The organism is Paenibacillus sp. Y660 (assembly GCF_057221575.1).
This window is the reverse complement of sequence record NZ_JBXBBJ010000003.1, coordinates 230686-286931: the sequence shown is the minus strand read 5'-3', so window position 1 is coordinate 286931 and position 56246 is coordinate 230686. Positions and strand designations below refer to the sequence as shown.

General features: G+C 48.4%; 62 protein-coding genes, 1 pseudogene and 1 riboswitch (1 of these 64 running past the window's edge). Of the genes and pseudogenes, 48 read left to right on the top strand and 15 right to left on the bottom strand.

From position 1 onward, the window contains the following. Both AC2TDN_RS06340 and AC2TDN_RS06335 read right to left on the bottom strand, forming a co-directional pair. Positions 1-105 carry the beginning of a DNA polymerase IV gene (locus tag AC2TDN_RS06340; protein WP_482065607.1) on the bottom strand. It extends 1161 nt beyond the left edge of the window, so the window shows 105 of its 1266 coding nt (coding positions 1-105); the start codon lies at positions 103-105; its stop codon lies beyond the left edge, outside the window. Further along, positions 95-304 (bottom strand): hypothetical protein, encoded by a 210-nt coding sequence (locus AC2TDN_RS06335; protein WP_482065606.1) that lies wholly within the window; start codon positions 302-304, stop codon positions 95-97. Before AC2TDN_RS06335 ends, AC2TDN_RS06340 begins: the two co-directional genes overlap by 11 nt. 280 nt (positions 305-584) lie before the next feature. On the opposite strand from AC2TDN_RS06335, the gene AC2TDN_RS06330 reads away from it, so the two are divergent. From AC2TDN_RS06330 to AC2TDN_RS06285, 10 genes are all read left to right on the top strand, one after another. After that, a complete protein-coding gene (locus tag AC2TDN_RS06330; RefSeq protein WP_484687340.1) occupies positions 585-2132 on the top strand; it encodes a spore germination protein in 1548 nt (515 codons plus the stop codon). Positions 2133-2172: 40 nt separating this feature from the next. After that, complete coding sequence (locus AC2TDN_RS06325; RefSeq protein ID WP_484687339.1) at positions 2173-3393, top strand: Ger(x)C family spore germination protein; 1221 nt, start codon at positions 2173-2175, stop codon at positions 3391-3393. Positions 3394-3409: 16 nt separating this feature from the next. Beyond that, positions 3410-4492 carry a GerAB/ArcD/ProY family transporter gene (locus AC2TDN_RS06320; protein ID WP_484687338.1) on the top strand — a complete coding sequence of 361 codons (1083 nt, stop codon included), beginning with the start codon at positions 3410-3412 and terminating at the stop codon, positions 4490-4492. Positions 4493-4665: 173 nt separating this feature from the next. Then, on the top strand, positions 4666-6282 hold the full coding sequence (locus AC2TDN_RS06315) for a glycosyltransferase (protein ID WP_484687337.1): 1617 nt from the start codon (positions 4666-4668) through the stop codon (positions 6280-6282). Positions 6283-6354: 72 nt separating this feature from the next. Continuing rightward, positions 6355-6467: riboswitch (TPP riboswitch) on the top strand. A gap of 171 nt (positions 6468-6638) precedes the next feature. Beyond that, positions 6639-7685: an ABC transporter substrate-binding protein gene (locus AC2TDN_RS06310; protein WP_482065601.1), complete on the top strand. Its 1047-nt coding sequence runs from the start codon at positions 6639-6641 to the stop codon at positions 7683-7685. A gap of 75 nt (positions 7686-7760) precedes the next feature. Then, complete coding sequence (locus AC2TDN_RS06305) at positions 7761-8063, top strand: thiamine-binding protein (RefSeq protein WP_169083133.1); 303 nt, start codon at positions 7761-7763, stop codon at positions 8061-8063. Beyond that, positions 8053-8826 carry an ABC transporter permease gene (locus tag AC2TDN_RS06300; RefSeq protein ID WP_482065600.1) on the top strand — a complete coding sequence of 258 codons (774 nt, stop codon included), beginning with the start codon at positions 8053-8055 and terminating at the stop codon, positions 8824-8826. The genes AC2TDN_RS06305 and AC2TDN_RS06300 overlap by 11 nt, the downstream gene beginning before the upstream one ends. Before the next feature lie 3 nt (positions 8827-8829). Beyond that, the gene (locus AC2TDN_RS06295; RefSeq protein ID WP_482065599.1) at positions 8830-9624 is read left to right on the top strand and encodes an ABC transporter ATP-binding protein; all 795 of its coding nucleotides are present in this window, start codon (positions 8830-8832) and stop codon (positions 9622-9624) included. A 35-nt stretch (positions 9625-9659) separates the two neighbouring features. After that, positions 9660-10484, top strand: coding sequence for a TatD family hydrolase (locus AC2TDN_RS06290; protein ID WP_484687387.1), 825 nt, complete (start codon positions 9660-9662; stop codon positions 10482-10484). 169 nt (positions 10485-10653) lie between these two features. After that, on the top strand, positions 10654-11433 hold the full coding sequence (locus tag AC2TDN_RS06285) for a glucosaminidase domain-containing protein (RefSeq protein WP_482065598.1): 780 nt from the start codon (positions 10654-10656) through the stop codon (positions 11431-11433). Between the two features lie 54 nt (positions 11434-11487). Here the strand turns inward: AC2TDN_RS06285 and AC2TDN_RS06280 are convergent, their stop codons facing one another. Together AC2TDN_RS06280 and AC2TDN_RS06275 are read right to left on the bottom strand one after the other, a co-directional pair. Beyond that, positions 11488-12078 carry a nucleotidyltransferase family protein gene (locus tag AC2TDN_RS06280; protein WP_484687336.1) on the bottom strand — a complete coding sequence of 197 codons (591 nt, stop codon included), beginning with the start codon at positions 12076-12078 and terminating at the stop codon, positions 11488-11490. Positions 12079-12195: 117 nt separating this feature from the next. After that, positions 12196-12354: a hypothetical protein gene (locus tag AC2TDN_RS06275; protein ID WP_197286097.1), complete on the bottom strand. Its 159-nt coding sequence runs from the start codon at positions 12352-12354 to the stop codon at positions 12196-12198. Between the two features lie 432 nt (positions 12355-12786). Here AC2TDN_RS06275 and AC2TDN_RS06270 point away from each other — a divergent pair, with 432 nt between their 5' ends. Next, positions 12787-13089: a WGxxGxxG family protein gene (locus AC2TDN_RS06270; RefSeq protein ID WP_482065596.1), complete on the top strand. Its 303-nt coding sequence runs from the start codon at positions 12787-12789 to the stop codon at positions 13087-13089. A gap of 105 nt (positions 13090-13194) precedes the next feature. Here the strand turns inward: AC2TDN_RS06270 and AC2TDN_RS06265 are convergent, their stop codons facing one another. Beyond that, on the bottom strand, positions 13195-14052 hold the full coding sequence (locus AC2TDN_RS06265) for an MBL fold metallo-hydrolase (RefSeq protein WP_482065595.1): 858 nt from the start codon (positions 14050-14052) through the stop codon (positions 13195-13197). Between the two features lie 150 nt (positions 14053-14202). On the opposite strand from AC2TDN_RS06265, the gene AC2TDN_RS06260 reads away from it, so the two are divergent. The 3 genes from AC2TDN_RS06260 (at position 14203) to AC2TDN_RS06250 (ending at position 18509) form a co-directional block, all read left to right on the top strand. Further along, complete coding sequence (locus tag AC2TDN_RS06260; RefSeq protein WP_484687335.1) at positions 14203-15735, top strand: FAD-dependent oxidoreductase; 1533 nt, start codon at positions 14203-14205, stop codon at positions 15733-15735. 61 nt (positions 15736-15796) lie between these two features. Continuing rightward, positions 15797-16993: an MFS transporter gene (locus AC2TDN_RS06255; RefSeq protein WP_484687334.1), complete on the top strand. Its 1197-nt coding sequence runs from the start codon at positions 15797-15799 to the stop codon at positions 16991-16993. Positions 16994-17879: 886 nt separating this feature from the next. Then, the gene (locus AC2TDN_RS06250) at positions 17880-18509 is read left to right on the top strand and encodes an HAD family hydrolase (protein WP_482065592.1); all 630 of its coding nucleotides are present in this window, start codon (positions 17880-17882) and stop codon (positions 18507-18509) included. Between the two features lie 116 nt (positions 18510-18625). Here the strand turns inward: AC2TDN_RS06250 and AC2TDN_RS06245 are convergent, their stop codons facing one another. From AC2TDN_RS06245 to AC2TDN_RS06235, 3 genes are all read right to left on the bottom strand, one after another. Continuing rightward, the gene (locus tag AC2TDN_RS06245; protein ID WP_482065591.1) at positions 18626-18736 is read right to left on the bottom strand and encodes a YjcZ family sporulation protein; all 111 of its coding nucleotides are present in this window, start codon (positions 18734-18736) and stop codon (positions 18626-18628) included. Positions 18737-18937: 201 nt separating this feature from the next. Further along, positions 18938-19096, bottom strand: a complete 159-nt coding sequence (locus AC2TDN_RS06240) for an asparagine synthase (RefSeq protein WP_484687386.1) — start codon at positions 19094-19096, stop codon at positions 18938-18940. A 496-nt stretch (positions 19097-19592) separates the two neighbouring features. After that, a complete protein-coding gene (locus tag AC2TDN_RS06235) occupies positions 19593-19733 on the bottom strand; it encodes a hypothetical protein (RefSeq protein ID WP_484687333.1) in 141 nt (46 codons plus the stop codon). A 629-nt stretch (positions 19734-20362) separates the two neighbouring features. Between AC2TDN_RS06235 and AC2TDN_RS06230 the strand changes: the two genes are divergently transcribed. The 8 genes from AC2TDN_RS06230 (at position 20363) to coaD (ending at position 25389) form a co-directional block, all read left to right on the top strand. Beyond that, positions 20363-20650, top strand: a complete 288-nt coding sequence (locus AC2TDN_RS06230) for a hypothetical protein (RefSeq protein WP_484687332.1) — start codon at positions 20363-20365, stop codon at positions 20648-20650. Between the two features lie 525 nt (positions 20651-21175). Beyond that, the gene (locus tag AC2TDN_RS06225; protein ID WP_482065589.1) at positions 21176-21808 is read left to right on the top strand and encodes a RecX family transcriptional regulator; all 633 of its coding nucleotides are present in this window, start codon (positions 21176-21178) and stop codon (positions 21806-21808) included. A gap of 398 nt (positions 21809-22206) precedes the next feature. Further along, positions 22207-22458 (top strand): YolD-like family protein, encoded by a 252-nt coding sequence (locus AC2TDN_RS06220; protein WP_484687385.1) that lies wholly within the window; start codon positions 22207-22209, stop codon positions 22456-22458. Positions 22459-22567: 109 nt separating this feature from the next. Beyond that, entirely contained in the window at positions 22568-23041 is a 474-nt protein-coding gene (locus AC2TDN_RS06215; protein WP_484687331.1) for a hypothetical protein, read from the top strand. A 177-nt stretch (positions 23042-23218) separates the two neighbouring features. Continuing rightward, positions 23219-23590 carry a VOC family protein gene (locus AC2TDN_RS06210; RefSeq protein ID WP_484687330.1) on the top strand — a complete coding sequence of 124 codons (372 nt, stop codon included), beginning with the start codon at positions 23219-23221 and terminating at the stop codon, positions 23588-23590. A 462-nt stretch (positions 23591-24052) separates the two neighbouring features. Further along, complete coding sequence (locus AC2TDN_RS06205; RefSeq protein ID WP_484687329.1) at positions 24053-24253, top strand: hypothetical protein; 201 nt, start codon at positions 24053-24055, stop codon at positions 24251-24253. A 52-nt stretch (positions 24254-24305) separates the two neighbouring features. Continuing rightward, positions 24306-24899 carry a 16S rRNA (guanine(966)-N(2))-methyltransferase RsmD gene (gene rsmD, locus AC2TDN_RS06200; RefSeq protein WP_484687328.1) on the top strand — a complete coding sequence of 198 codons (594 nt, stop codon included), beginning with the start codon at positions 24306-24308 and terminating at the stop codon, positions 24897-24899. Beyond that, the gene (coaD, locus tag AC2TDN_RS06195) at positions 24886-25389 is read left to right on the top strand and encodes a pantetheine-phosphate adenylyltransferase (RefSeq protein ID WP_482065583.1); all 504 of its coding nucleotides are present in this window, start codon (positions 24886-24888) and stop codon (positions 25387-25389) included. The genes rsmD and coaD overlap by 14 nt, the downstream gene beginning before the upstream one ends. Before the next feature lie 30 nt (positions 25390-25419). On the opposite strand, the gene AC2TDN_RS06190 is transcribed toward coaD, so the two are convergent. Beyond that, positions 25420-26652, bottom strand: coding sequence for a nucleoside recognition domain-containing protein (locus tag AC2TDN_RS06190; RefSeq protein WP_484687327.1), 1233 nt, complete (start codon positions 26650-26652; stop codon positions 25420-25422). A 211-nt stretch (positions 26653-26863) separates the two neighbouring features. Between AC2TDN_RS06190 and AC2TDN_RS06185 the strand changes: the two genes are divergently transcribed. Beyond that, entirely contained in the window at positions 26864-27916 is a 1053-nt protein-coding gene (locus tag AC2TDN_RS06185) for a S16 family serine protease (RefSeq protein WP_484687326.1), read from the top strand. 19 nt (positions 27917-27935) lie between these two features. Here AC2TDN_RS06185 and AC2TDN_RS06180 read toward each other — a convergent pair whose 3' ends face one another. Beyond that, positions 27936-29183 (bottom strand): nucleotidyltransferase, encoded by a 1248-nt coding sequence (locus AC2TDN_RS06180; protein ID WP_482065580.1) that lies wholly within the window; start codon positions 29181-29183, stop codon positions 27936-27938. Between the two features lie 162 nt (positions 29184-29345). On the opposite strand from AC2TDN_RS06180, the gene AC2TDN_RS06175 reads away from it, so the two are divergent. The 18 genes from AC2TDN_RS06175 (at position 29346) to trmD (ending at position 46041) form a co-directional block, all read left to right on the top strand. Continuing rightward, positions 29346-29867, top strand: a complete 522-nt coding sequence (locus AC2TDN_RS06175; RefSeq protein WP_482065579.1) for a YceD family protein — start codon at positions 29346-29348, stop codon at positions 29865-29867. A gap of 38 nt (positions 29868-29905) precedes the next feature. Next, positions 29906-30079: a 50S ribosomal protein L32 gene (gene rpmF / locus AC2TDN_RS06170; protein ID WP_006036546.1), complete on the top strand. Its 174-nt coding sequence runs from the start codon at positions 29906-29908 to the stop codon at positions 30077-30079. Between the two features lie 270 nt (positions 30080-30349). After that, the gene (gene fapR / locus AC2TDN_RS06165; RefSeq protein ID WP_482065578.1) at positions 30350-30946 is read left to right on the top strand and encodes a transcription factor FapR; all 597 of its coding nucleotides are present in this window, start codon (positions 30350-30352) and stop codon (positions 30944-30946) included. Then, positions 30930-31919, top strand: coding sequence for a phosphate acyltransferase PlsX (gene plsX, locus AC2TDN_RS06160; protein ID WP_482065577.1), 990 nt, complete (start codon positions 30930-30932; stop codon positions 31917-31919). Before fapR ends, plsX begins: the two co-directional genes overlap by 17 nt. Before the next feature lie 9 nt (positions 31920-31928). Beyond that, positions 31929-32915 (top strand): beta-ketoacyl-ACP synthase III, encoded by a 987-nt coding sequence (locus AC2TDN_RS06155; RefSeq protein ID WP_484687325.1) that lies wholly within the window; start codon positions 31929-31931, stop codon positions 32913-32915. Positions 32916-33057: 142 nt separating this feature from the next. Beyond that, positions 33058-33981 (top strand): ACP S-malonyltransferase, encoded by a 924-nt coding sequence (fabD, locus tag AC2TDN_RS06150; protein WP_482065575.1) that lies wholly within the window; start codon positions 33058-33060, stop codon positions 33979-33981. Between the two features lie 30 nt (positions 33982-34011). Continuing rightward, positions 34012-34761, top strand: a complete 750-nt coding sequence (gene fabG / locus AC2TDN_RS06145; RefSeq protein ID WP_053375685.1) for a 3-oxoacyl-[acyl-carrier-protein] reductase — start codon at positions 34012-34014, stop codon at positions 34759-34761. A gap of 91 nt (positions 34762-34852) precedes the next feature. After that, entirely contained in the window at positions 34853-35086 is a 234-nt protein-coding gene (locus AC2TDN_RS06140) for an acyl carrier protein (RefSeq protein WP_053375686.1), read from the top strand. A gap of 272 nt (positions 35087-35358) precedes the next feature. Beyond that, the gene (gene fabF / locus AC2TDN_RS06135; protein ID WP_484687324.1) at positions 35359-36600 is read left to right on the top strand and encodes a beta-ketoacyl-ACP synthase II; all 1242 of its coding nucleotides are present in this window, start codon (positions 35359-35361) and stop codon (positions 36598-36600) included. Continuing rightward, positions 36590-37294: a ribonuclease III gene (gene rnc, locus AC2TDN_RS06130; RefSeq protein ID WP_482065572.1), complete on the top strand. Its 705-nt coding sequence runs from the start codon at positions 36590-36592 to the stop codon at positions 37292-37294. The genes fabF and rnc overlap by 11 nt, the downstream gene beginning before the upstream one ends. A 179-nt stretch (positions 37295-37473) precedes the next feature. Next, on the top strand, positions 37474-41052 hold the full coding sequence (gene smc, locus AC2TDN_RS06125; protein ID WP_484687323.1) for a chromosome segregation protein SMC: 3579 nt from the start codon (positions 37474-37476) through the stop codon (positions 41050-41052). Between the two features lie 41 nt (positions 41053-41093). Beyond that, positions 41094-42101: a signal recognition particle-docking protein FtsY gene (gene ftsY / locus AC2TDN_RS06120; protein ID WP_482065570.1), complete on the top strand. Its 1008-nt coding sequence runs from the start codon at positions 41094-41096 to the stop codon at positions 42099-42101. A gap of 166 nt (positions 42102-42267) precedes the next feature. Continuing rightward, entirely contained in the window at positions 42268-42621 is a 354-nt protein-coding gene (locus AC2TDN_RS06115) for a putative DNA-binding protein (RefSeq protein ID WP_482065569.1), read from the top strand. 34 nt (positions 42622-42655) lie between these two features. Further along, positions 42656-44032 (top strand): signal recognition particle protein, encoded by a 1377-nt coding sequence (gene ffh / locus AC2TDN_RS06110; RefSeq protein WP_484687322.1) that lies wholly within the window; start codon positions 42656-42658, stop codon positions 44030-44032. Positions 44033-44065: 33 nt separating this feature from the next. Beyond that, positions 44066-44338, top strand: coding sequence for a 30S ribosomal protein S16 (gene rpsP / locus AC2TDN_RS06105; protein WP_053375694.1), 273 nt, complete (start codon positions 44066-44068; stop codon positions 44336-44338). Between the two features lie 25 nt (positions 44339-44363). Continuing rightward, positions 44364-44594 carry a KH domain-containing protein gene (locus AC2TDN_RS06100; protein ID WP_482065567.1) on the top strand — a complete coding sequence of 77 codons (231 nt, stop codon included), beginning with the start codon at positions 44364-44366 and terminating at the stop codon, positions 44592-44594. 166 nt (positions 44595-44760) lie between these two features. Further along, positions 44761-45285: a ribosome maturation factor RimM gene (gene rimM, locus AC2TDN_RS06095; protein WP_482065566.1), complete on the top strand. Its 525-nt coding sequence runs from the start codon at positions 44761-44763 to the stop codon at positions 45283-45285. 3 nt (positions 45286-45288) lie between these two features. Further along, a complete protein-coding gene (gene trmD / locus AC2TDN_RS06090; protein WP_484687321.1) occupies positions 45289-46041 on the top strand; it encodes a tRNA (guanosine(37)-N1)-methyltransferase TrmD in 753 nt (250 codons plus the stop codon). 69 nt (positions 46042-46110) lie between these two features. On the opposite strand, the gene AC2TDN_RS06085 is transcribed toward trmD, so the two are convergent. Further along, positions 46111-47523: a CAP-associated domain-containing protein gene (locus AC2TDN_RS06085; protein ID WP_484687320.1), complete on the bottom strand. Its 1413-nt coding sequence runs from the start codon at positions 47521-47523 to the stop codon at positions 46111-46113. Between the two features lie 203 nt (positions 47524-47726). Between AC2TDN_RS06085 and rplS the strand changes: the two genes are divergently transcribed. The 7 genes from rplS (at position 47727) to AC2TDN_RS06050 (ending at position 53194) form a co-directional block, all read left to right on the top strand. After that, on the top strand, positions 47727-48068 hold the full coding sequence (rplS, locus tag AC2TDN_RS06080; protein WP_053375699.1) for a 50S ribosomal protein L19: 342 nt from the start codon (positions 47727-47729) through the stop codon (positions 48066-48068). A 200-nt stretch (positions 48069-48268) separates the two neighbouring features. After that, positions 48269-48874, top strand: a complete 606-nt coding sequence (gene lepB, locus AC2TDN_RS06075; RefSeq protein ID WP_482065663.1) for a signal peptidase I — start codon at positions 48269-48271, stop codon at positions 48872-48874. 9 nt (positions 48875-48883) lie between these two features. Further along, complete coding sequence (gene ylqF, locus AC2TDN_RS06070; RefSeq protein WP_482065563.1) at positions 48884-49750, top strand: ribosome biogenesis GTPase YlqF; 867 nt, start codon at positions 48884-48886, stop codon at positions 49748-49750. Between the two features lie 21 nt (positions 49751-49771). Beyond that, positions 49772-50386 (top strand): ribonuclease HII, encoded by a 615-nt coding sequence (locus AC2TDN_RS06065; RefSeq protein ID WP_484687319.1) that lies wholly within the window; start codon positions 49772-49774, stop codon positions 50384-50386. A 252-nt stretch (positions 50387-50638) separates the two neighbouring features. Further along, positions 50639-52480, top strand: coding sequence for a hypothetical protein (locus AC2TDN_RS06060; RefSeq protein ID WP_484687318.1), 1842 nt, complete (start codon positions 50639-50641; stop codon positions 52478-52480). Next, a complete protein-coding gene (locus AC2TDN_RS06055) occupies positions 52477-52785 on the top strand; it encodes an EscU/YscU/HrcU family type III secretion system export apparatus switch protein (protein WP_484687317.1) in 309 nt (102 codons plus the stop codon). Before AC2TDN_RS06060 ends, AC2TDN_RS06055 begins: the two co-directional genes overlap by 4 nt. Beyond that, positions 52778-53194, top strand: a complete 417-nt coding sequence (locus AC2TDN_RS06050) for a YraN family protein (RefSeq protein ID WP_484687316.1) — start codon at positions 52778-52780, stop codon at positions 53192-53194. Before AC2TDN_RS06055 ends, AC2TDN_RS06050 begins: the two co-directional genes overlap by 8 nt. Positions 53195-53257: 63 nt before the next feature. Here AC2TDN_RS06050 and AC2TDN_RS06045 read toward each other — a convergent pair. The 4 genes and pseudogenes from AC2TDN_RS06045 to AC2TDN_RS06030 form a co-directional block, all read right to left on the bottom strand. Beyond that, positions 53258-54154, bottom strand: a pseudogene (locus AC2TDN_RS06045) (YifB family Mg chelatase-like AAA ATPase); the annotation flags it as partial. A 164-nt stretch (positions 54155-54318) separates the two neighbouring features. Then, on the bottom strand, positions 54319-55068 hold the full coding sequence (locus AC2TDN_RS06040; RefSeq protein ID WP_484687315.1) for an abortive infection family protein: 750 nt from the start codon (positions 55066-55068) through the stop codon (positions 54319-54321). A 47-nt stretch (positions 55069-55115) separates the two neighbouring features. Continuing rightward, positions 55116-55331, bottom strand: a complete 216-nt coding sequence (locus tag AC2TDN_RS06035; RefSeq protein WP_484687314.1) for a hypothetical protein — start codon at positions 55329-55331, stop codon at positions 55116-55118. A gap of 638 nt (positions 55332-55969) precedes the next feature. Further along, entirely contained in the window at positions 55970-56104 is a 135-nt protein-coding gene (locus AC2TDN_RS06030; RefSeq protein ID WP_484687313.1) for a hypothetical protein, read from the bottom strand. Positions 56105-56246 lie beyond the last annotated feature (142 nt).

The following is a 56246-nucleotide window of genomic DNA, read 5'->3' as shown; positions in this document are numbered from 1 at the left end:
CGCAACGACAACCGGCAAATCGCGGTACTCCGGATGCTCCGCCTTCTCCACTGACGCATAAAACGATTGGCAATCCGCCAGCATAATGACTTTGCTAAGAGACATTTCGGCTCACCAGCTCTGCCGCTAATACATTTGCCGCGAGAAAGACGCGCTGCGCGCCCGAGTCGATACAGAAGGCTCTGACGTAGCCGTCCCTAACGGATAGAACCCGAATTCTTCGTTTCGTAAACTTGCCTTTTTTGCTCATATAAATCACATCAACGACACAACCGATTGCGCTGAACCATTTTTCCAATGTCATGATGCATCCCTCCATAATAAGAACGTCTGTTCTTATTATATACAGAACACCCGTTCTTATACCACTGGTTTTTTGTGGATGTTTTTTACAAGGTATATCCAACTGTCCCGTTGCAAACGCGATGCATGGCGAGAGAGGAGGATGCCGTTATATAAACGGCCTGTTTTGTCTTGCGTGCAAACGTAGCTGGAACGCTTATAGCCGGGCAAATATAACGCCGTACATATTTACATCCATAATGCGCCAAAATAGAAGCAACATGGAAACGAAAGGTGCCGTTATGAACAAACAAAATGAAGGGACGTCAACGCCGTTCAGTCCATCTTTGCATGCGAACGTCGAGACGATTCGCGACCGCTTCGGCGGCAGCTCGGATATCGTGACCCGAATGTTTCGCAGCGATGCCGCGCCAGATCGCGAGGTCGCGATTATCTATGTAGATGGAATCGTAGATTCGGAGACGATTAACGAAAGCGTCATGGAGCCGTTGATGTCGATGAAGCTGCCGGAGCATGCGTACGTGAAGGGCGGCCAGCTGCTGGAGGCGCTTCGCAACTGCATCGTTTCAATCGGATCGGTACAGCACATCCATTCATTGGAGCAAGCTCTCCAATTTATGGCGGAAGGGCTATGCGTCATTATGGCGGATGGAAGCGCATCGGCATTGACTGCGGATACCGGCGGAGGCGAGCAGCGCAGCGTCACCATTCCGCAGACCCAGACCGTCATTCGGGGGCCGCAGCATGGCTTTGTTGAAAGCATTCGAACCAATATCAGCTTAATTAGGCGAATTATACGCTCCTCCGACCTTCATGTGCAGGTGCATAAGATCGGGCAGCAGACGCATACGAACGTGGGCGTGCTCTATTTGCACGGGGTAGCGGATGAACGGATCGTGAAGGAGGTTTACCGCAGGCTGGCGGCAATCGAAATCGATGGCGTGCTGGAGAGCGGATATATAGAGGAATTTATTCAGGACGAGACCTTCTCGCTGTTTCCGACGCTGCTCAATTCAGAGCGTCCGGATACGGTAGCGGCGGCGCTGCTTGAGGGAAGAGTCGCGGTTATGGTTGACGGATCGCCGATAGCCTTGATGGCTCCAACCACTTTTTTCACCTTCTTTCAGTCGCCCGAGGATTATTATCAAAGGTTCGATATTGCAACATTCGTTCGCATGATTCGTTACGGCGCGTACGTCATTTCGATTCTCCTTCCTGCCCTGTATATCGCAGTCACGACTTATCATCAGGAGATGCTGCCGACAACGCTGCTTATTAGTCTAGCGGCGCAGCGGGAAGGCATCCCGTTCCCGGGACTGCTCGAAGCGCTTCTCATGGAGGTCACGTTCGAGGTGCTTCGCGAGGCGGGACTACGAATGCCGCGGGCAATCGGGCCAGCCATCTCCATCGTCGGCGCTCTCGTGCTGGGGCAGTCTGCCGTGCAGGCGGGCATTGTTTCGGCGGGTATGGTTATCGTGGTATCCTTCACAGCGATTTCAAATTTCGTCATGCCGGAATTCAATATGGCGGCGACCTCGCGCATTATCCGGTTCCTCTTCATGATTATGGCGGGTGTTTTAGGTTTTTTTGGCATCTTCGTTTCGGTGCTGTTTATGCTCATTCATCTCGCATCGCTGCGATCCTTCGGCGTGCCGTATATGTCGCCGATGGCGCCGGGACCAACAAAGCAAGGCATATGGAGAGATGTGTTCATACGGCTGCCATGGTGGGCGATTGTGCTTCGGCCCCTTGATTTGAACCTGCGTAATCCGAAGCGTCGGCCAAATGGCAAAAAACCGCCGGCCCAGCGTCATTCCGGCAAGCCGTAAAAAAGCCGTAAAAAAGTCGTAAAGAAAGGGAGGAACGGCAATGAATAAATGGAAGCTGCTGCTGCCGCTGCTTGTATGCTTGCTTGCTGCCGGCTGCTGGAACCGGGTAGAGCTGAATGATATTGCCGTTATTTCCGCAACCGGCGTTGACTGGAAGGATGGGAACTGGGTGCTGTCGTATCAGGTTGTTATTCCACAGGCGATTTCAAGTCAGGGCGCTGCCGGCAACTCGGCGGCGGTCAATGTGTTTTCCACGAAAGGCGAGAGCATTCGGAGCGCAGTCAGCAAAGCCAGCCAAGAAACGTCGCGGCGTCTCTACTTCTCGCATACTCAAATTATTATTATTGGGCAGGAGGCTGCCCGCAAGGGTCTGGGCCCGCTGCTCGACACTTACCTTCGCAACCATGATTCCCGTGAGACGGTCAGCGTCTACTTGGCGAGAGGCAGTGCGCGCCGGATGCTGGAGCAGCTGATCCCGCTTGAGAAAATCCCAGCTGCAGCCATTCAGCGGATGATCACCAATGAAGAGATGAACAGCTCTATTTTTCGGGAGATGACGATCCACCAAGTGCTGATAGACTTGCTCGGCACGACACACGCTACGGGCATACCGGGATTGGTCGTGGCAGGCACTAAGGAGAGCATGGATAAGGCGGAAAAGCTGACCCGCACCAATACGCCCTCCAAGGTTAGATTATCTGAATTGGCATTGATTAAAGATGATAAGCTGGTAGGCTGGATTAACAATGAGGAGAGCCAAGGCGCGATGTGGCTTACGAATCACGTGAAGAGAACGACGATCCCCTTTGCTTGTGCGAAGGACGGAAAAGGAGAGCGGGGCTCCTCTATACGCATTACGCATGCGAAGACAAAGCTGCGTCCTGAGCCGTCAAACGGCAAGTGGATTATGCACGTGAATGCAAGTGCGGAAGGGACGCTGATGGAATACAATTGCGGCAGCAATCTCAGTGAGCCTAATCAGGTGGAGAAGGTCGAGCAGCTTATTGAAGGTGAGATTGCCGCTATAATGGAGAAAGGCTGGAAGTCCGTTCGCAAGCATCGAGCGGATGTGCTGGGCTTTGGCGATGTCATCCACAAAAAATATCCGAAGCAATGGTCGCAGTCGGAAAAAAACTGGACGGAGCAGTTTCCAAACACGGAAGTGAAAATAGCGGTAAAAGTAAAGATCGTATCGACGGGTATGAGCGGAAACGGTATGAAGAAGGTGCAAGAAAAGGAAAAGGAAAAGGAAGGCTCATAGTCGGAAAGGAGACCGTATGCAGCAGATCGGGAAAAATCAGCTTTCCATTTTGATCATCGTTTTTTTGCTGGGAAGCACGCCTTTGTTCGAGCTCGGCATCAAGGCAAAGCAGGACGCATGGATGGCAATGACGCTGGCAGCGTTTGCCGGCCTGCTGCTTACTGTCATGTATATTCGCGTACAGAAGCGGTCCCCTGAATCGGAGCTTGCCGAGCTTTACATCATGCATTTTGGCAAATGGATCGGCGGCTTTGTCGGCATTCTTCATGCTTTGTGGTTTGCCTACGAATCGATGCGCAACGTGCGGGATGTCGGCGAGCTTACGATGATGGCACTGCTTTCCTTCACGCCAAAATGGATTATTATGCTGTTCATTATGAGCGCTGCGGCTTACACCGTAAGCAAGGGGCTTGAAGTGTTTGTCCGAGTCGTACAGCTGCTGTTTCCCATTACAGCGCTCAGTTATTTTTTCATTATTTTACTTTTGCTCATAGCCAGATTGCCGAACATAACGCATCTGCTTCCGCTCATGGAGCATGGGCCGATGCCTGTTGTGAAGGCGGCATTTCCCGACCTGCTGTCCTTTCCTTTTGGACAAATGATCATTTTTTTCGTGTTCTGGAAGCATGTCAGCGAGAAAAAAATGATCGGGCGCGTCTCTTATTGGGCTTACATCGGGGTATCGGCTTTTCTTATTCTCATGAATGTGCTCACGCTTTGCGTGCTTGGGCCGGAGATCGCTTCACTTACCGCGCTGCCGCTGCTTGAGGTCGTGCAATTGATCACGCTGGCTAATTTTCTGGAGAGGTTGGATGTTATTGTAACGCTGCTTTTGTTTATCGGGCTCTATGTGAAAATGACGGCGCTGTACATGGCGTCGGTATTCACGTTTAACGCGGTAACAGGCATCGCCTATCGGTATTGCGTCATGCCGATCGGGCTGCTTATCTATGCAGCGTCGTTTGTGGAGAGAAATAACACGGTACATATTTGGGTCGGTCTCGACATTACGCTGAAGGTCGCTCCGCTATTTCAAATTATACTGCCGCTGCTTATGCTTATCGTAGGCATACGAAAGAAGTATAAAACAGCGGCATAGCATCGGTTAGTTGTTAGGCACTTCTACTCCTCACCGAAAAGGCTGCGCCGACATATTTTATGGGTACAGCTTGAAATATGAGCATAGATGAGCTGCTTATATTTCATCGCGGAACGAGCTTTTGCCGCCGAAGGACTGCGTAAGCCGTTTACGCTTGCTTGAGGGGGATACGCGTGAGCGATGCCAATAGGTGCATGACAAGCATTATTCTTATTGCCTGCAATAAGCTTGATTACACGAAGCAATGCGTGGAGAGCATTCGGCGGCATACGCAGCGTGGCTGCTATGAGCTGATTATTGTAGATAATGGATCGATGGATAATACGGTGGAATGGGCAAAAAACGAAAGCGACCTCATCGTAATCGACAACGGTTTCAATGCAGGTTTTGCCAAGGGCTGCAATCTGGGGCTTGCCGCCGCTTCGGGCGAGCTTCTCATGCTGCTTCATAACGATACGATCGCAACGCCAGGCTGGCTTGAAGGATTAAAGCGCTGCTTGCTAAGCGATGAACGGATTGGAGCGGTTGGCCCCGCAACGAATTCGGCATCCTACTGGTCGACTATTCCGACCGCATATAAGACGATAGAGGAAATGGAGCTGTTCGCTTCCGCGCTGCATGCGTTTCCCGACAAAACGAAGTGGGAGGAGCGCGTGAAGCTGGCTGGCTTCTGCCTGCTTATGCAGCGGGAGGCGTATGAGCGGGTCGGAACGTTTGACGAGAGCTTCGGCATGGGCAGCTTGGCGGATGACGATTATTGCTTGAGACTGCGGCTTGCAGGCTACAAGCTTCTGCTGTGCGGAGATACATTTATTCACCATAACGACGGCAGCGCTCCCTTTAGCTCCGAGCCGGAGCTGTTGCTGCAAGCCTACAGGGGCAATGCGAACGTGTTTAGGGCTAAATGGGGCTTTGATCCAGATGATGCGACGCAAATCAGAATGGATTTTAGTACGGTTATACAACGAGAATCCTATGAATACAAGCGCGAAAATAGCTCCATTATGGAAATTGGCTGCGGCTGCGGGGCGACAATCCATCATCTAAAAAATCATTTTCCAGCAGCCAAATGGTACGGTGTCGAGCGGAGCGAGCTTGCGGCGAGTGTTGCCGAGGCATCAGGAATAACGGTGTTCCGCTCGAACGAGCCGAAGGATTGGGCGCTGCCTTCCGAAGGACTGGACGGCATCCTGATCGGAGATGCTCATGCTTACGGCATGCCGCAGTCGATGAAGCGATTAGTCAGCCTGCTGCGGCCCGGAGGCTGGATCATCGGCGGCTTCGCGAATCGATATTATTTTGAAAATATCCGGCAATACTTAGATCCTTCAAATGTATTCGCGCAGCGACAAGCGGCGATCCAGTATACGCTCCAGCAGGTGAAGCAGCTGTATGCCCAGTCAGGCTTTGCATACGTGAAGGCGACGCTCGCAGAGCATAAACCGCAGGAGCAGCTTGGCTATATCAGGCTGCTTGGACAATTGACGAATGAAGCGATAGCGGATGAGCTTACGGCCGCTTATCTGCTCGTGTTCGGCAGAGTCGCTTCCGCAGCAGAGCCGCTGGCTGCCGAGGAAGCAGAAGACATTGCAGAGGAAGAGGATGTTTCCGCGTTAGGAGCGGATACGTCATTAGTCACCGGCGTACAGTCTATTGGCTCCCCGGATAGCGGCGAGGAGCTAAGGCTGTCATGGAAGCCGAGTGAGCGGATCCCGCTTCATGCGCTTAAGAGCGTCGAGCCGATGTATATCTTCGACATATGCAGGGAGTCAAAGGGCAAACAGGCTTGATGATAATCATTTTCAAAAAAATACTAGCATAATGATCGGGTTTTGCTATACAATTGGTAGTGTTGACGAACCGAATATGTTCCGGGGAGCTGGTTAGGCCGGCTGAGAGGGAATTATCTGTACAATTCCGACCCGTTAAACCTGATCTGGATAATGCCAGCGTAGGGACAGAAGCACTGTTTGTTCAGCAAGCTCGATCACAGCGATCAAGTTTTGCTGCAAGCAGCTGCACAGCCGATTTATATGGCGTCCTCCGGATTAGGGGGACGCTTTTTTGTATGTGCTGCTGTACCGGATACGGATACGGGCTCGTCATCTTATACAAATAGAAGCAGTGAGAGGGGAACTAACACATCATGAATCAGAAGAAAAAAGGGCAACAGTCGTGGAGGATCGTAGCTGCAATGCTTGTGTTCGTCATGGCGCTTGCAGGCTGCGGCACTAACAACAGCGCGCCGGAAGCGAGCAAGGAGCCGCAAGAGCAAGAGGGAGCAGCGGACAAGCCGCTTGAGAAGGTGCAGGTCGTACTGGACTGGACGCCGAATACGAATCATACCGGGCTTTATGTTGCTAGAGATAAAGGCTTTTTTAAAGAGCAGGGGCTTGATGTTGAAATTATTCAGCCGGGCCAAAGCGGCGCTGATCAAATGGTAGCGACGGGCAGCGTACAGTTCGGCGTAAGCTATCAAGAGTCGATCACGATGGCGCGGATTGCGGGCGTGCCGCTCGTGTCGATCGCAGCGGTTATTCAGCATAACACCTCAGGCTTCGCATCTCCGCTTGCTAAGGGGATCGATTCGCCGGAGAAGTTCGAAGGCAAAACCTACGGCGGCTGGGGCGCTCCTGTCGAGGAAGCGGTCATTCAATCCATTATGCAGGAGAAGGGTGCGGATGTCAGCAAAGTAAACCTGATCAGCATCGGCGACAGCGACTTCTTCACGGCAGTTAAGAAAGATATTGATTTTGCATGGATTTATTATGCATGGACAGGCGTGGAAGCGGAGCTTCGCGGCGAGAAGATCAACATGGTTTATTTGACCGATTACAGCGACAAACTGGATTATTATACGCCAGTTCTTGCGACGAACGAGACGATGATTAAAGATAAGCCGGAGGTGGTCAAAGCGTTCACGGCTGCCGCAGCAAAAGGCTACCAATACGCAATTGACAATCCGGAGGACGCGGCAGAGATTTTGATTAAAGCCGAGCCTGATTTGAACGCGGAGCTTGTGCGCGCAAGCCAAAAGTGGCTAAGTCCGAAATATCAGGATGATGCGCCGCGTTGGGGCGAGCAAAAGCTTAGCGTATGGGAAAATTACGCGAGCTGGATGTTTGATCACAAGCTGCTTGAGAAAGAGCTTGAAGCGGACAAAGCCTTTACGAACGAATTTTTGCCGGAATAAGCATTTTAAGAAAATCTAGAGAGGCGGCAGCATCTGCCGCCTCTCGCCAACAACGATGAGAAAGAAGGAATTCAGATGGCAAACGCATTGGTAAGCATTCAAATACTGCCGACAACGCCGGGCGGCGAGAGCGTCATTCCTTACGTGGATCGAGCAATCGAGATCATCAAAGCAGCGGGTGTCCCTTACCGCGTAGCACCGCTTGAAACGACGATGGAGGGCGAGCTTAGCCATCTGCTGAGCGTCGTGCAGTCGATGAGCGAAGCGATGACGGAGATGGGCTGCCCGTCTGTAATTTCACAAATCAAAATTTACTACAATCCGGCAAGCGGCGCTTCGATGGGCAGGCTGCTTGAGAAATATCCAGATGGGCAATAAGAGAACGCTCTGGCCCCAAATATGGCCTCCAGCCGCAGTGCTTATCACGCTGCTGGTTTGCTGGCAGGCGGCAGCCTCGCTTGGATTATTTCAAGAATGGCTCATTCCGTCGCCGATTTCAATCGTAAAGGAAGCGATAGAAATATGGCCGAGGCTTATGGAACATACGGGAGCGACAGTGCGAATCATGCTGCTTGGCTTTGTGGGAGGATCGGCGGTGGGCTTCGTGCTCGCCGCTTTGCTGCATTTAATTCCCGGCGTACGTACGGCGGTGTACCCCTTGCTTGTCTTGTCGCAAAACGTACCCATTATTGCGATTGCCCCCATTCTGACGATGCTGCTAGGCTATGGAATGCTGCCAAAGGTGCTGCTTGTCATCATGGTGTGCTTCTTCCCGATAACGGTTGCGATGCTGAGCGGATTAATGAATACCGATGCGCAGCTTCGCAATTATTTGCAGATGATCGGCATTCGCAAATGGCAGCTGTTTTGGCGATTGGAGCTTCCGCATGCGATCGTCCATTTATTTTCCGGATTAAAAATCGCGGCCTCCTACAGCGTGCTAAGCGCAGTTGTGGCCGAATGGATAGGCACGAACAAAGGTCTCGGCGCATTCATGATCATTTCGTTCAAAGGGTTTATGCCTGATCGCGTGTTTGCGGCAGTCATTATTATCGTTGCAATCAGCTTGACGTTATTTGGGCTGATCACCTTAGCGGAGCGTCTTGTCATTCGTTGGCGCCCTAAGAAAGAGGTGAGGTAGCGAATGAGCAATAAAGGCGAGAATCTACACGCTACACTGCAGGTGCAGAACATTCGGAAGCAATTTGGCCGAGGCTCCTCCAGCAAAGAGGTGCTGGCTGGCTTATCATTCTCCGTTGCTGATGGAGAATTCGTGTCCATTGTAGGGCCCTCAGGCAGCGGGAAAACAACCTTGTTTCAAGTCATTGGCGGCTTAGAGCGGCCATCGGAAGGCGAGATCTGGATCGACGGCAAGCAGACGACAGGCGAACGCGGACATATCTCTTATATGCCGCAGCAATCATCACTGCTGCCGTGGCAAACCGTTGCGGGCAATATCGAGCTGTCGCTTGCGATCTCTGGCGTTGATCGCAAGACCGCGAAGGAGAAAACGAGAGAGTGGCTTGAGCGAATCGATCTACATGAATATGCGGATTCCTATCCCCATGTCCTATCCGGCGGCATGCAGCAGCGCATTTCCTTCCTTCGGGCTTTGCTTGCGCCGCGGCGCCTGATGCTGCTGGATGAGCCGTTTGGCGCATTGGACGCCTTGACGCGTCAGCAAATGCAGCAGTGGCTCATGTCGATCTGGGAGCAAAATCGCAGATCGGTGCTGCTCGTTACGCATAGCATCGAGGAAGCTTTGTATCTGTCAGACCGGATTATCGTGCTGTCCGCTTCACCTGCTGTGGTGCTGGAGGAATTCCAGATCCCGTTCGAGCGTCCGCGCCATGAGGCTTTATGGACAGATCCACGGTTTAATACATTGAAGCAGCAGATTTATGAGCTGCTTAAGGTCGGCGCGAAGGAAGGGAGCTAACGATGGCAAGAACATTAAGGGCAGATCACCTTGAAATGCAATCGGACTTGAAGGCTGCTTCATCAGCTGGCTTATGTATGGATGCACATCTTCACGTGGATTTGTATGCGGAGGAGGAGCGGGAGGCGCTGCTGGCTGCTGCCTTCGCTGAAGGCGTTGAGGCGGTGGTTGCGGTCTCCATGCATCTGCAATCCTCGGCCTTGAACCGCGAAATCGCTTTGCGCCATGCCGGACGGGTTCATCCGGCTTATGGCTTTCATCCGGAGCAGCCGCTTCCAGCCGAAGCGGAGCTGGACGAGCTGTTCGCATGGATTCGCTTGCGTCATGCAGCGGGAGAGCGGTTTGCGATCGGAGAGGTCGGACTGCCGTATTATACGCGTTTAGAAGCATCACAAGCGGGAATGCCATTTGACGAAAAGCCGTATTTGGAGCTGCTTGAGCATTTCGCAGCACTTGCCGGTGAGCTCGATCGCCCGATTGTGCTGCATGCAGTATATGAGGATGCAGGCAAAGCTTGCGACATATTGGAGAGGCATGGCGTTCTCAGGGCGCACTTTCACTGGTTCAAGGGCAGCGAGGATGTTATTCGCCGGATGGCAGACAGCGGCTATATGGTTTCGATAACGCCGGATGTTGCTTACGAGGAGGAGATTCAGCGACTTGTCGCGCAATATCCAATCGAGCAGTTGATGGTCGAGACGGATGGACCGTGGCCATTCGAGGGGCCGTATGCAGGCAAGCCGACGCGCCCTGCCATGGCTGCCGATGCGGCGAGACATATAGCAGATATTAAACGGATGCCCGCTCAGCAGGCTTCGGCAATCTTGCTGGCGAACACGCGGCGTTTTTATGGACTCTAATTGCTTAAATGAAGGCTGCCATGTAGAATGAATGATTCTACAGGGCAGTCTTTGCTTTTGTTTGCGGCAATCGTACCGCTTTGTCCATTGCGAGTGTCGCTCCCGCAGCATACAAATAAGGATAGGGTAATAAGACAGGCCACATAGGGCTGCAGAAGGGAGCCAAACGATGGCAAAGCTCACAAAGGAACAATTTATCGCGACATTGGCGCCGACTGTCATACGGGTAAGGAGAGAAGGATCGCCGATGTTTCCATCCGTGCGGTTAGCGCAAAATCTCCTCGAAACAGGAGGAGTCATTCATTCTTGGAATAATTTAGGGGGGATTAAGGTTGGCAGCGGCCAGACGAATGCTTATTGGCATGGCAAAGCGGTCGTAAAAGGAACTTGGGAGGTTATGGATGGGCGCAGCATAAAAACAAAAGCCGCATTTCGAGCCTACGACAGCGTATATGACTTTTATAAGGATTTGGATTTGCTGCTTGCAGCGCCGCGATATGAGCGCGTTCGCCGTGCTGTAACGCCTGAGCAGCAAGCAGATATGCTGTATGCATGCGGCTACGCAACGGATCCCGCATATCCAGCTAAATTAAAAGCTATTATTATACAGTATAATTTGAAAAAATATGATGCTTTAAGCGTTCAGCAGATGGCAAAACCGGATCAACTCAAGGATGCAGAGCATGTTGCTGTTGAATACAAGGGGAAGGTTATAGCCGATGGCTGCTTGCTTAATGGCGTAACTTGGGTACCTGCAAGGGTGCTTGGCGAAGCGTTAGGTGCGAAGATTAGTTGGACAGGGACACATGTGGCTGTAAATGGCAAAGAGCTCGAATCCATTTTGTCCGAAGGAACGGGCTATGTTCAGGTACGAGCATTGGCATCGGAGCTTGGATTAGCCGTAAGCTGGGACCCGGCAGCGCGGGAGATATTGCTGACCTCAGATTGATCGGAGAACAAAAAAAAGCTTACGGGCAGCCGTTAGCTTTTTTTTGTGTACGGACTATTCGAATGAATGAAACCGCTCCGGTTCGGCAATCGTTACCCTCGGCCATGTCTTTTGCCAGTTTTTGTTCGCGATACGGGACTTGTACTGCTTCATTTTCTCCTCCGAGCTAGCAAAAAAAGGAGTAGGCTTGACTCGCATCTGGATGACATCGTCTATTCCGCACGGGGCGGTCAGCACAACTTGATGATCACGATCCAGCGTGAGGCCAAGCGCGGTAGCCGTCTCCGGAAACTTGGAGATGGCATCAACAGAAGAGGAGTAAGGCGGCGCCTGACCAATGAGATGCATTCTTGCTTCATTTTTGACAGACCAAGGAATGCCCGGTTTCAGCCCCTTAAGCTTCTCCTCCAGCTTCTTCTCCTCGGCTTCATCCAGATTGCCGGCATCGTAATAAATAACATCCACGTCTGGTGTAGCAGTTCGTTCTTGAAAGCCATGAAGCATGTCCCAAATTTTTGAACGGATAAACCCCGCGCAAACCCACCAATCCGGCAATTGCAGCGTTTTCGCTGTGCTCAATACGTCCATCATCCACTTATCTTCACGAACTAGCCTGATTATGTCTTCTTCATTCTGAATGATCAAAGGGAGTCCTCCACATTTAGAAATAGGTTTATACAAAAGCGCTGAGCGCAATGAAACCGGCATTCGGCCCAGAGCCGCTGGAATGCCGGTTTCATTGCGCTAATTACAAAAAACAGCTTATTTGCCTTTCTTGGATGCAGCCCAGAAGGCGAGTATGATAAGGGGGATGAGAATGTACCATGGAATGGTAATCGTGCCTCCGACGATAAAAGCGAGCGCCATAACGATAATGACACCAAAAATAATGTACAGACAGCCTCTGCCGAATGTTTCCATTGTCAAACGCCTCCTATGCTTAGGTTTTGCATAGCAAAACCCTCTTCGCAAGCAGCCACTACCAGAAAGTATATTCGGTTAAAACGTTTTTATGGGTTGTATGGTTCCAATATTGTGCTGCAGGAGAGGTCGCGGACAAAAAAATGGCCCACATCGCTGTGGGCCGGTGTCCTAGAACTATATATCAACAGTGGGGTTGATGTCTCTTATTATAAAAAATGAACCTTAACGCAGGATTAAAAATGTTTGTCGGTTTGTTGAAAAACCGAACATGGTAACCTTATCAAATAAGTACTCCGTTTTTCGATTATGTATTCAGATTATGGCATTTTTACGGAACAGGTATGTAAATGATTATATATGCTCGTATAGATTAATTGAGTTTGAGACAAAATAAAATGCACGAAACTAATGAGCAAAGGGGACGAGTACATGAAGAAGTTTTGGACGATTTTTAGTGTGGTTGTTTGCTTAACATTCGTAATGGCTGTACCCGCTTTTGGAGATAACGCGAAGTCGGGCAATGCTGGGCCAGCAACAGAACTGCGCACAGATGTCGAGCGTGGCGTTAATAACACGGCAAGAGCACTCGATGTGAATGACCGCAATAACATGAATGCAAATCAGTATCGTACAAACGCAGCTGATGATAGAGATATGAATTGGAGCTGGCTCGGTTTACTCGGTCTGTTAGGCTTGATCGGTTTAAAAGGCCGTGACCGGGAGCGTACTTGATTTCGTGTTTCTTGAGTGCTGACAGAAGCGGCATGCAACATGAATTTAATGCTTAACTATAGAGCCCCTGCCTTAGGCAGGGGCTCTATATGATGATTGCTGGTGCTACTGGACAAAGCGTCCTTGCTTCGGCACAGCAATTTCTTTGAATTTCTTCGTCAGAAGCGTTAGATTATCTTTCAACGTCTCGCCAAACATCGGTTCACCATGCCCTGTAATAGCCAAGTATGGATCGAGGTCTGCCAGCTTCTTCACGGATTTCTCTGCGGATGCCCAGTCCGTTGTAAAATATTTTGGCGGACCGCTAATTTCCTGCTCCTGCGTCATCACTTTATAAAGCGATTCCTGTTTAACCGTCACAAAAGCATCGCCGGCAATTAACGTGCCGTCCTCCTCGCGAAAGAGCGAGATATGGCCGGGCGTATGACCTGGCGTATGAATGTATTTCCAACCCGGAAGCCCAGGTACCACGCCTTTGTCCGGGAGCGCCTTTACGCGATCGTCAAGATTAATGCCGTCGTGGGGAAAGTAGGAGGACATTTCAGAGATGAGTCCGCCATGTACCGATGGGTCAGCAGGTGGGTAGTCAGACTTTCCGGTCAAGTAGGGAAGCTCCAGCTTATGGGCGTAAACAGGAACATTCCAACGCTCAATCAGTTCAATGATGGCACCAACATGATCAAAATGTCCATGCGTCAAAATAATAGCTTTAGGCGCACAATCGAAACGTTCCTCTGCCTCTTTAATGATCTTCTTCGCCGATCTTGGCATGCCGGCATCGACGAGAACCCAGCCGTCTTGCTTGTTATTCGGATCGCCAATAAAACAAACGTTTACGATTTGGATCGGGTAGCAGTAGATATCAGGTCGATAAGCAAGACCATCTCCACTAGTAAAAGTGGTTATCGGCATAAAAGATTGCTCGAATGAGCTCTCCAAGCTAAGCGCCTCCTTTGTTATCATTCTCCTTTATAAACTGTCCTAATGTCAGGTGCTTATTCTACTCAAAGGCGCAGCAAAGCTTGAAAAATGTATCGGGACCGAATCACGCAGAATGAAATGTAATCAATTGGCACAAGTTAATATTCTATATCAATTAGGAGGAGATCAGGCATGACAAAAAAGGACCATATCCCCAAGTTTCCAGAGTCTTATTGGATCGAATCTTCGCCCGAGTTTCCTACTTACCCCGCGCTCGAGCAAAGCATCGAAGCTGATGCTGTCGTCGTCGGAGGGGGCATCTCTGGCATTACAACGGCGTATTTGCTTGCTAAGGAGGGGCTTAGCGTCGTGCTTGTCGAAGCGGGACGGCTTCTAAACGGTACTACGGCACATACGACGGCCAAAATAACGGCGCAGCATGATTTGATCTATGACGAGCTTATCCACCAGGAAGGAGAAGAGAAAGCATCATTATATTACAAGGCTAACCATGATGCCCTTCAGTTCATGAAGGAAACGATTGAACAAAACAAAATCGATTGCGGATTTTCAGTGCAGGACGCGTATATCTATACGAATTCGGATGATTACATAAAAAAGCTGGAGAAGGAAATGTCCGCCTACGCCACTTTAGGCATACCGGGAGGCTATGTGGAACAAACGCCGCTGCAAATACCTGCAAAAGCAGCTGTCATTATGCATAATCAAGCACAGTTCCATCCGCTGCAATATTTATCTGCATTAACGCTTAAGTTTGTAGAAGCGGGTGGAAAGATCTATGAAAACACAACAGCCGTAGATGTCGAGCCGGGTACCCATCCTGAGGTTATTACGAGCAAAGGCCATCGCATTGCAAGCAAGCATGTCGTATCCTGCACACACTTTCCGTTTTATGATGGGCTGGGCTTTTATTTTGCAAGAATGCATGCGGACCGCTCTTACGTGCTTGGCGTCCATGTTGAGAATAAGTGTCCAGAGGGCATGTATTTAAGTGCTGAGGACCCGAAGCGATCTATTCGTTATGCTGAAACGGCGAAGCACGGCAAATTGCTGCTTATAGGCGGCCAGAGCCACAAGACGGGGCAAGGGATTTGCACGATCAATCATTACGAAGAGCTGCGAAAATTCGCGGAGACAAATTTTAGGCTGAAGGAAATTGCTTATCGCTGGTCTGCCCAGGATCTCGTTACAGGAGATAAAATACCTTACATCGGCCGTATAACGGCTTCTTCTCCAAACGTGTACCTAGCTACCGGCTTTCGCAAATGGGGGATGACCAATAGTACGGCGGCTGCTCTGCTCATTCGAGATTTAATTATGGAAAAGGACAGTGCGTACGAGGAACTGTATGCTCCATCGCGCTCGATCGGGCTTGGTACCATCAAAAATCTTATTGTCGACAATGCTGACGTGGCGAAGCATCTCATAGCCGGCAAGCTTGAAATGGTTCACAAGCATCCCGAGGATTTAGCGCCGGATGAAGGCAGTGTCGTTAAGCTTCATGGCAAGAGAGCAGGGGCTTACAAGGATTCCGAAGGAAAGCTGTTCCTTGTGGATACGACCTGCACCCACATGGGATGCGAAGTGGAATGGAATAATGGGGATCGTACTTGGGATTGTCCATGCCATGGCTCAAGATTTTCTGTTAGCGGCGAAGTAGTCGAAGGCCCGGCAGAAATACCGCTACTGACCTTGCACCTCTAAATGCGATTGCGACTATTGTGTAGTCCATTTATAGTGAGTCAAACGAGAGAGGGGAGTATTTGTGAAACAAAAGTGGGATTTAGCTGCCTTAGCATCCATTCCTTTAATTATGACGCTCGCTAACTCTATGTTAATTCCCGTGCTTCCGTTAATGCAGAAAAAATTGCATATCACCTCCGTACAGTCGAGCTTAATCATTACGGTATATGCTGCAGTTTCTATCCTCTGTATACCAATCGCGGGGTATTTGTCGGATCTCTATGGACGGAAAATCATTATAACGACCGGCCTCTCCATTGCAGCTGCTGGAGGCATGGTATCTGGATTAGCCGCGTGGTTAATGGATTCTCATGCGTACGCGGTCATCTTGGCAGGCCGATTCATTCAAGGTGTTGGCGCTGCAGGAGCATTTCCGGTCGTCATTCCTTTGGTTGGGGACATGTTCAAGAGCGAGGAGGAAGTAAGCAGCGGGCTGGGTACGATTGAAACCTCCAATACATTTGGAAAAGTGCTCAGTCCTGTGTTAGGCGCGGCGCTTGCGCTTGTCGTATGGTTTCTGCCGCTAGCCGTCATTCCGTTCATATCCCTGCTTGCCATAATTGGAGTCATCTTTCTTGTCAAGGAGCCGGAGCGAGATCAGAAAGAGGGTGGCAATCTTAAGCTTTTTTTTCAATCGATTAAACAAATACTCGCTGAAAATGGACGATGGCTGTATGCAACGTTTGCAATCGGCGGTATTGGCATGTTCATCATGTTCGGATTCCTCTACGACTTGTCATCGGTCCTTGAGGATCGCTATCACATTGATGGTATTAGGAAGGGATTGCTGCTTGCCATCCCATTAAGCGCAATCTGCCTGGCTTCATTCGTTACTGGGAAAATCGTTGGTGAAAATAAGGGGAGAATGAAGTGGTTAATCGTCATAGGAATGGCTATCTTAGCAATCATGATGCTGCTATGCGGAGTAATGAGTTCGAAAGGGATCGTTTTTCTTCTTGCCTTCATGTTTGTAAGCGGCGCTGGAATCGGTCTATCGCTTCCTAGCTTAGACGCATTAATAACAGAAGGAATCGAGAAGAAGGAACGAGGCACGATTACTTCGCTTTATAGCAGCGCTCGCTTTATAGGTGTAGCAGCGGGTCCTCCTGTTGCGTCTTTACTTTTGCAAAATGAAGCTTTGTTATTCTACTTGTTTGCCGGGTTCGGAATTCTTTGCTGTTTGCTTGCTTTGCTTGCCATCAAGCCAAGCAACCCGTGAGCTAGCCCGCTGCAGGCAGAGGAAAGAGACCCCGTCACATGGAGCCTCATACCGACCGCATATTAAGCCAAAACTGCTATCCGCGTTGCAAAAGGAAATACCCTGATACGTCTGTTGTTTTTTTGCTGACGACAATAACAAAACCGTTCTTCTTCAAACATTTGATAGCAGGGACTAAAAGTGAATTCGGTTTCAGCTTACGGCCGCAGGGTCTAGCGCTGCCAATTACGCGAGAAGCTGTTATTCGACGGGCTGAGCCGGGGGCAAGCGGGTTTCTTGTCCAAGAAACTAATACTAAATCTGGCTCAAGCGGAATACCTACACGAGACATATCGATCACCTCACTTTCAAGAAGCTCTATATATCAAATGCAGATAGGAAGCGGTTTGCTATAAGCTAAAAGCCTTTTTTGATAGATTTGATTGATACTCGGCTAAAAAAAGATTGCTAGATAAGATTGCTTTCAACCGACTTAAGAGATGGTGAAAAGGGAAAAGGCCCATGCTATGGGCCTTTTCGGAAATTTTATTTGGGGGTGTTAGCAGCTTGAATGCATGGTGGGCATCCAGAGGCTTTATTAGTAGCCTTTATAACCTCCGAATACGCCACAACTACAAGCAATGATCACCAGCAAGATGAATAGCACCAAAATTGTGCCAATGTTTGTAAAAGAACCACCTACATGACCGGACATTGTATAAATGCACCTCCTTGCGAGTTGAATACTCTGTAATTTATGCATTAAAGTTGATTTGTGCTTGGGTATTTGTCCCTGTGGCAAATTATAACGGTTATTGGCCCAAAGACGAAATCTGTTAAAAATAGGTACGGCATTCGTAGTATAATGGATATACAATTACTCGATTTCTGAAGGGGAGAATCCACGATGTATAAGACAATCATTTTTGATGTTGACGGCACATTAATCGATACCGAAACAGCTGTAATAGGATCGCTGCAAAAAATGCTTAAAACAGATTACGGTCATCTTGTTGATAAGCAGGACTTGACTTTTGTGCTCGGTATTCCGGGATCGGTATCATTGCCGAAATTAGGAATTGAAGAAGAAAATGTGGATAAGGCTAATGATCGATGGAATTATTTTATGAGAGATTTTTTCAGCTCAATTAAGGTGTATAGTGGAATTCATGATTTGATGGATGCCATTAAGCAAAAAAATGCCGTTCAAGGAATCGTGACTTCCAAGACCAATGAGGAATTAACTAATGATTTTGTACCATTCGGATTAATGGGTTATTTATCATATATAGTTTGTGCGGACGACACGTTAAAGCATAAGCCTAACCCTGAACCATTGTTAAAGTTTTTAGAAATATCGGGCTCTGACCCTGCAGCTTCTATTTACATAGGTGATACGATTTACGATTATGAATGTGCGAGGGATGCTGGCATTGATTTTGGCTTGGCATTATGGGGATGCAAAAATCATGAGAGCATAAATGCAAAGTTTAAATTTGAAAGACCGCAAGATGTAATCGAATTGCTTGGGGAATAGGGAGATAGTCAATACCAAAAGGCCCATAATATGAGCCCTTCGGCAAAGCATGAGAAATGAACGGTTAACGCATGGAGGGGTTGCAATTAGATATTAAAGTTCAAGTACTATTCTTATTAACCGCCGAAGCCGCCAAATCCACAACTGCAAGCGATAATCACCAATAAAATGAAGAGTACAAGAATAAAACCAATACTGTTGTTAGCACCACCAACGAATCCAGACATTAAACATTCACCTCCCAGCATCTTAAGTACCCTGTAAGTTATGCGTGGCGGCTGTTTAGTGATTGGATGTTTGTCACGGTTGCATTTTATCAAGTCCAAATGCCTAGACTTAAAGAGAAGAGAAGTATTTATTCACATGAAGACTTTATAAGACGTGGAAGGAGGGAGGCAAAGAAAGCCTCCCCGTTTATCTCGCCAAATTTACCGATGTTCAACCAAATCGATCGCTCCAAGAATAATGTGGGCAAGACCAAAGCCAAGGACACCGACACCAACAAGTTTGTACTTGCTATTCAGCATTTTTGCACCAGAAGCAGAAACTACAGTTCCAAGAACGGCAGGTATCAAACCTTCGCGCATAAACAGCACTCCTTTTGGTTTTGTTTGGCAAGACATCTTATTGTGCTTCAAAATAATTTTCATATTCATCATCGTCTTTGGAGCTCAGCGGAATCCTAAATCAGAATGTATAAGCGTATGTAAGAGCGCTTGGGAACCAAGCGCTCCATATTGATTAGTAGCCGAAATGTTTACACGGTTTACATGTGCGATGATGCTTTTTTTTGCCGATAACAAGAACTTTTTGACCAGGTTTTACAAATACAACTTTAACGTCTTTCTCTTTGTCTTTTTTCCAGCAGCTTCCGTAACCCATTCAAATCAACTCCTCTTATCAAGATAATATATTATATTCATAAATGATAGATTTGATTGGACATTTGGTTTTTTGGAGGAAATTGGGTATTATGCAGTTCTTATGAGTCAAAGAGATATTTTCTTCATGAAAAAAGAAGAGGTTACCCTCTTCCTTAGATAAGTATGTAAGAGCGCTTGGGAACCAAGCGCTCCATATTGATTAGTAGCCGAAATGTTTACACGGTTTACATGTGCGATGATGCTTTTTTTTGCCGATAACAAGAACTTTTTGACCAGGTTTTACAAATACAACTTTAACGTCTTTCTCTTTGTCTTTTTTCCAGCAGTTTCCATATCCCATTCTAATCACCTCCTGCGTTTCAAGATAATCTAGCATATTCACAGATTAATAGATTCGATTGGACAATTGATAGATTGGGGAAAATTGGGTTATACTTCGTGGCGTAAAGCAAAATTATAATAAATCCTTCAATTATACGATGTGAGTAAATTATTTGCATAAATTTGATCGATGAGGTCATAAATGAATAAACCAACTTAATTTAAAACCAACGTAGAAGAATAGCGCTATCCATCCCCAAAGAAGCAATAAGCGTATTGAACGGGGAATAAGCAGGTACTCCGAATACAATCTAGTAAGTAGACTTTTCACCGAAACCTCTCCCTGGATTCAAATGACTTACAAATGTTAGGACAAATTATAAATAAAGTATAAATTATTAAGTTGATGGATGTAAATGGGAAGAATGAACGATTGGGTTGTCAGTAGATAGAGTGTAAGAAGGATCTCTTTTATATAGTTATGATATGACCATTTTTTGAGTGCAATAAGTGCCAACTTTATATAGTACCGTGAGAATAGAGTCTAATGTAAAAAGAAATTCAATTATCGCATAGAAACATGTTATTAAGAGCACCATAATTATTGGTCAATACGGGACTAAAACAAAAATATGGGAGGCTCGTGTTATGATAAATCAAAATCAAAAACAGTTAGCGGATGATCTTCTGGAAAATCAACAGCTACAGCAGGCACAACAAGAAGTTCAAGCGGCACATCAACTGCTACAGGCAGAGAGTCAACAACTGCTAGAGGCGGGGCTTCAGTTGCAAACAGAGACTCAACAAGTCTTACAAGCACAACAACAAGTGAAGCAGGAGCAGCAAGATGTTCAATTGGCACAACAAATACTTCAACAGGCTCAAGCCGATGCAATGGCACTTCAAAACAATCCTCTTCAAGACTCTAATGGTTAGATTAGATGAAATGAAAATGAAATAAGCGAAGATGAATAACGCCTTTAAAAAACTCGAGGCACAAAAAAAAGACCTCAATCCTCTAAGAAATAGAGAATTCAGGTCTTTTTCTTGCTTTATTAATTGTTCATTTAGAGCGCTTGAATGAAAAAGAACTCCACGAATCGATTAGTAATAATGTTTACATGTCCGGTGCTGCTTTTTGCCGATTACAAGAACTTTTTGGCCAGGTTTAACAAAAATAACTTTAACATCTTTTTCTTTCTCTCTTTTATTACAGTTACAGTAACCCATTCAAATCATCTCCTCTTCTCAAGTTAATCTACAATATTCAAAGATTAATAGATTTGATTAGACGATTGGCATTTCTATGGAAAATGGGTTTTCGGACTTTTTAATTTATCGTTGTTAATCAAACGGACACAGGAATATGGCATGAAGTTACATGGTATGATAAGAGTTTAAAATATATATTAGTTTTGCATCCATGTAACCATGTAAAACCTAATAGTGCAGGAGGCAATCATGCCGAAGATCACGTGTATAGAAGTTCAAAAGCGAAATAAGGATCGTGTAAATGTATATGTAGATGATCAATTTCTTGTGGGAGTTTCTGCATATGCAGCCGCTAAACATAAGCTTCAGGTGGATCAGGAAGTAGATCCCGTAAAATTGGAGTCTGTTTTGTTTGAAGACGAGCTCGAAAAAGCGAAAGGGTATATTACGAACTATTTGATGAATAAAACGCAACATATCCTAATTGAGAAATTGACCAAAAAGGGATTTGATGAGGCTGTCGTTAAGAAAGCATTGGAATGGGCAAAAAACTATAAATTCGTGGATGACGAAGATTACGCGCGTAAGTTCGCAAAAGACGGGTCGAACCTAAAGAAGAATGGGAAACGAATGATTGCTCAAAAATTAAAACAAAAAGGGGTTGAACAAACGAGTATTGATAAGGCACTTAGTGCAATAACAGAGTCGGATGAACTGGCGTCTGCCGCCAAAGCGCTCAAAAGTAAAATCGAAACCTATAAAAGAAAGACAAAATCGGAACGAGAGTGGAAACAAAAATGTATTCAATTTTTGATGGGTAGGGGTTATGGGTTTGACATCGCAAAAAAAACGATGGAAATGACAACATACGATGAAGATTAATTTAGGAGGCGAATTTGTGTTTTAAATAATTAGCTCCAACTTTTCAATCAGCACAGAAAGACTTTAATATGTTGATGATAGCTCCGGTTGATAATACTGGAGTTTTATTTTTATCTTGAAATCGAACGTATGTTTGTAATAAAATAAGAACAAACATTCGCATTGGAGTGAAGAGCATGATCGAAAACCATATCGGCCGGACAGTACAAATTATTTACAATGACCGTAAACGAAATATCTCCTTTCGAATTATTCAAGTGCTATCCGTCCGAAATGGTAAGGTTAGAGCTTTCTGCCTTAGTGCGAATGCACCACGCATTTTTAACATGGAGAACATAGTTGATGTGGAGTTGATTAAACAGCATGCTTGATGATAAGTAACTTAAGGATTGGAGGGTATTAATTTGGCAAAGGGACCCAAGCGGCCGACGAGGGATGAATTTGAATTAGAGGAATTAGGTGAGCGCCTGATTGAAGCCCAACAGGAAGAATTAGAACTTAGTCTAATTGTTTGGAATTGGGATCTCCCTGTTAGGGGGAAGATAACGAAGATGGACTCACGAACGAAGATGGTGCTTATTGAACATCAAGGGATCACAACAAAGGTGCCATATTTGGATATTATGAATGTTCTGCCAAGTGGTACTTGATAGAAGAAACATTCAAACCCCTAAAATTGATTTTTTATTAACGTGCAGGATAACGTGGAAATTATCTTGAATTAGTGATCAGCAATATAAAAGTGTTTTTCATCCATTTTTGGTGGTGATTATTACGGCAATAGGGGATTATCAGTTTATTCTATTTCCAATTGGAAATGTACCAACCTTGACGGAAGATGGAATGGAGTTTGTTGGGCAGAATAATTTTGACTTTGTCCAAGCTGTAGAATTGCTCGAAAACTCTGCTTTTATAAAGAATGACCCAACATTGAAATCTTGGAATTCATTTAGTGATGCGTGTTATTTTCTCTATAATGATGGGAAGTTTAAAGTTGAAATTGAACTAAATACAGGCAGCGAAGCTGAAAAGGCTGAAGAGCTATCTATCAGAACTAATATTTATAAAGAAGAGGGTAGTGTAACTGAAGCAATACGTATATGTAGGATGTTATGCGATTCCTTAAGTTTAAATTGCTGGAGCATGAAACTTCGTAAAATAGTTGATTTAAATGATGTTCAGGATGTGAATTCTACAATAAATCATTTCAATGGGCTGCGACATAGGGATTAATTCCCCAAACTTGTTCAATTATCGATATCGATAGTGCAATAACTTTTGAGGGTTGTTTTTATAATTATATTTGTTTACGTGGTTACAATACATACTGGGTGAAACATGTGTTCATCAAATTAATGTTGAATATTTTATGCAATAAACCTTCTAAAAATAATTTTTATTGGAGGAACTATGAAACTGGGCGCATTCTCTGTAAGTTTAAGTGTAAAAGACATTCACAAATCAAAATTATTTTACGAAAATCTAGGATTTCAAGTCTTAGGAGGCGATATTACTCAAAATTGGCTCATTATTAAGAATGAAAGTTGTATAATTGGCCTATTCCAAGGAATGTTTGAAAAGAATATTCTGACCTTTAATCCAGGATGGAATGAAAATGGCGAAAATCTTAATTCATCTACAGACATTCGAGATATTCAAAAACAGCTTAAAGCAAAAGGAATTAAAATACTGACTGAAGCAGATGAAACAAGCGAAGGCCCTGCAAGTTTTACAATTGAGGATCCTGATGGTAATCCTATTCTTTTAGATCAACACAGATGAAGTAGTGAATGGATTAGGGATATATATCTGAGCTTTCAAGCAAGAAAGCGTAAAGCTAATTTGCAACGATAGTTCAGAATTGACCGCCTTATGATAGGGCGGTTTTTCTTTTGGAAAGAAGTCAACAATCAAGGATAATACTAATAACATAAATTCCGTGTGAAAAACATGAATGAAAAAATCGGAACCTATCGTATTCTCAATTGTGGTGTGTAAAAAGAAAAACCCGCGATTCCCTTTGTACACGAGGGGTTTGCGAGTTTATGTAAATCATTAAACTGATTCATTGTGGTTTTTATGGCTTTCCGGAGAGATGGAATCAGATTCTGATTTATATGCATTTTCAATTTGGACAACAATTGGGCGACAACTATTAAAATTAGAAAATAGTTTGAGCGAAAAACCCTTGCTATATAAGGCTTTAAACAAAAAATCGGGCGCTCCTTTCGGAGCGCCCTTTTCATGGGAGAGGAGAAACCGGACGAAGAGCTTATGGGGAAACGTAAGTCTTCTCCGCGGTTGTCTACGACATCTTGCGACGCCGATGAACTTATCATGTCCGGTTTGCTGGAAAATATACATCATCAGGCAATTGAATATTTACGTCATTCGCTCGAACTGGTTCGTGCCAATCATTTTTTGATAGGCGCTGCTTTATTGTGAAAGGGATTCTATGGTACGATAGGCGGGAATGAGATAGAAGGGGGCAATTGCAGTGAGAGTCATTGCGGGCGAGGCCAAGGGCCGCACGCTGAAGGCTGTGCCTGGCATGAACACGAGGCCGACAACGGATAAGGTGAAGGAAGCTATTTTCAGCATGATTGGACCTTACTTCGAAGGCGGAGTCGCGCTGGACCTGTTTGCTGGTACAGGCGGTTTGGGCATAGAAGCTTGGAGCAGAGGCATAGAGCGTACTGTGTTTGTTGATCGGGAAAATATATGCATCGATATTATTCGTCAAAATGTTCAAGCGGCGAATATGGGCAGTGCTGCTGAAATTTATAGGAATGATGCGGAGCGCGCATTGAAAGCGCTAGCGAAGCGGGGGCAGAAGTTCCGGCTTGTTTTTCTTGACCCGCCATACAAAATGGTCACGATGGATAGTCTGATAGCACAGCTCGTTGAGAAGCAGATGCTGGAGCCGGATGCGATTATAGTCATTGAGCATGACGCCGCACACCTGTATTCGGAGCAGCTGGACCATTTTGACCAGCTGAAGCATGCGAAATACGGGGATACCGCCGTGTCCATATATCAATATAACAGCCTAGATAGCTGCGACGGGAGTGAAGCTGATGTCAACGAATAAACAAGAGCGAGTAGCCGTTTACCCAGGTACCTTTGATCCTGTTACTTATGGTCATCTGGACATTATTCGCAGATCCGCGAAGCAATTTGATCGGCTCATTGTAGCCGTTTTGAATAATTCAAGCAAAAATCCATTGTTCAGCGTTGATGAGCGCAAGGCGCTTCTTGCAGAGGTTACGCGAGATATTCCGAATGTAGAGATCGACAGCTTCAGGGACCTGCTCGTTCGTTTCATGAAATCCCGGCAGGCAAACGTTATTATTAGAGGGATTCGCTCAGTAACCGATTTTGAATACGAGCTGCAGCTCGCTTCGACGAACCATTTGCTCGATAATGAAATTGATACGATGTTTATGATGACAAACCCTAAATATTCATATTTAAGCTCCAGCATCGTAAAAGAAATCGCCCAGTTCCATGGGGCTGTGCATGAGCTGGTACCGCCGGTTGTGGAGACGCAATTAAGGGAGAAATACAAACCCAAAAATTAAACGAATTTTCTTAAAAAGCTATCCTATCACTTATAATGTTCGGTCAGCGCGGCGATACGGCAGCAGTATGATGGATAAGATGAGTCCGAAGAGGGCCAGGAGCACGCATGCCGATATGGAGAACTGCCATAATAACGGCAAATCACCGGCTTTGACAGCAACGGCAACAGCTTGATCCGGCGTGTTGGACGTGTCTGTGAAAGTCGGTCTGGCGCTAGGAGCAAGCAGAGGACTCAGCAGCGTGGTGATCGGCTTCCAGAGCAGCAGTATAAATAGGAGAGCGTGCAAGGCGTGAGCAATTCTCCATGCGACGAATGGGAGCAGCTTGAGATCCGTTCCAGTAATCGAATAGCCCGCTTGCAAAATACCGCTGAGACCGCTCCATGCAAGTACGGCAGCGATCGCGGCGGCGTTGCCAATCGATCCAGCTCCTGGCGCATCCCATATAGCTGCTGCGTAAGCGCCTAAATGACCTTCAAATAAGGCTTGGCTGATGAAGTTGAGTCCGGCTTTAGCTAGAAGCGGGGACAGCAGCGGCTCTGACAATTTAGCAAGAACTGCGGCGAAAATCATAAAGCCGCCGATCATCATAAGTTTTTGAACGCTGGCTGCGACGGAATCGCCAAGCGCCTTGCCAAAGGTGCGGCCATCCTGCTCCCTGCCGATGCGAAGCGCCTCAGCAGCTCTCTGAAGCATACCGCCCTTTTGCTCTGAACCGTTTGCGTTCGCTGACGTAACAGGCGTGTCTACATCCTGCCCTTTACGGCTGATCAGTGTCATTAGAAGCATCAGCCATAATGCGGAAATCCATACAGCAGCAGCGATGATTGCACCAACAATAGGCTTATGCAGAAAGCCAGCGCCAACGACGACGAGCATGAACAATGGGTTAGGCATGTGGGCAAGGGCTAGCAATCGCTGGCCCTGTTGTTTTGAGACGAGACTTTTTTTGCGCAAAGAGGCCACCGCTTCCGCGCCAGCAGGGTAACCTCCCATCCAGCCTAAAACGATAGCAATCGCTGCTTCCCCGGGCAGCTTGAACAATTTGCTCATTACTGGCTGGAGCAGCGATCCAATGGCGTTCGTAAGGCCGAAGGCGGCAATGAGTTCATACAATACGAGAAACGGCAGCAAGCCGGGAAATACGATGTTCCACCACACGGTGAGTCCTTGCAAGGAGGATTGAAAGGAAGCATCCGGCTGGAGGATGATAGATACGACAAGCAATACGGACAGGAACGCTAACAGAACCGTTTTAGCCAAGTGCTGCTCAACTCCTTTCATACGCTGGTAAAAAAGAATAAACGTGTCATTTAGATAAACGCCCTGATGCCAGGAGGAAATGGACAATCCTATACGTTAAATAGTACGCATGCATAACGATTGATAGACCATATGAGAGTGCATGTCCATGAGTAGAAGCTGTTTCCGGCATTTCAGAAATAGAAATTGGGGGCTTGAAGGGGAGTGGCGGATGCAAAAGCAACGATCTGATTTGCGCAGAATGGCTATGATTGCGGTATCGACCGCGGCATTAATGTGGGTGTTATTGTATGCGCCGACGCCTTATGTCGTTTATGAACCGGGAATTGCTGTACCCGTTAAGTCAATGGTCTCGATTGAAGAGGGCGATCGTCTGGGCGAAGGTTATTTTTTGCTGACAGCGGTAAAATTAACGGAGCCGAATTTTTTACGAGCTTTCTCGTCAATGCTCAATTCAAATATGGAGGTCCATCTTAAACGGGACGTGCTGCGAGGTTATTCGAAGGAGCAATATGCTGAACGTCTGAATGTGATCATGGAGGGCTCGCAAAATAATGCGATCGAGGCAGCTTACCGCTACGCAGGCCTGCCCTATGAGAGCAAGCTGGACGGTTTAGTAGTGTCTGACGTTGTTGTTAAGGATCAAGCCGATTCCGGCTCGTTTCAAGCGGGAGACAAGCTTCTAAGCATGGCTGGCGGGCAGCTGATTGACAGCACGGATGATATGATTGACATGCTGCAAGCGCTCAGCAAGGATAAGCCGATCCAGATCAACATCGACCGCAGCGGAGAAAAGCTAAGCGTAAATTTCTCGGCCAATGCTTTTCATTCAGACATGTCGGATGAGCAGCTCATGGAGGCGCTTGGCATTAAGAGCTTAACTGAGCTGCGCAGCTTAGTGCCAGCGGATCGCGATAACCGTCTTACCATAACAGCGGGGGATATCGGCGGTCCATCGGCTGGTCTTGTCTTTGCTCTTCAGTCATTGGATCTGCTTACGAAAGGCGATCTATCGGGCGGCCATCGCATTGCTGCGACAGGTACGATTACAATTGACGGGAAAATTGGCGCGATCGGCGGCATCAAGCAGAAAATTGTAATTGCAAGCGAAGAAGGCGCTCAGCTGTTTCTGGCGCCTGCCGATAATTTTGAGGCTGCAAGCGCCAAAGCAAAAGCGTTAGGCACCTCGATGAAGGTAGTCAGCATCGGTACGCTGCAGGAAGCGATGGACCAAATACAAGCCTTCCATGCTGCAAATGCCTAATAATTTTCCAGGCCGCAACCTATTCGAGCGCAATCGGTTTATCCGTATAGTCGCGGAACAACGGCTGCGGGGCAGATGTCTTGGAAACACCGAGCATATAGACGCTACTTGCTTGCGTGTCAAGCTCTAGGAAGCGCAAAGGCTTAGGCGGCCTTGCAGCGCTTAGCAGCACGGGCAATGAAGCGGATTTTCGCATACGGCGCAATAAATGCTTGCCTTTTTCCGTAAAACCGAGCACTCTTATATATTCAACACCCGATGCGAGCTTTTCTTGTGTGAGGTCGGCTTTGCTATGTCCAAGCAGAATGGCGAGCAGCGCGCGTTGAAGCTTCGTTCGCGTGTAGCGCTTCGTTTTCAATGCTTCCAATAGGTCTTCGAACTCTCGTGACGCCAGCTTCGGAAGAGCGTTCAGCAAACGATGCTCCAAGCCCTCTGATATTTCATGGATTTGTGCTAGCTCCGCCGGTGAGCGAGTGACAATGGCATGCAGCAAAGCGTCGGTAAACGGCTCCCAGCTGATCGGGCAGCGGCCTGCCGACCATTCCTGCTGCAGAATGCGATAGGTTGTCTCAGGAACGTAAGCACGGGCTTCCCTAAGCGAGCGCTGCTCCAGCAGCAGCTTGCGAATCGCAGTCGCACTTGCGATCAGGCTGTCGGTGGGCGTATCCTGATTATATTGCGCTTTCTCTCGGGTGATGGTGAAGGGCTCCATTTTGCCGCCTAGCCGTTTCAAGGCAAGCAAATAGTGTAGCGCTAATGTATGATTAGGAAGCGAGAACGGGAAATTAGCAGCAGAAGCATATCCTAGCTCCGACAAATAGGCTGTTATGGCGCTGGAGTAAGCGCTTGGGTAGCTGATGCCTGTTTGAAGCTGCTGCTTCAAGAGCGCTTTGAAGGGCTGGGGCTCGTTTGCAACGATCTCGGCTGCCAGCAGCAGCGGCTCAAGCTCGCCGTATTCCGTTCCGAAGCAGAAGCTGTCAACGACGCCTGTCGCTTCAAGCAGCGATACTGCGCCATAGGCGAACCATTCGGCAGCTTGCGTCGCGTAAGCGACTGGCAGCTCGATTACGAGATCGCAGCCACCCTCAAGCGCCATGCGCGTTCTTGCCCATTTGTCGAGCAGGGCAGGCTCGCCTCGCTGAAGAAAATGGCCGCTCATGACAGCAACGACTGCGTCAGCTTGCGTTATTTTACGTGATTGTTGCAAATGATACAAATGACCGTTATGAAACGGGTTGTACTCGACAATAAGTCCGACTGTGCGCATTCACTTGGGTCCTCTCTCTGTTAAATGTTGGTTGTTTCACTATAGCATAGAGAAGGCGTTCAATCACGGACTGCTCAAAGACTTATGGAAAAGCAGTGTGAAAATGTTGACAAAACGGTAGTCTGATAGATATAATAATCTTTGTTTGTTTGGGGTGATCTGATGCAGTTTCATATTCAAGAAACAATGTCCAAAGGGTTAAAAACGACAATCGACGAACAGTTGGAAGTCAGTGACCTTTTTAAAGGACGCCAGGATGTTTATCGTACGGGACCGCTCCATGTATCGCTTCAGGTAACTGGGCATGAAGGATTCATTGAAGTCGACGGCAAGCTTGCCATCGATCTCGAGCTTCCTTGCTCGCGTTGTCTCGAACCGGTGAAGGACCATACGGTTATTCGATTCTCGGAAGTATTCAAACGGCCTTCGGATACCGAAGAGAACGATGAGGATATGGAAGAGGAAGAGAATGACTTCATTGAGGTGAATGGAGAAAGACTGGACTTGAGGCCTTATGTGGAAGAAGCGCTTCAATTGTTCATGCCTTTTGCACCGCTTTGTAGCAATGACTGTAAAGGTCTCTGTCAGACTTGCGGACAGAACTTAAATGAGCACAAATGCAGCTGTTCGAACGAGAAGATTGATGTTCGTTTTGCAGCGCTAAAGGATCTATTTAAGGAATAAGCGTAATGTTGATTGAATTTTTGAAGGAGGTGTTAAATATGGCAGTACCTCAGCGTAGAACATCCAAGACTCGCCGTGATAAACGTCGTACGCATTTCAAACTTGCAGTACCGGGCATGGTGAAGTGTGAGCAATGCGGAGAGTTGAAATTGGCTCACCACGTATGCAAAGTTTGTGGATATTACAAAACAAAAGAGATCATTTCCCAATAGTGGATTGATGTCAGAAATAGCACTTCATCAGTGATGAGGTGCTATTTTTTGCTGTAATAAGGCGAGGCTCCAATCATGGAATACGCGAGAAGCCTTATATCCTTAAGCTACATTGCGCTCGGGCGTATTTTTTTATATACTTTATTAGTACCAGGTGATAATATCAAGCAGCATACATATACTAATCGTACTGGTGCCTTAAACGGCTAAGGCGCAATAAGAATCGTTTATGTCACTATACGGTAAAAGGTGGTGCCGAACATCGAACGAATGCCCAAACGGCAGCGGCATCAGCAGCTTGCCAGACACATTGATGAAAATCCTTTTATAACCGATCGGGAACTCACGCGACTGCTGAAAGTAAGCATCCAAACGATTCGGCTTGACCGAATGGAGCTTGGTATTCCGGAGCTTAGAGAGAGACTTAAGCTCATGGCTGAACGTTCTTATGATTCCGTTCGATCGTTGCCATTGCATGAGGTGATCGGTGACATCGTCGATCTGGAATTGGACAAGAGCGGTATCTCGGTGTTCGAGATTCGCGAGGAGCATGTATTCTCCAGGACCGGAATTGCAAGGGGCCATCACGTATTTGCACAAGCGAATTCACTGGCAGTTGCTATTATAGATGATGAAATTGCGCTAACCGTAACAGCGGACATCCGATTCATTCGCCCTGTTAAGCTCGGGGAGAAATGTATTGCCAAGGCTTACGTTCGTTCTATCTCGGGCGAAAGAAGCAAGGCGAAGGTAGAGCTGTTTACGTATGTTGGCGATGAAATGGTGTTCCAAGGTAATTTTGTAATTTTTCGGTCCGCGGGAGACACAGATACTGAAGGAGGCAACGAACGTGCGGATCGCTATTGATGCTATGGGCGGGGATAACGCTCCAAGCTTAATTGTGCAGGGAGCGCTTGAGGCGGCGGCGCAGTGGCCGGATACGGAGCTGCTGCTCGTCGGCGATACGTCTGTCATTGAACCGCTCATGAAGGGGCAGAAGCCTGCGAACATAACCATTTGTCATGCGGATGAGGTTATCGGTGCCGATGACGAGCCGGTTAAAGCGGTGCGCCGCAAGAAAGGGGCCTCCATGGTTGTTGCCGGGCAGCTCGTTCGCGAGAAGCAAGCGGATGCGATGCTCTCTGCCGGCAACACAGGCGCTCTGATGGCAACGGGACTTCTTGTTGTCGGAAGAATGGATGGCATTGAGCGTCCGGCGCTTGCGCCTATGATGCCAACGATGGACGATGTCGGCATACTGACGCTTGATTTGGGAGCGAACATGGACGCAAAACCGGAGCATTTGCTCCAATATGCGATTATGGGCAGCATCTACCGTGCTAAAGTACACGGCCTAGAGAAGCCGAGGGTTGGCCTTCTGAACGTCGGTACCGAAGCGATGAAGGGAAACGAGATGTCCAAAGCGGCATATGCTTTGCTACAGCAGGCGCCGATTCATTTTATCGGGAATGTCGAGGCTAGAGATGTTCTCAACCGCAATTGCGATGTGCTTGTTTGCGACGGCTTTGCCGGCAATATTATGCTGAAAGCGATGGAAGGCGCGGCGGGTACGATTTTTACATCGCTTAAGAATGCTTTCGGTCAGTCGTTATTGACAAAGCTTGCAGCGGCGATCATGATGCCGAATCTGCGTTCATTGAAGAAAAGAATGGACTATAAAGAGCATGGCGGCGCTCCATTGCTTGGCCTGAACGGCCTCGTCGTCAAATGCCACGGCTCATCGGACGCTCTTGCCGTTAAGAACGCAGTAAGGCAGGCGCGAAGCGCTATTCAAGGTCAATTGATCGAAACGATTGCAGCAGAAATAAACGGGAAGTGAGAGTGCGAAATGAGTTTGCATCCTGTAGGCATTATCGGAACAGGCAAATATGTTCCAGAACGCATTTTAACAAATAAAGAGCTAGAAGCTATGGTAGAAACGAACGACGAGTGGATCGTAACGCGCACGGGCATCAAAGAACGCCGCCTTGCGTCCGCTCAGGAAGCAACGTCAGACCTCGCGCTGAATGCTTCGCTTAAAGCAATTGCTGCGGCTGGATTAACACCGGAAGATATTGATCTTATTATTGTTGCTACGATTACTCCCGATATGTTTTTTCCATCGACAGCATGCTTGCTTCAAGATAAGCTAGGCGCCAAAAAAGCTGCCGCATTTGATCTTTCTGCCGCTTGCTCAGGCTTTATTTACGGACTGGCAACTGGATCGAGCATGGTAGCCAGCGGCATGTACAAGCATGTGCTTGTCGTAGGCGCTGAGACGCTGTCCCGCATTACAGATTACACGGACCGCAATACATGTATTTTGTTTGGAGACGGCGCCGGCGCTGTAGTGCTTGGTCAGGTTGAAGAGGGCCGCGGCTTCCGTTCGTTCCAGCTTGGCGCAGACGGCAGCGGCGGAGAATTGCTGAAAGTATCGGGTGGAGGCTCCCGCATTCCGGCGACGGAGGAGAGCATACAGACGAAGCAGCACTACATTCATATGGCAGGCAATGATGTTTTCAAATTTGCCGTTCGAATTATGGGAAGCGTGGCTGAAGAAGCGCTGCTTAAGGCAGGACTTGAGAAGGATGATATCGATCTTCTTGTGCCGCACCAAGCGAACATCCGCATTATTCAATCTGCTTTGAACCGTCTTAATCTGTCAGAGGATAAAGCGATGATTAATCTTGATAAGTATGGCAACATGTCCTCGGCTTCCATTCCGGTTGCGCTTGCCGAAGCGGTGGAGCAGGGCCGTTTGAATGAAGGAGACAAGCTGGTGCTCGTTGGTTTTGGCGGCGGCTTGACTTGGGGCGCTTCGGTGCTGGTTTGGTAGTATTTGTACTTACGCAGCTTATCTCTATAAAATAAGCCGTGGTAAGCTTTCCTCTTACGATCGGCTTACATTACAACGCGCTGACAAGCTCGGTTGCCACTTTAGTGGTACAAGCTATTGACATGCGCAAGGGGGAAACACTTTGAGTAAAACAGCATTTGTTTTTCCAGGACAAGGCGCTCAGGCAGTCGGGATGGGCAAAGATGTGTATGAGGCTTTTGATCGTTCAAGGTCGATCTTTGAGCAAGCGGATGAAGCGCTTGGCTTCTCCCTAAGCAGCATTATATTTGAAGGACCCGATGAGGCGCTTAAACAGACAGCCAACACCCAGCCTGCATTGCTTACCGTCAGCGTTGCCCTTCTTGAGGCGCTTGCGGGACGCGGCTTGAAGCCTGATTATGTTGCGGGCCACAGCTTGGGCGAATACAGCGCGCTTGTCGCAGCTGGCGTATTGTCTTTCGAGGACGCGGTCCGTACGGTTCGCGCGCGCGGACAATTTATGGAGCAAGCCGTTCCGAGCGGCCTTGGCGCAATGGCGGCAGTGCTTGGCGCGGAGCGCGAAACGCTCGCAGCGCTTTGTGCGGCTATTACAGCTGAAGGATCTGCTGTCGAGCTGGCCAATGTGAACTGCCCTGGTCAAATCGTAGTCTCAGGCACGGCTGCAGGCGTTCAAGCGGTTGTAGAGCGCGGCAAGGAGGAAGCTGGAGCGAAGCGGGTACTTCCGCTTGAAGTAAGCGGTCCATTCCACTCTTCGCTGATGAAGCCTGCTGCGGCTAATCTTCAAGAGACGCTCGCAACTATTGATATGAAGAATGCGTCTGTTCCTGTTGTAGCTAATGTAACAGCAAATGCAGCTACTGCAGCAGATGAGATTCGCTCATTGCTCGTAGAGCAGGTTTATTCACCCGTGCTTTGGGAAGATAGCGTGCGTTATTTGATTCTGCAAGGCGTAGACACGTTTGTAGAAATCGGATCAGGCACGGTGCTTGCCGGCTTGATCAAGAAGATCGACAAAAACGTTCGTGTCATTTCGATAAACAGCATCTCTGCGCTTGAAGCGCTGTAGAAGATTGATCATTAGGGTGGAGGGGATAGCATGTTTGCCAGCTTGGAAGGGAAGAAAGCGCTCGTAACCGGAGCGTCGCGCGGAATAGGCAGATCGATTGCAATTGCACTTGCCGAGGCAGGCGCAGATGTAGCGATTAACTACTCCGGCAGCGAGGCTGCGGCAGCAGAAACGGCACAAGCCGTTGAAGCGCTTGGTAGACGCGCATTAGTCATCAAAGCTAATGTCGGCAAAGTGGACGAGTTTGAAGCGATGGTCAAGGAAGTCATCGAGCAATTCGGAGCTGTAGACATTTTGGTGAATAATGCGGGTATTACTAGAGATAATTTAATCATGCGGATGAAGGAGGACGAGTTCGACCAAGTCATTGAGACGAACCTCAAGGGCGTTTTCAATGGCATTAAGGCGGTTACTCGTTCGATGATGAAGCAGCGTTCCGGCCGCATCATTAACATTTCTTCAGTTGTTGGTGTGCTCGGAAATCCGGGGCAAGCCAACTATGTTGCAGCGAAAGCTGGCGTAATTGGCCTGACGAAGGCTAGTGCCCGCGAGCTTGCTTCACGCGGCATTACCGTTAACTGCGTAGCCCCTGGATTTATTCAGACCGAAATGACGGATAAGCTTCCGGAAGAAATGCGCCAATCTTTGTCCGGCCAAATTCCGCTTGCCCGTCTCGGCGATCCGAGCGACATCGCAAATGCGGTCCGTTTTCTTGCTTCAGATGCTTCAGCCTATATGACTGGACAGACGATTCATGTGGACGGCGGCATGTATATGTAGCACCAAATAATTCTGTTAAATGGAATTAAGACGGTTACGTATGGCATTTTATCTTTAATTCTCGTATAATACCATGGAGGAGGTGAACCGGATGTCCGAAGTAGTAGATCGCGTAAAACGTATCGTCATCGACCGACTAGGCGTAGACGAAGCGGAAGTTACACTAGAAGCTTCATTTAAAGATGACCTCGGCGCTGACTCTCTTGATGTCGTTGAATTGGTCATGGAGCTAGAAGACGAGTTTGATATGGAAATTTCAGATGAAGATGCTGAGACAATCACCACTGTGGGAGAAGTAGTTAAATACATACAATCTCATACGTAAAATGGACAAGTCCCGTTTATGACAAACGGGACTTCTCTCCATCTAGGTGATCTCCAATATTTACGATTATGCACCTCGTTATAGCTTGATATACGCAACGACTTTATACCTCCTTATATTTCGAGCGTAAAGGCTCACTCCGTTCACGAACGGCATAGCTTGGATTTACCGAGAAATATAAGCAGGGTATACGCATCACTTTAACATCGACTAATATTTGACAAGATGATGCAGCTTGCACATCTATATTGCAGGACATAGAGGTGAATCGAATGAAACAAAGAGTTGTCGTTACGGGCATGGGGGTTATGACTTCGCTCGGTTCCGATTTGGAGCAATTCTGGGGTAACCTGCTTGAAGGAAAATCCGGGGTATCGGTTGTTGAGGCTTTCGATTTCTCAGAATACCCAACACGTATTGCCGCTGAAATAAAAAATTTTAATCCCGAAGATTATGGTTTGGATAAAAAAGAAGCACGCAGAATGGACCGCTTCGTACAATTTGCAGCTGTAGCTAGTCAACTGGCGGTAAAGGATGCAGATTTGCAAATTGGTCAAAATGCAGACGCTGAGCGCGTTGGCGTTATGGTTGGATCCGGTATCGGCGGACTTGGCACATGGGAAGACCAGCACAACATTTTGCTGGAGAAGGGTCCTAAGCGCGTCAGCCCGTTCTTTATTCCTATGATGATCGCAAACATGGCATCAGGCCAAGTATCGATGCTAACCGGCGCAAAAGGCCCGAACAGCACGGCAGTTACGGCTTGTGCAACAGGAACGCATTCGATTGGCGATTCGTTCAAGCTGATTCAGCGAGGCGATGCCGACGTGATGATCGCAGGCGGTGCGGAAGCGACGATTAGACCGACGGGTATGGCGGGCTTTTGCTCGATGCGCGCGATGTCTGTTCGCAATGACGAGCCGGAAAAAGCAAGTCGTCCGTTCGATACGGACCGCGATGGCTTCATTATGGGAGAAGGCGCTGGCGTGTTGGTTCTGGAATCGCTTGAGCATGCGCAAGCACGCGGAGCAAAAATTTATGCAGAGGTCATTGGCTACGGCATGAGCGGCGACGCACATCATATGACTGAGCCTGATCCTGATGGCGCAGCTCGCTGCATGGTGAAGGCCCTAAAGGATGCTGGCATCGAGCCTTCAGAGATCGATTATATCAATGCGCATGGCACATCGACTCCGGTCGGCGACCGTTCGGAAACGAAGGCAATCAAGAAAGCGTTTGGCGATCATGCATATAAAGTAGCGGTGAGCTCGACAAAATCGATGACAGGTCATTTGCTTGGTGCTGCCGGCGGGGTTGAAGCTGTTATTCTAGGCCTTACGCTCAAAAACGGCATCATAGCTCCGACCATTAATTTGGACAACCAAGATCCAGAATGCGACCTTGATTACGTTCCGAACAAACCGCGTGAAGCGAATGTGAAGACAGCATTGTCTAACTCATTTGGCTTCGGCGGCCACAATGCCTCGATCGTGATGAAAGTTTATGAAGCGTGATTCCTTTTATGAACTGCAGCAGCGGCTGCAGCTCAGTTTTAAGCGGACGAAGCTGCTGAGACAGGCCTTTACCCACACCTCTTATGTGAATGAACATAAGCGCGGGTCTGCTCAGGACAATGAGCGTTTGGAGTTTCTGGGAGATGCTGTTCTGCAGCTGCTTGTGTCGGAATATTTGTTTGCATCTTATCCGCAGCGTCCAGAAGGCGAGCTGACGAGAATGCGTGCATCGATCGTCTGCGAGCCATCCTTGGCACAATTCGCGGATCGTTTAGAACTCGGCTCTCACGTGCTTCTAGGCCGCGGTGAAGAACAGCTGGGAGGCAGGCAGCGCCAGGCGCTGCTTGCAGACTTGTTTGAGTCTTTTGTCGGCGCGATCTTCCTTGATGCGGGCATAGAGCAAACGAGAGCATTTCTGAATGAGCATATGTTTCCATTCGTTGAATCTAACGATTACGGCCTGCTCGTAAAGGATTCCAAGTCGAAGCTGCAGGAGCGCTCGCAGCATCATGGGCTTGGCGCTGTTGAATATCGCATAATTGAGGAACGCGGACCTGCGCATGACCGTGAATTTGTCGTTGAGGTATATCTCGGGGAAGAACGCTTTGGCGTTGGAAGCGGGAGAACGAAGAAGGAAGCGGAGCAGCGTGCTGCGGCTGAAGCATGGCGTACGCTATCGCAAGAGCAAGTTTAGTCAGCGAAGAGAGTGTCCAGGACAGGCCAATTGGCCTCCGGACGCTCTCTCTTTTTTTAAAGAACAAATATTGCGAAAAACAACGAAAGTCGATTGGGCGGGGGTTGTTTTTAACCGCTGTAATGGTTATCAAGGCCTAGAAATTGTGGTACAATGAGGGGTGAGGTGAAAACCAAGACATGTTTCTGAAACGGATTGAATTATCAGGCTTTAAGTCTTTCGCCGATCGAACGGAAATGGAGTTTGTTACCGGTATCACTGTGGTGGTAGGGCCAAACGGCAGCGGTAAAAGCAACATTTCGGACGGCATACGATGGGTGCTGGGGGAGCAAAGCGCGAAAAGCTTGCGCGGCGGCAAGATGGAAGATATTATTTTTGCCGGCAGCGACGCTCGCAAAGCTGTTAATTACAGCGAAGTTTCGCTTACCCTCGACAACGCAGACGGTGCGCTTCCTCTCGAATACAATGAGGTAACCGTAACGCGGCGCGTACACCGGAGCGGCGATAGCGAATATTTGATAAACAAGCAGCCATGCAGGCTAAAAGATATTACCGAGCTATTCATGGATACCGGTATCGGTAAAGAGGCTTATTCCATCATTGGACAAGGCCGGATTGAAGAGATTTTGAGCACGCGCTCGGAGGACCGCCGCGGTATTTTTGAGGAAGCCTCAGGCATCGTCAAATACAAGTCGCGCAAGCGCGAGGCGCAGAGGAAGCTCGATGAAACCGAGACGAATTTGCTCCGCATACATGATCTTGTTACAGAGCTTGAGGATCAGGTTGGCCCGCTGCGCAAGCAGTCCGAGAAAGCCATTCATTTCAAGGCGCTTAAGGAGCAGCTCAAAACAAAAGAAATATCCATGTACGTACATAACATAGAACAAATCCACGGGACATGGACGGAAGCGAACAGCAAGCTGGAGCGCTTGACACAGGAGCAGCTTCAGTTATCCACTGTTGTCAGCAAGCATGATGCGCATTTGGAGAAGGATCGCCAGCAGCTGCGGGAGCTTGAGCAGGCGCTGGATCAGCTTCATGAAGCGATGCTGCAGATTAGCGAGGATTTTGAGAAATGCGAAGGCTACGGCGAGGTTTTGAAAGAACGCAAGCGTAATTTGGAGCAGAATAAGCGGCAGTTGGAAGAATCCATAGCGGCGCAGGATGCCAGAATTGGCACGATGACGCAGGAGGAAGCGGAATTCCGCAGCCGTGCAGCTGCGCTTCAATTGCAGCTTGCCGATCTTCGCGCGAAAATCTCCAAAGAGGAAGCTCGCTTGCTCGGCGTTGCAGGCGGAGCGGTTGCTGATGCAGAGGAGACGCTTAAGAGCGAGCTGCTCGAGGTACTCAGCGCAATGGCTCAGCATCGCAATGAAATCAGGTACGCGGCACAGCAGCAGGAAACACTGCAGCGGCGTATGGTGCGAATTAGCGAGGATGAGACAAAGTGGCTGGAGCAGCAGGAGCGACTGGATGAGAGACGCTCGGAGCTAGCGGAGGCGCTTGAGTCTACGCTTGCGCGGCTTGAACAGGCAAGGAGCAAGACGCTTGCCGAATCCGAGCAAACGAGAGCGATTTCGCAAAGCCTGGAAGAGGTTACGCTAGCGATTCGGAAGTGGGAGCAAAAGCTCGACAGCCATGTTTCGAGGCGCGATACGATGAAGGAAATGCAGGATGCGCTGGATGGATTCATGCAAGGCGTTAAAGAGGTGCTCAAAGCTTCAAGGCGCGGCAACGGAGGCATCAGCGGCGTCCATGGGGCAGTAGCAGAGCTTGTGCGAGTGCCAGAACGGATTGAGACAGCTGTTGAGACTGCGCTCGGCGGCGCTTTGCAGCATATCGTCATGGAGGATGAGAAAACGGCCCGTACCGCGATCGCCTTCCTGAAGCAGCGCCAGCTTGGACGGGCAACCTTCCTGCCACTCGATGTCATTCGTGGGAGACAAGTGCCTGAGCATGACAAGCGGACTGCGGAGTCTATTGAAGGCTTCGTCGGCGTTGCGGCTGATCTGGTCAGCTCGGATTCACGTTATTCTGCAATCGTCAACAATTTGCTTGGCAACGTTTTGCTTGCAGAAACGCTTGAGCAAGCGAATCGCATCGCATCGAAATGCCAATACCGCTACCGTGTCGTCACGCTTGAGGGCGATATCGTCAATGCGGGCGGATCGATGACGGGCGGCAGCTTGCAGAAGAAGGGCGCCAGCTTGCTTGGACGTCAACGTCAGATCGACTCGCTGGATAAAGAAATTGCTGATTCCAGCAGCATGGTTGAGCAGCTGCGCAGCAAGCTAAGCGATTTGCGCAAGGAGCATTCGATACGCACGCATAACATTGAGGAGCTTCGCGCTGAAGGCGAGAAAAGCCGCATTGAAGAGCAGCAAATCAGAGCCGAGCTGCAGCAGCTTCACAATGAAGCGAAGCATTTGGATGAGCAGCGGCAGCTATATTCGGCGGACCGCAATACGCATTTATCCGAGCAAAAGGATGTTCAGGCTGCGGCTGCGGCGGCAGAGCTTCGGCTAGAGCAGCTTGTGGTAGACGAAGCAAGGCTGCAGGAAGCGATTCGCATGGCGGAGGAACGCCGCAAAGCGAGCGAATCCGCTAAGGAAGAGCTGCAGGGCCAGCTTACCGATATTAAGATCGCAGCAGCTAAGACGGATCAGGAAAAGCAATCGTTCGAGGACCAATCGGCGCGGGTTCGCGCTGATATTCAAAGGGCGAAGCAGGAGCTGGAAGGGCTGCGCTCATTATCTGTCCAGCAAGAGGAAGAGATTGCAAGACATGCGAATGAGACGGTTCAGCAAATCGAGCAGCTCAATCACCTCCGCATTAAGAAGCAGCAATGCGCGGAGCAGACGGATCTGAAGCGATCCGCGCGTGCACAGCGCATTGCCGAGCTCGATTTGGGCGAGAGTGAGACGAAGGAGCAGCGCGCTCAGCTAAGACAAGTCGAGGAGCAAATGAGGCAAACCGAAATCGCTGCTAACCGTCTGGACGTTGAGCTCGACAATTTGCTTCGCAAGCTTAGCGAGGAATACGAGCTGAGCTATGAGCTGGCCAAGGAGCAGTATCCCGTTCCGGAGGATGTTCTTGGAACGCAGAACGAGGTTCGAGACATTAAGCGCCAAATTACGTCGCTCGGCGAGGTTAATCTTGGCGCTATCGAGGAATATGAGCGGGTCAGCGAACGGTTTGAGTTTTTATCGGAGCAGAAAAATGATCTGATTGAAGCGAAGACAACGCTGTACCAGGTCATCCGTGAGATGGACGATGAGATGTCGAAGCGGTTTAAAACGACGTTTGAAGCGATTCGCGGCCATTTTGTCGTCGTATTCGCGAAGCTGTTCGGCGGAGGCAGGGCTGATCTTGTGCTCGTTGAGCCGGATCGCGTGCTGGATACAGGTATAGACATCGTTGCGCAGCCGCCAGGCAAAAAGCTGCAAAACCTGCAGCTGCTCTCAGGCGGAGAGCGCGCGCTCACGGCAATCGCATTGCTGTTTGCGATATTGCAGGTGAAGCCCGTTCCATTCTGTGTGCTCGATGAGGTTGAAGCTGCGCTGGATGAGGCAAACGTATCGCGTTTCGCTCAATATTTGCGCGAATTCTCGGAGCTGACGCAGTTTATCGTCGTTACGCATCGCAAAGGTACGATGGAAGAAGCAGACGTTCTGTACGGCGTTACGATGGAGGAAGGCGGGGTATCGAAGCTGGTATCCGTACGCTTAGAGGATGAGGAAGAGCCGGTATCCGCATAAATAAAGACAGACCGGCAATGTGAGGATAGGGAGTTGAAACGATGAGTTTTTTTAAGAAGCTGAAGGAAAGCATTGCAACGAAAACCGAAGCAGTGACGAATATTTTCAAAGAGGGCTTGTCGAAGACGCGTACGGCGTTCGTAGAGAAGGTCGAGGAGCTAATTACTCGCCGGAAGAAAATCGATGAGCAATTTTATGAGGAGCTTGAGGAAATTCTAATTGGCGCGGACGTTGGCGTTAACACCGTCATGCATCTGATTGACGAGCTGCGCGTCGAGGTGAAGAAGCGCAAGATCGAGGATGCTGCAGATTTGCAGCCTGTCTTATCCGAGAAGCTTATTCAGCTTATGAAGAGTGACGATGAATCCGGTTTGCGCATGGCGCCAAGCGGGATTACTGTTATTTTGTTCGTGGGCGTTAACGGCGTCGGCAAAACGACAACAATCGGAAAGCTTGCGCATAAGTTCAAAAGCGAAGGCAAAAGCGTGCTGATGGCAGCTGGCGATACGTTTCGAGCAGGGGCGATCGAGCAGCTTGAGGTATGGGGCCAGCGCGTAGGCGTTGATGTGATCAAGCAGCAGTCGGGATCAGATCCGGCAGCCGTTATGTTCGATGCCGTTCAAGCTGCTAAGCAGCGCGGCGTAGATGTTCTTCTATGCGATACGGCTGGAAGACTGCAAAATAAAACGAATCTAATGGAAGAGCTGAACAAAATTTTCCGCGTCATTCAGCGCGAGCTGCCGGATGCTCCGCATGAGGTATTGCTAGTGCTTGATGCAACGACAGGTCAAAACGCGCTTAGCCAAGCGAAGCTGTTCGGCGAGAAGAGCGGCGTTACCGGCCTAGTGCTGACGAAGCTGGATGGAACGGCTAAGGGCGGCATCGTCATCGCGATTCGCAATGAGCTCAGCTTGCCTGTTAAGCTTGTTGGTCTTGGCGAGAAGATGGGCGATCTGCAGCAGTTTGATTCGGAGCAATTCATTCATGCGCTGTTCGCTGGATTAATCCAGCGCGAGGAAACGCAGGATGAGGAAAAAACGGCGGAATAAGCTGTGTTTGAGTCAGATTAAGCGGCAGTCGGAGCTGCTTGTAAGGGTGACAAGGGGAAATGCTTGACAGCTGCCTATGGCGTCATGTATGATAATAAACGTTGTCAGGTGTAAAGGTGTTTACCTTGTCGGTGACACAAGCTTAATAACAGGAGGGGCTGACGGGATGAAAGCAAATGAACCAGATGCCTTATCCAAAACGACCCGTATAAACTTGTTGTTCGACTTTTACGAGCCGCTCTTGACTGAGAAGCAGCGGACGTTTCTCAAATATTATTTTCACGATGATTTCTCCCTTGGGGAGATCTCAGCCGAGTTCGGCATTAGCCGGCAAGCGGTATATGAGCATATCAAGCGTGCCGAGCAGATGCTTGAAAGCTATGAAAGCAAGCTAGGCTTGCTTGTACGGCATGAATCTTTCCAACAATTAACTGTGCAGCTCGTGAACAGCGTAAATGAGCTATCGATTGCCGAGCAAGACAGGCAGGCGCTCATGAGTGTGATCGCACAATTTCAATGAACCGATTAAATAAAATGAATGGAGGTGACGGTACATGGCAGCATTTGAGAGCTTATCAAGTCGGCTTCAAAATGTGTTCAGCAAGCTGAGGGGCAAAGGCAAGGTTTCCGAGGAAGATGTTAGCGAAGCAATGCGCGAGGTGCGATTGGCGCTTCTCGAGGCGGACGTTAACTTCAAGGTCGTGAAGGACTTTATCGCGAAAGTGAAGGAACGGGCAATCGGCCTCGATGTTTCAAAGAGCTTTACACCCGGCATGGTCGTCATCGATATCGTAAATAAAGAGCTGACCGAGCTTATGGGCGGCACGCAGAGCAAGCTGGTGAAGGCGAACAAGCCGCCAACAGTCATTATGATGGCGGGCTTGCAGGGTGCCGGTAAGACAACGACGACAGGCAAGCTGGCTAAGCTGCTTCAGAAGAGCAACAATAAACCGCTTCTTATCGCGTGTGATATTTATCGTCCCGCTGCGATCAAGCAGCTTCAGGTACTCGGTGAGCAAATCAATGCGCCGGTCTTTTCCTTGGGCGATCAGACATCGCCTGTAGAGATTGCGCGCGCTGGACTCCAGCATGCCAAAGAGAACGGCAATGATTATGTCATTATCGATACCGCGGGGCGCTTGCACATCGACGAAGAGCTGATGGAAGAGCTCAAGCAAATTCATCAAGTTACGAAGCCGGACGAAGTGCTGCTCGTCGTTGATGCAATGACTGGGCAGGATGCGGTTAACGTAGCCCAAAGCTTCCACGAACAGCTCGCTCTAACGGGCGTTGTACTGACGAAGCTTGATGGCGATACCCGCGGCGGCGCGGCGCTTTCGGTTAAGGCTGTAACAGGCTGCCCGATTAAATTCGCGGCGATGGGTGAGAAGATCGACTCCTTGGAGCCGTTCCATCCGGAGCGTATGGCTTCCCGAATTCTCGGCATGGGCGATATGCTCTCTCTGATCGAGAAGGCGCAGTCGAACATCGATGCGGAGAAAGCGAAGGAAATGGAACGTAAAATGCGTACAGCAGAATTTACGTTCGATGATTTCCTTGAGCAGATGGAGCAGGTTCGCAACCTTGGTCCGCTCGATCAAATTATGGATATGCTGCCCGGCATGAACAAGATGAAGGGCATGAAGGATATGAAGGTCGATGAGAAGCAAATCGGCCGAGTCGAGGCGATTGTCCGCTCCATGACGAAAGAGGAGAAGCAAAAGCCCGAGCTGCTTAATCACAGCCGTCGCAAACGTGTAGCTGCTGGCAGCGGCACGACGATCGTAGAGGTTAACCGCCTCATTAAGCAGTTTGACGACATGAAGAAAATGATGAAGCAATTCTCATCAATGATGGGGCCGAAAGGACCGAAGGGCGGCAAGAAAGGCCTGAAGGGCATGCTCGGCAAAAATATGAAGTTCCCGTTTTAATCGCAGTTTACTCTTTGAAGGAGGTGAATTTTCATGGCAGTACGTATTCGTTTGAAAAGAATTGGTGCTCACAAAGCTCCATTCTACCGCGTAGTAGTATCGGATTCCCGTTCGCCGCGTGACGGACGTTTTATCGAAGAGATCGGCACTTATAACCCGGTTGCACAACCGGCTCAAGTTAAGATCGATGAAGAGAAAGCGTTGAAATGGCTGCAAACAGGAGCGCAAGCTTCTGATACAGTTCGTGACTTGCTTTCCAAAGCTGGTGTTCTTAAAAAGTTCCATGAGCTTAAGCAACAGAAATAACTGTTGAACAGCGGAGGGCCTTGAGATGAAAGAATTGATTCTTGTCATAGCGAAGGCATTGGTTGATCATCCTGAACAGGTGCAAATCAATGTGAGGGATGATGACCGTGGCACGATATACGAGCTTTCGGTTCACCCCGAGGATATCGGTAAAATCATCGGTAAACAGGGACGCATTGCGAAAGCGATGCGTACGGTAGTGACATCTGCTTCCGTCAAATCGCAAAAGCGCGTCATCGTCGACATTATGTCATGATGCACGTATTGGAAGAGAGAAGGTTAGGATGCATGTCCTAGCCTTTTTTTTAATAGGCAGCTATTTCAAGACACTGCGCATATCCAAACGGCTTCGTTCTCCAACGTGGAACGATGCCGTTTTTGCATGTATAATAGGAAGATACACATATGAAGGGCTGGTTGTAATGAGCGAAAAATGGTTTACAGTCGGGAAGGTTGTTAATACTCACGGTATTCGCGGAGAGCTGAAAATACTATCGCAAACGGATTTTGCGGATGTTCGATTCGCAGCCGGAAGCAAGCTGCTCATGCTGAACGAGGAAAGCGGAGCAAAGCTTGAAGTGAAGGTCGTTAGCGCTCGTGAGAACAAAAACGTATACATACTGAAGCTTGAAGGCTTCACTGATATTAATCAGGTAGAGAAATATAAGGGCTGGGTGCTCAAGGTGTCCGAAGCCAATTTGGTTGATCTAGACGAAGGCGAGTATTATTACCACGAAATCATTAGCTGCCGAGTCGTTACAGAAGAAGGCGAAGAGCTGGGCACCATTTCGGAAATATTAAGTCCCGGCGCAAATGATGTATGGGTGGTTGATCGTCCGAAAGGCTCTGGCAAGCAGCTGCTATTGCCTGTTATCGATGATGTCCTGATCAGCGTCAATACGATAGAGAAAATCGTAACGGTCCGGTTGATGGAAGGATTGATTTAACCGATGAAAATAGATGTGTTAACGCTGTTTCCTGAAATGTTTGACGGTGTGTTTAATGCCAGTATTTTAGGGAAAGCGAAGGAGAAAGGGATCGTTACCCCTCAAGCGATCAACTTTAGAGCTTATTCGGGCAATAAGCATAATACGGTGGACGATTATCCATACGGAGGCGGAGGCGGCATGGTGCTCAAACCAGAGCCGGTTTTTGCAGCTGTTGAAGATCTAAAGCTGGATGACAACATGAAGCCGCGCGTCATCTTGCTGTGCCCGCAGGGTGCTCAGTTTACGCAGCAGAAGGCGGAGGAGCTTGCAAAGGAGAAGCATCTGGTTCTCATATGCGGACATTATGAAGGCTATGACGAGCGAATCCGCGAGCATCTCGTAACGGACGAGCTTTCCATCGGCGATTATGTTCTAACTGGCGGCGAAATTCCGGCAATGGTGCTTATCGACAGCGTGGTGAGATTGCTTCCGGGCGTGTTAGGCAACGAGACTTCTGCTGTAACAGACTCTTACAGCACGGGCTTGCTCGAGCATCCGCATTATACGCGACCTGCTGAGTTTCGCGGCTGGCCGGTTCCGGATGTCCTTATTTCCGGCCACCATGCGAATATTGAGGTGTGGCGGCGCGAGCAATCGCTGCTGCGGACGCTGCAGCGCCGTCCTGACCTGCTGAGAAGCGCAGCGCTTACAGATAAGGAACGGAAGTGGATCGCTGCACAGCTGAAGCAGGAGCCTAACAAAGCTGGCAAATAAGAGCAGCCTAAGAAAGAAACAAAGCCGCAACGGATTCCGTTGCGGCTTTCTATATATAGTTGAGTGAGATTATGGCGTATAAAAATTTTGGGTATAATAGACATTATAGCTTCCTCCAACGGCAACGCCTGTGCCAAGCTTGGTAAGCTTGCTGTCGAGCAGTGTTTCGCGATGCCCATCTTTGGAATTAATCCATCCGTAGTGTGTAAAGATGCTGTCTTGGTACCCGGCGGCGATATTCTCTGCTGCGGAGTGGTATTTGACACCCTTCGCCTTCATGCGATCAAAGGGAGAAGAGCCATCCGGATTTGTGTGATTAAAAAAGCTTCGCTTACTCATATCGCCGCTATGGCTATTAGCAGAGGCGGCAGCGAGCTTGTCCCACTCAAGGATTGGGATGCCGCGTACAGCACGTTCCGCATTTGCCAGATCAAATAGCTGCAATTCAAACGCGGCTGCAAGCTTGCTCGTATAGGATGCTTTTATTGGATTGGAAACGGCCAGATTCATACGCAACATGCCGGCAATTTTGTTTCCGTCTTGTCGGTCGATGAAAAGGGTCGTACGTTCGCTGCCGGTTGTAAAGGCATAATAGTTCTCATTCGTCTCGGCGTTTACAGCTTGACTAACAAGCTTCTTTGCCTCTGTAATTGATTGACCGATATGAATTCCGTCCGAGCTCGCCCAGCTGTCGCCGTCATTTGCGAAGAGCGCCGTAATACGATCATTTTGAACGCCAAACATCATGTAATGCTTGTAGTTGCTGTTGTAGACATGCCAAGAAAAACCATATTCGCTAGCATCGATACGTGCAAGTTTTCCATGTGTCTTTTGGAGCTGCTGAAGCGTGTCGTTTAGAGCAATTCCTCCAAGCGAGTTAACCAATTTCGGAATTTTCGCTTTAGATAGAGTGCTTGAATGCTGCTTGAGATTGTAGAAGAAGGTTAGCGCCTCTGCACGGGTAAGCTTGCCGTCCGGGATAAAGCCGCTTACGGTTGCGGATGTACGGCCATTGGATATTTTCTCATTCAGCAGCCATTGAACAGCGCTTTGCTCTGTATAGGCTTTGCCGCTGGCAGCGGAAGCAAGAAGCATTGCAGCCTGTCCGCGACGAAGTTCACTATTTTGCAGTGAATTGATTACAGGCCACCCAAGACGATTGGCATAATCATAATAGGGCTTGAACCATGCGCTGCTGCTTGAGGGAGATTCGGTAACAAGGCCGTATGCTCGGAGCAGCATGGCTAGAAACTCAGCTTCATTAACAAGCTTGTCAGGCTTAAAGGAGCCGTCGCCATAACCTTGCGTTAGATTTTGTTCAATCGCCCATGATATGTAGACGCCCGCCCAATGTTCTTTTGTGTCCTTGAAGACCAAAGACTCGGCGCTTGCGCGAGTAGGCACTGACAGGGCTAAAAACAAAAGTACTGCAATAATCCCCCCTTTTTTTATGGTAAAATATTGTTTTTTATCGGGAATCAAATTATTCACCTCTTTTTGTCGGTATGTGTCATTATTTAGTATACATGAATAGTGAATAAAAAAAGCATATTGTATTATTAGGCTGGCTGTGGTAAAATTTCTAATGTTGTTCGTAAAGTCGGACGGTCCGCTATCAGCGATGAACCGGTTCAGAGGAACTCGGTGAGCTTATAAGAACGTCTATGGTGGAAGGAGTGAATCAAATGAATCTTTTGCAAACTATTGCGCAAGAAAACCTGCGCCAAGGTCTACCGAACTTTCGTCCTGGTGACACGCTAAAAGTTCATGTAAAAGTTATCGAGGGAACTCGTGAGCGTATCCAATTGTTCGAAGGCGTTGTAATCAAACGTCGCGGCGGTGGAATCAGCGAAACTTTTACAGTGCGTAAAATTTCCTACGGTGTAGGTGTGGAAAGAACTTTCCCGCTTAACTCGCCTAAAATCGAAAAAATCGAAGTGGCTCGTCGTGGTAAAGTACGTCGCGCGAAATTGTACTACCTACGTAGTCTTCGCGGAAAAGCTGCTCGTATTAAAGAAATTCGTTAAGAACAAACGACAAGAGGGGCTTGCGCAAACAAGCTCCTTTTCGTTTTTTCTCAAGGTCATTTACATATTACAGCATATGGAAGAAGGCGGGCAAAGTGGACTCACAGCAGCGTAATGACGGGCTGGACAACGGGAATGATAATGAATTGAAAGATACGCCAAATCATACAGACTTTCAGCAAAAATTACCAGACCGTGCCGTGGCCCACGGATCCGGCTCAGGCAATCAGGGTGGTGCGTACAAGGAAATCGTGGAATGGATCAAAGCTTTAGTCATTGCGGTCGTTCTCGTATTTCTTATTCGCCAATTTTTATTTTCACCGTTTATTGTAGACGGAGATTCTATGCTGCCTAACTTCGAGACGGGCGAACGGTTAATTGTAAATAAAATTTTGTATAAGGTCCGCGATCCGAAGTTTGGAGAGGTAGTTGTATTTGACGTTCCGGAGCAAGACCGCAAATTCATTAAACGGGTGATTGGCGTACCGGGCGATACGATTAGACTTGAAGGCGATGACCTTTATATCAATGATAATAAAATCGATGAGCCTTATATTAAAGAAGCGATCGAGGAAGCACATGCGAGTGGCAAGCTGTACAATGGCGACGGACCAAATTTCCCGAATGCCGAAGTGCCTGAAATGACGGTTCCGGAAGGCATGATATTTGCTCTTGGCGACAATCGCAGCGACAGCACGGACAGCCGAATAATCGGCTTTGTAACGGATAAAGAAATAGTTGGGCGGGCTGATATTATTTTTTGGCCGCTGGACAAGCTAGATATTATTAAGCACTGGACAAAATGAGGTGAGTAAATGGCCATTCAATGGTTTCCGGGTCATATGACCCGGGCGAAGCGGCAAATACAAGACAAGCTCAAACTAATCGATCTTGCCATCGAACTATTGGATGCTCGGGTACCGCTTTCGAGCCGCAATCCGATGATTGAGGAAATTTTAAACGGCAAGCCAAGACTGATCGTCTTGAACAAATCCGATTTGGCTGATCCGAAGACAACCGAGCAATGGATGGCTTATTTCAGGAGCGAGGGCCATGAATCGATTGCAATCGATTCCTCGACGGGAACTCGCGTCAATGAGGTTCCGCTAAAGGCGAAGCAGATTTTGCATGACAAAATAGCGCGTCAAATCGCCAAAGGAATAAATCCGCGCGCAATTCGCGGGCTTATCGTCGGCATACCGAACGTTGGAAAGTCTACGTTGATCAATAAGCTGGCTGGACGAGCGATTGCTTTAACGGGCGACCGTCCAGGCGTAACAAAGGGTCAGCAGTGGATTAAGATCGGAACGGAAATGGAGCTGCTTGATACGCCGGGTATTTTGTGGCCGAAGTTTGAGGATGAGCTGGTCGGCTACCGCCTTGCGATGACAGGCGCGATAAGAGAGCAGATTTTGAACGTTGACGATATCGCCTTTTTTGCGATGCGTGAGCTGGTGGATCGGTACTGGCCGAACATGAAGGAGCGGTATGAGCTTGATACGCCTCCGAAGGATGTTTCCGATTCGGATGAAATCGTACGAGTAATGGAGGATATCGGACGTCGGAGAGGTTGTCTGCTTAGCGGCGGTCGCGTCGATTTGGAGAAGACGTCAGGCATCATTTTACGTGATTTGCGTGCAGGCAAGCTTGGACGCATCACGCTGGAAGCTCCACCTTATTGATGTGAAACGGGGGAACGTAACGTGCTGCAATATGAACAGTCGTTATGGCAAGATGGCTATATGGCGATTGCTGGAGTGGATGAGGTAGGACGAGGCTGCTTGTTCGGAGATGTTGTGGCAGCAGCTGTTATTTTGCCGCAAGGACTCGTGATTGAGGGAGTCAATGATTCCAAGAAGCTGTCCGAGAAGAAGCGGGATCAGCTATATGATATTATTTTGCAGGAATGCGTGGCTTGGTCTGCTGCTCGTGTCGACGCGGAAACGATTGACCGCATCAATATTAAGCAGGCGGCTAGGCTTGCGATGAAGTATGCTGTGGAATCCTTGCAGGTTCCTTCCGATTATTTGCTTATCGACGCGGAGAAGGTGGACGTATCACTGCCTCAGCAGTCGATAATCAAAGGGGATGCAACAAGCCAGTCTATCGCAGCGGCATCGATCGTTGCCAAGGTTACTCGCGATAGGCTCTGCGCGGAACAATGGGAGCAGGAGTATCCAGAGTATGGGCTCGCTGTACATAAAGGCTACGCGACGAAGCTGCACCGCGAGCGATTGCTTGAGAAAGGGCCAAGTCCTTTGCATCGCAGGTCGTTTCTCGGCAACTTGTTTTCGGAGGAGCAGCTCGTGCTCTTCTAAAGAAATAGCTTCTGAAAAATAAGGAGCAATAACGCTTGATTGATGGTACGAGGCAGAGGAATGCCTCGTGTATTGATCAGGCGTTTTTTCGTTTTAAACATGTTTTTGGCTGCTATCGCTTCATGCTGGATGAATTGCGACCGATATATGGTTTATAGGTTCAACAGAGTCGTGTGACGATAGAAAGCAGAACGATAAGCGCGTACGTAGAAACGCTCAGATAGGCGCTAGCGCAGCGGAGGCGAATGAACAGTGAATATTAGTCAAATGATGCGAAGCTTCCTAGGAGAAGCGTCAAGCACGGATACGCGGGCGATGGAGCTTAAGGTGGGACAGGTCGTGCGGGGCGTCATTCTTCAGGTGATGGAAAATAATGAAGCGCTCGTTCAAATAAACGGCGTGCAGGTGCGTGCGAAGCTTGAGGCTCCCCTTCAAGTAGGGCAAACAGCCATGCTTCAGGTACAGCCGCAATCAAGCGGTGCGCTTGTGACGTTGAAGCAGGTTGAGCCCGGTGCAGTGGGGCTGCCAGAGGACACATTCAAGGAATGGGCAAAGCAGCTCGCACTGCCTGAGCAGAAATGGGCGGCGCATATTGTAAAGGATTTGCGCAAAGAAGGCGTCATTCTAAACCGTGAGGTAGCGCAAGCCTTCCAGCATGCCGCAGCCGCGATGCCGGCAGGCGGGGATGCTGAGCAATGGATGCAGGCTGCCGCGGCTACATTTAAACGGGGCTTGCCCATGACAGGCGCAACAGTAGGCGCGATGCAGCAGGTTATGTTCGGACGCAGCGCGCATGAGCTGCTAGAAACGATGCAGCAGCAGCTTGCCGAGTTTACAAGCGGCAATATAGACGGCGGAGAGGCACAAGCGAAGCCATTGATACAAGCGGCTGCACGAGTGCAAGCGCTGCTGACAGAAGGCATGGAGCTGCTTCGGGCCGCTTCAAATGAGAGCGAGCTTGTAAGCATGTCAGGAAACGGAACGAAAGAGACTGCAGCTGCTGCAAAAACACAGCCTGCACAAATGATTAGAACGGAACTGCTGCCGCAAGGGCAGTCCCTTGCAGGCGGACTTGCATCAGCCGAAGAGGGATCGGCTGATCAAGCGACACCACAAGCGGGCAAAGCTGCTGCTCAGCCGAATTGGCTCGGGCAGATGATGAAATGGATGGGCGTGGACCACGAACAGCAGCTGGCTAAGGCAATTATAGCGGCGACGGATACGTCCGCGAGCCAGACGACAACAGCACCACAGCCGACTCAAGCAGATGAGGCTGCGGTTGCAGTGAAGCCTGCAGCGGCTGCTCAGCCTCAGCCCGCCCCGCAGACAGGTCAAACCGTTGAATTGACTAGCAAGGAAACGCCTTCAACGAGCGTACCTCCTCAAGGAAGCACGGACGATCTGGATGAGCAGCCGTCGATAAGACATCATGATTCGAAGCATAGTGTCGAGCGGACAGCAGCAGCCATCATATCAGCAATAGCGGACGGTATTCCCGTTTCAGATCATACTATGCCTGCACAGCAGGAGTCATTAAAAAGCGCGCTGCTTGCGTTAGTTTCTTCCGATCAAACTCCGCCAGCCATTAAAGAAACCGCGCAGCAGCTCGTTCAGCAAATTACGGGACAACAGCTTTTGCTGACGCCGGAGCGCAACAGCTCCGTGCTAACACATGTAACGATGTTTATTCCGCTTAATAGTCCGGATGGCAAACAGACCGCTTCGGTTCATATCCAGACAAGAAGAGGACGAAAGGGAGAGTTGGATTCATCCAACTGCAGGCTGCTGTTCCATTTGTCTATGAATACATTAGGAGACACGATGGTAGACGTTAATGTGATGGACAAAATCGTTAGCTTGAATCTATGGAATGATCATCCTGCCATTTCCATGCTGGCTGAGTCTTCCCGGAGCGAAATTGCGAGCAGCCTTCAGCAAGCCGGCTTTCAGCTGCTTTCTCTTCGCACTACGCCTTTGCCAAAAGCTGGCGCTCAGGCTCCTGAGGAAGCGGCAGCTGCAGCAAAGAGTCTTCAAGTGCCGGATATGACCGCTTTTTCCTCCAATCGTTACAAAGGAGTCGATTATCGCATATGAGCAGCGATCCAGCGAACGATCAGCCCAAACTAAAAATTAATAAGGCTGTAGCATTAAAATACGAGCCAGGTGAACGTTCAGCACCGGTTTTGGTAGCCAAGGGAAAAGGTCATATAGCCGACCTCATACTAGAGAAAGCGAAGGAAAAAGGCATACCTGTCCAAGAGGACTCTTCGCTTGTTGAAGTTCTCTCGAAGCTTGATGTCGATCAGGAGATTCCGCCAGAGCTCTATACGCTCGTTGCAGAGATATTAAGCTTCGTTTATCGCTCTGACCGTAAAGCGAGGGATATGAAAAATGGTTGATCGCAAAAGCGAGAGCGAGCGTACTCCGATTGAAAAAGAGAAGCGAGACACCAGAAGGCAGACGGGCATGATTGGCGAAGCGGCCGCATACGACTACTTGATTCAGAATAGCTATTCCATACTCGAGCGCAATTGGCGCTGCCGCAGCGGCGAGATCGATATTATCGCGGAGCAAGCAGGAAGGCTTATATTTGTTGAGGTTCGGACAAGGAAGATGGGCGGCAGATACGGCACAGCTGCCGAATCTGTAGACCTTCGCAAACAGCAAAAGGTGAGAAGTACGGCTCAGGTTTATTTGCGGAGCGCGGGACATTCTAATGCTGCCATTCGGTTTGATGTCATTGCTGTAACCATCAACCGAATGGATGAGACGGTCGTTGAATGCAAGCATTATGAGGGTGCTTTTTGAAGCATGCTTAAAAAGGGCTTTCCGCAAGGTAGTTAACCTAGAGGAAAGCCCTTTGCTAAGTGTTTACGGGTGCTGTCTATCAAGACCGCGATATTGAATAGCTTCAGCTACATGCTCCACTGAAATCGATTCGCTGGCCTCAAGATCGGCAATGGTTCGGGCAAGCTTCAGCATGCGATCATACGCACGCATGCTGATGCCTAGCGCATCAAAGGCATGCTCCAACAGGCGGACTGCATCGGGCTTAATATTTACTGATTTACGGAGGGCAGCTCCCGTTAATTCGACCTTTCGTTTAGAACCGTAATCAGCGATTCGGGCATTTTGAAAAACGATTGCATCTCTAACAAGTGCCTTCATCTGAGCGGTGTTCAACGATGGGCCAGAGGCGGCATTATCGAGCGAAATCGGACGTGGCACCTCCAGCTGCAAATCGATGCGGTCGAGCAATGGGCCGGATATTTTGGATCGATACCTGCTAATAATGCTCGAGCTGCAGGTACAGCGCTTATCTCCGTATTCATGACCGTAATAGCCGCAAGGACACGGATTGTAAGAAGCGGCGAGCATAATGCTGGCGGGAAACTGGAACACGGCTTTGGAGCGGGATATCGTGACGATTCGGTCCTCTAGCGGCTGTCTAAGAACCTCCAGCACCTGCCTAGGAAACTCCGGCAATTCATCAAGGAAAAGGACGCCGCGATGTGCAAGGGTGACTTCTCCGGGCTTCGGTATAGAACCGCCGCCGATCAATCCGCCTGAGGAAATCGTATGATGTGGAGCACGGAAGGGAGGCTGCGTAAGGAGGCCATGAGAGCTGCTCGGCAGCTTGCCTGCCACGCTGTAAATTTTCGTTACCTCAAGCGCTTCCTCCTCATTTAGAGACGGCAAAATGCCTGGCAGCCTTCGGATCATCATTGTTTTACCCGTGCCTGGAGGCCCGCTCAGCAACAGGTTATGAAACAAAACTACGTATTGGTAAATTCAGTTATGGCGCGTCTTGGCGGGTTTTTACGTCAATCAACCGCGCCTTTTTTCTCGTTCCCGACGACCGATTACAAAATAAAAAAGGGTGACGATATTAAATCGCCACCACGTTGGTTAAAACAAATAATCGCACTATATCATACCTTCGTGTTTATGTACTGCAAAACCGACCGCGATATATTGATGAACAATATCGCTTCCGGTTCGTCTAAAAGAACTTCGTTCGGGTGTGACATACTTTCGCGGTTCCGAATCGGGATGAAGACATCCAAAATGGCGCCCAATGAACGAATCATTCTATCGACGTTTGGTGAGTTGTTCCCGGCGTTTTGGAACGCGGGGTGATTGCTTCTTAATTGGCTAAAAAGCGCGGTAACATTAGCGTCGTCATTAAATGCAATCCCGTTTTGACGGCAAAGTTCCTTTAGAAAACCATGAAGCAATGTATGCACCCTATCAACCGCGCTTGTAGCGCCAGTATTTTCGATTAAAGCCTTGGCGTCGGCAATTGCTCTTTCAATGACCTCGGACGTTATCGTTAGGCTCGGGTTGTCAACAACGGGTAACGCTTCGCCTTCAAGCCGCCGAATCATCTCTTCAATTTCCGGTTTATGCTTTTCGCGCCGCTCGCCATGATATTCGTTGTCAGTGGAGCAATACTCTAAAACGCCGCGCAAAATTTTTGCTTGGGTTTGGGCGTCCGCCGACGAAAGGATTTTCATAAATCGTTCCCGCGTTGTCCCGGTATATTCATTTGGGTCAATATCAAGCCCACAATACATCGGATAAAATTCAGTATGTTTATTATAAGAAAAGCCTACAAGGTATCCGCCGTCTACGCCAATATACCCATTCACTACCCGCATAACTTCAAAGTTATTTAGCAAACTCGTCTTCCCTTTCTAATTATAAAAATAAAAATAACACAGAAATATCAAATCCAAAATTCGCAATTCTCACGCATGAAGTAATAGCCGTTAATCTTAATTGATTCGGCGCATACGTCTTCTATATGTCCGCCGTCTTCAATTAGTTCGGGTTGTTCGACGCCTTTAACCATATAGACCGCGACAAGCTGCATATTTAGTGCAGCGGTATGAAATTCGACGTCATGTGAAATAATCTTTGGTTTATGGTATTTTCGTTTCAAAATAGTTCACCTCTCTGCACGGTGTCAAGCGTTGCGTCATTGTTTGCCCCCTAGTTATATAATCTTCCTAATGCCTTATTGGAAAGTCTTTGCAACATTATTCATGTATGACTCCATTTCGTCCAACAATGGTGCTTGTTTGTAGAAGAATACAACGTTATTGTCGGAAATCGTATGTTCCTTCCAAGGGATTTCTTCGTAAATTGTCGCAATTTTAAGTAAGTCGCCGCCCAAGCGTACCCGAATGCAGTCGGGTTGCGTAATAACAAGGCAAGCCGTCCCGGTAACGTCGCAAGTCGTATGAAATACGCTGTACTTTTTTCTTTGAACCGCTTCTTGCGCTATTGTCGCGGGAAAATTGAAATGTCCGCCGAATGGCGTCGGGGATTTAATCATATTACCGATAAGTTTACCGTCCTCACCTTGCGTTTTCAGAGCGTTCGACCTTCTTTCGTAAAATAAGAAATCCCGACGCTATTTTTGGGGAAGCGCCGGGGCGTAGCGATAATCTTTTCGTAAGGGCTATGTAAAGTATACTGAATGCCGACGTTCATTGACAATATTTTCTTTTTGCAGAGTATGGCGCCGGCTTTCTGCATGATTGCACGCGGCTTATTTCCGTTCTTGAATGCTTCCGGTTAAACCATTTCCGAAAGTGTATATACGCCCACCGCGAACCGGAATTTCCGGAAGTCGTAAAAGTCGCGCAAGTAATCGGCAACGGTGTCTTTCCCCGAACGTAATTCGCCCGCCAAACCAAACTTTAATAACATACAAGACCCCCCTTTGTGTCCCGCGGTTCGTTGGCGCGGGCTTAGTGGGTCTTTATGTCGCTGGTTTGATTGCGTTTGTGACTTTACCCGACATTTCGAATAAATTATGTTTTTTTGTGAATATTAACTTTTGTTGTAAAAA

What these genes read in the sequence shown, in the direction of transcription:
- AC2TDN_RS06335 (WP_482065606.1), bottom strand. Translation starts at nt 304, where the DNA reads ATGACATTGGAAAAATGGTTCAGCGCAATCGGTTGTGTCGTTGATGTG.
- AC2TDN_RS06330 (WP_484687340.1), top strand. Translation starts at nt 585, where the DNA reads ATGAACAAACAAAATGAAGGGACGTCAACGCCGTTCAGTCCATCTTTG.
- AC2TDN_RS06325 (WP_484687339.1), top strand. Translation starts at nt 2,173, where the DNA reads ATGAATAAATGGAAGCTGCTGCTGCCGCTGCTTGTATGCTTGCTTGCT.
- AC2TDN_RS06320 (WP_484687338.1), top strand. Translation starts at nt 3,410, where the DNA reads ATGCAGCAGATCGGGAAAAATCAGCTTTCCATTTTGATCATCGTTTTT.
- AC2TDN_RS06310 (WP_482065601.1), top strand. Translation starts at nt 6,639, where the DNA reads ATGAATCAGAAGAAAAAAGGGCAACAGTCGTGGAGGATCGTAGCTGCA.
- AC2TDN_RS06305 (WP_169083133.1), top strand. Translation starts at nt 7,761, where the DNA reads ATGGCAAACGCATTGGTAAGCATTCAAATACTGCCGACAACGCCGGGC.
- AC2TDN_RS06300 (WP_482065600.1), top strand. Translation starts at nt 8,053, where the DNA reads ATGGGCAATAAGAGAACGCTCTGGCCCCAAATATGGCCTCCAGCCGCA.
- AC2TDN_RS06295 (WP_482065599.1), top strand. Translation starts at nt 8,830, where the DNA reads ATGAGCAATAAAGGCGAGAATCTACACGCTACACTGCAGGTGCAGAAC.
- AC2TDN_RS06290 (WP_484687387.1), top strand. Translation starts at nt 9,660, where the DNA reads ATGCAATCGGACTTGAAGGCTGCTTCATCAGCTGGCTTATGTATGGAT.
- AC2TDN_RS06285 (WP_482065598.1), top strand. Translation starts at nt 10,654, where the DNA reads ATGGCAAAGCTCACAAAGGAACAATTTATCGCGACATTGGCGCCGACT.
- AC2TDN_RS06275 (WP_197286097.1), bottom strand. Translation starts at nt 12,354, where the DNA reads ATGGAAACATTCGGCAGAGGCTGTCTGTACATTATTTTTGGTGTCATT.
- AC2TDN_RS06270 (WP_482065596.1), top strand. Translation starts at nt 12,787, where the DNA reads ATGAAGAAGTTTTGGACGATTTTTAGTGTGGTTGTTTGCTTAACATTC.
- AC2TDN_RS06265 (WP_482065595.1), bottom strand. Translation starts at nt 14,052, where the DNA reads ATGATAACAAAGGAGGCGCTTAGCTTGGAGAGCTCATTCGAGCAATCT.
- AC2TDN_RS06260 (WP_484687335.1), top strand. Translation starts at nt 14,203, where the DNA reads ATGACAAAAAAGGACCATATCCCCAAGTTTCCAGAGTCTTATTGGATC.
- AC2TDN_RS06250 (WP_482065592.1), top strand. Translation starts at nt 17,880, where the DNA reads ATGTATAAGACAATCATTTTTGATGTTGACGGCACATTAATCGATACC.
- AC2TDN_RS06245 (WP_482065591.1), bottom strand. Translation starts at nt 18,736, where the DNA reads ATGTCTGGATTCGTTGGTGGTGCTAACAACAGTATTGGTTTTATTCTT.
- AC2TDN_RS06240 (WP_484687386.1), bottom strand. Translation starts at nt 19,096, where the DNA reads ATGCGCGAAGGTTTGATACCTGCCGTTCTTGGAACTGTAGTTTCTGCT.
- AC2TDN_RS06235 (WP_484687333.1), bottom strand. Translation starts at nt 19,733, where the DNA reads ATGGGATATGGAAACTGCTGGAAAAAAGACAAAGAGAAAGACGTTAAA.
- AC2TDN_RS06230 (WP_484687332.1), top strand. Translation starts at nt 20,363, where the DNA reads ATGATAAATCAAAATCAAAAACAGTTAGCGGATGATCTTCTGGAAAAT.
- AC2TDN_RS06225 (WP_482065589.1), top strand. Translation starts at nt 21,176, where the DNA reads ATGCCGAAGATCACGTGTATAGAAGTTCAAAAGCGAAATAAGGATCGT.
- AC2TDN_RS06210 (WP_484687330.1), top strand. Translation starts at nt 23,219, where the DNA reads ATGAAACTGGGCGCATTCTCTGTAAGTTTAAGTGTAAAAGACATTCAC.
- AC2TDN_RS06205 (WP_484687329.1), top strand. Translation starts at nt 24,053, where the DNA reads ATGGGAGAGGAGAAACCGGACGAAGAGCTTATGGGGAAACGTAAGTCT.
- coaD (WP_482065583.1), top strand. Translation starts at nt 24,886, where the DNA reads ATGTCAACGAATAAACAAGAGCGAGTAGCCGTTTACCCAGGTACCTTT.
- AC2TDN_RS06185 (WP_484687326.1), top strand. Translation starts at nt 26,864, where the DNA reads ATGCAAAAGCAACGATCTGATTTGCGCAGAATGGCTATGATTGCGGTA.
- AC2TDN_RS06180 (WP_482065580.1), bottom strand. Translation starts at nt 29,183, where the DNA reads ATGCGCACAGTCGGACTTATTGTCGAGTACAACCCGTTTCATAACGGT.
- AC2TDN_RS06175 (WP_482065579.1), top strand. Translation starts at nt 29,346, where the DNA reads ATGCAGTTTCATATTCAAGAAACAATGTCCAAAGGGTTAAAAACGACA.
- rpmF (WP_006036546.1), top strand. Translation starts at nt 29,906, where the DNA reads ATGGCAGTACCTCAGCGTAGAACATCCAAGACTCGCCGTGATAAACGT.
- fapR (WP_482065578.1), top strand. Translation starts at nt 30,350, where the DNA reads ATGCCCAAACGGCAGCGGCATCAGCAGCTTGCCAGACACATTGATGAA.
- AC2TDN_RS06155 (WP_484687325.1), top strand. Translation starts at nt 31,929, where the DNA reads ATGAGTTTGCATCCTGTAGGCATTATCGGAACAGGCAAATATGTTCCA.
- fabG (WP_053375685.1), top strand. Translation starts at nt 34,012, where the DNA reads ATGTTTGCCAGCTTGGAAGGGAAGAAAGCGCTCGTAACCGGAGCGTCG.
- AC2TDN_RS06140 (WP_053375686.1), top strand. Translation starts at nt 34,853, where the DNA reads ATGTCCGAAGTAGTAGATCGCGTAAAACGTATCGTCATCGACCGACTA.
- fabF (WP_484687324.1), top strand. Translation starts at nt 35,359, where the DNA reads ATGAAACAAAGAGTTGTCGTTACGGGCATGGGGGTTATGACTTCGCTC.
- rnc (WP_482065572.1), top strand. Translation starts at nt 36,590, where the DNA reads ATGAAGCGTGATTCCTTTTATGAACTGCAGCAGCGGCTGCAGCTCAGT.
- smc (WP_484687323.1), top strand. Translation starts at nt 37,474, where the DNA reads ATGTTTCTGAAACGGATTGAATTATCAGGCTTTAAGTCTTTCGCCGAT.
- ftsY (WP_482065570.1), top strand. Translation starts at nt 41,094, where the DNA reads ATGAGTTTTTTTAAGAAGCTGAAGGAAAGCATTGCAACGAAAACCGAA.
- AC2TDN_RS06115 (WP_482065569.1), top strand. Translation starts at nt 42,268, where the DNA reads ATGAAAGCAAATGAACCAGATGCCTTATCCAAAACGACCCGTATAAAC.
- ffh (WP_484687322.1), top strand. Translation starts at nt 42,656, where the DNA reads ATGGCAGCATTTGAGAGCTTATCAAGTCGGCTTCAAAATGTGTTCAGC.
- rpsP (WP_053375694.1), top strand. Translation starts at nt 44,066, where the DNA reads ATGGCAGTACGTATTCGTTTGAAAAGAATTGGTGCTCACAAAGCTCCA.
- AC2TDN_RS06100 (WP_482065567.1), top strand. Translation starts at nt 44,364, where the DNA reads ATGAAAGAATTGATTCTTGTCATAGCGAAGGCATTGGTTGATCATCCT.
- rimM (WP_482065566.1), top strand. Translation starts at nt 44,761, where the DNA reads ATGAGCGAAAAATGGTTTACAGTCGGGAAGGTTGTTAATACTCACGGT.
- trmD (WP_484687321.1), top strand. Translation starts at nt 45,289, where the DNA reads ATGAAAATAGATGTGTTAACGCTGTTTCCTGAAATGTTTGACGGTGTG.
- rplS (WP_053375699.1), top strand. Translation starts at nt 47,727, where the DNA reads ATGAATCTTTTGCAAACTATTGCGCAAGAAAACCTGCGCCAAGGTCTA.
- ylqF (WP_482065563.1), top strand. Translation starts at nt 48,884, where the DNA reads ATGGCCATTCAATGGTTTCCGGGTCATATGACCCGGGCGAAGCGGCAA.
- AC2TDN_RS06055 (WP_484687317.1), top strand. Translation starts at nt 52,477, where the DNA reads ATGAGCAGCGATCCAGCGAACGATCAGCCCAAACTAAAAATTAATAAG.
- AC2TDN_RS06050 (WP_484687316.1), top strand. Translation starts at nt 52,778, where the DNA reads ATGGTTGATCGCAAAAGCGAGAGCGAGCGTACTCCGATTGAAAAAGAG.
- AC2TDN_RS06030 (WP_484687313.1), bottom strand. Translation starts at nt 56,104, where the DNA reads ATGTTATTAAAGTTTGGTTTGGCGGGCGAATTACGTTCGGGGAAAGAC.